The 57,671-nt window shown below is 56.5% G+C and carries 46 protein-coding genes, 1 tRNA gene and 1 other RNA gene (2 of these 48 running past the window's edge); 30 read left to right on the forward strand and 18 right to left on the reverse strand.

Features of this window, described 5'->3' with window-relative positions:
• On the reverse strand, positions 1-108 hold the 5' portion of the coding sequence (locus ACVKSX_RS16490) for a SymE family type I addiction module toxin (protein ID WP_010257495.1). Its footprint begins 216 nt before the window's first position; 108 of the gene's 324 nt are visible here — the first part of the coding sequence; its start codon is at positions 106-108; the stop codon falls past the left edge of the window.
• Positions 105-329: a SymE family type I addiction module toxin gene (locus ACVKSX_RS16495; protein ID WP_010257490.1), complete on the reverse strand. Its 225-nt coding sequence runs from the start codon at positions 327-329 to the stop codon at positions 105-107. Before ACVKSX_RS16495 ends, ACVKSX_RS16490 begins: the two co-directional genes overlap by 4 nt.
• A 369-nt stretch (positions 330-698) precedes the next feature.
• Here ACVKSX_RS16495 and ACVKSX_RS16500 point away from each other — a divergent pair, with 369 nt between their 5' ends.
• The 3 genes from ACVKSX_RS16500 to ACVKSX_RS16510 all read left to right on the forward strand — a co-directional run bounded on the left by ACVKSX_RS16500 (position 699) and on the right by ACVKSX_RS16510 (position 2,431).
• Entirely contained in the window at positions 699-983 is a 285-nt protein-coding gene (locus ACVKSX_RS16500) for a DNA-damage-inducible protein J (RefSeq protein ID WP_010671631.1), read from the forward strand.
• Entirely contained in the window at positions 980-1,279 is a 300-nt protein-coding gene (locus ACVKSX_RS16505) for a type II toxin-antitoxin system RelE/ParE family toxin (protein WP_010671632.1), read from the forward strand. The genes ACVKSX_RS16500 and ACVKSX_RS16505 overlap by 4 nt, the downstream gene beginning before the upstream one ends.
• Positions 1,280-1,849: 570 nt before the next feature.
• Positions 1,850-2,431, forward strand: coding sequence for a hypothetical protein (locus ACVKSX_RS16510; RefSeq protein WP_071785050.1), 582 nt, complete (start codon positions 1,850-1,852; stop codon positions 2,429-2,431).
• Positions 2,432-2,673: 242 nt separating this feature from the next.
• Here the strand turns inward: ACVKSX_RS16510 and ACVKSX_RS16515 are convergent, their stop codons facing one another.
• From ACVKSX_RS16515 to fdnG, 5 genes are read right to left on the reverse strand one after another with little or no spacing between them, the layout of a single operon-like run.
• A complete protein-coding gene (locus ACVKSX_RS16515; RefSeq protein WP_022624824.1) occupies positions 2,674-3,285 on the reverse strand; it encodes a glutathione S-transferase in 612 nt (203 codons plus the stop codon).
• A gap of 21 nt (positions 3,286-3,306) precedes the next feature.
• The gene (gene fdhE, locus ACVKSX_RS16520) at positions 3,307-4,230 is read right to left on the reverse strand and encodes a formate dehydrogenase accessory protein FdhE (RefSeq protein ID WP_010257482.1); all 924 of its coding nucleotides are present in this window, start codon (positions 4,228-4,230) and stop codon (positions 3,307-3,309) included.
• Complete coding sequence (gene fdoI, locus ACVKSX_RS16525; protein ID WP_010257478.1) at positions 4,230-4,871, reverse strand: formate dehydrogenase cytochrome b556 subunit; 642 nt, start codon at positions 4,869-4,871, stop codon at positions 4,230-4,232. Before fdoI ends, fdhE begins: the two co-directional genes overlap by 1 nt.
• The gene (gene fdxH / locus ACVKSX_RS16530) at positions 4,871-5,770 is read right to left on the reverse strand and encodes a formate dehydrogenase subunit beta (RefSeq protein WP_061901890.1); all 900 of its coding nucleotides are present in this window, start codon (positions 5,768-5,770) and stop codon (positions 4,871-4,873) included. The genes fdoI and fdxH overlap by 1 nt, the downstream gene beginning before the upstream one ends.
• 12 nt (positions 5,771-5,782) lie before the next feature.
• Positions 5,783-8,833, reverse strand: a complete 3,051-nt coding sequence (fdnG, locus tag ACVKSX_RS16535) for a formate dehydrogenase-N subunit alpha (RefSeq protein ID WP_354439212.1) — start codon at positions 8,831-8,833, stop codon at positions 5,783-5,785.
• Between the two features lie 404 nt (positions 8,834-9,237).
• On the opposite strand from fdnG, the gene fdhD reads away from it, so the two are divergent.
• Positions 9,238-10,062: a formate dehydrogenase accessory sulfurtransferase FdhD gene (fdhD, locus tag ACVKSX_RS16540; RefSeq protein ID WP_010257467.1), complete on the forward strand. Its 825-nt coding sequence runs from the start codon at positions 9,238-9,240 to the stop codon at positions 10,060-10,062.
• Here the strand turns inward: fdhD and ACVKSX_RS16545 are convergent.
• Positions 10,059-10,835, reverse strand: a complete 777-nt coding sequence (locus tag ACVKSX_RS16545) for a DeoR/GlpR family DNA-binding transcription regulator (RefSeq protein WP_010257462.1) — start codon at positions 10,833-10,835, stop codon at positions 10,059-10,061. The genes fdhD and ACVKSX_RS16545 overlap by 4 nt on opposite strands.
• 207 nt (positions 10,836-11,042) lie before the next feature.
• Here ACVKSX_RS16545 and ACVKSX_RS16550 point away from each other — a divergent pair, with 207 nt between their 5' ends.
• From ACVKSX_RS16550 to ACVKSX_RS16560, 3 genes are all read left to right on the forward strand, one after another.
• Complete coding sequence (locus ACVKSX_RS16550) at positions 11,043-12,383, forward strand: aspartate aminotransferase family protein (protein ID WP_010257460.1); 1,341 nt, start codon at positions 11,043-11,045, stop codon at positions 12,381-12,383.
• Positions 12,384-12,665: 282 nt separating this feature from the next.
• Entirely contained in the window at positions 12,666-13,283 is a 618-nt protein-coding gene (gene sodA / locus ACVKSX_RS16555) for a superoxide dismutase [Mn] (RefSeq protein WP_008926407.1), read from the forward strand.
• Between the two features lie 212 nt (positions 13,284-13,495).
• Positions 13,496-14,464 (forward strand): VirK/YbjX family protein, encoded by a 969-nt coding sequence (locus ACVKSX_RS16560; RefSeq protein ID WP_022624830.1) that lies wholly within the window; start codon positions 13,496-13,498, stop codon positions 14,462-14,464.
• 8 nt (positions 14,465-14,472) lie between these two features.
• On the opposite strand, the gene ACVKSX_RS16565 is transcribed toward ACVKSX_RS16560, so the two are convergent.
• The 6 genes from ACVKSX_RS16565 to ACVKSX_RS16590 all read right to left on the reverse strand — a co-directional run bounded on the left by ACVKSX_RS16565 (position 14,473) and on the right by ACVKSX_RS16590 (position 21,713).
• Positions 14,473-14,835 (reverse strand): YibL family ribosome-associated protein, encoded by a 363-nt coding sequence (locus ACVKSX_RS16565; RefSeq protein WP_003848030.1) that lies wholly within the window; start codon positions 14,833-14,835, stop codon positions 14,473-14,475.
• A gap of 103 nt (positions 14,836-14,938) precedes the next feature.
• Positions 14,939-15,484, reverse strand: a complete 546-nt coding sequence (gene mtlR, locus ACVKSX_RS16570) for a mannitol operon repressor MtlR (RefSeq protein ID WP_171820345.1) — start codon at positions 15,482-15,484, stop codon at positions 14,939-14,941.
• Positions 15,485-15,548: 64 nt separating this feature from the next.
• Entirely contained in the window at positions 15,549-16,697 is a 1,149-nt protein-coding gene (gene mtlD, locus ACVKSX_RS16575) for a mannitol-1-phosphate 5-dehydrogenase (RefSeq protein WP_010257450.1), read from the reverse strand.
• Between the two features lie 96 nt (positions 16,698-16,793).
• A complete protein-coding gene (locus tag ACVKSX_RS16580) occupies positions 16,794-18,728 on the reverse strand; it encodes a PTS mannitol transporter subunit IICBA (protein ID WP_010671638.1) in 1,935 nt (644 codons plus the stop codon).
• A gap of 432 nt (positions 18,729-19,160) precedes the next feature.
• Positions 19,161-19,877, reverse strand: a complete 717-nt coding sequence (locus tag ACVKSX_RS16585) for a DUF3053 domain-containing protein (protein WP_010671639.1) — start codon at positions 19,875-19,877, stop codon at positions 19,161-19,163.
• Between the two features lie 237 nt (positions 19,878-20,114).
• Complete coding sequence (locus ACVKSX_RS16590; protein ID WP_061901888.1) at positions 20,115-21,713, reverse strand: gamma-glutamyltransferase family protein; 1,599 nt, start codon at positions 21,711-21,713, stop codon at positions 20,115-20,117.
• Positions 21,714-22,447: 734 nt separating this feature from the next.
• On the opposite strand from ACVKSX_RS16590, the gene ACVKSX_RS16595 reads away from it, so the two are divergent.
• Positions 22,448-22,744 (forward strand): HTH-type transcriptional regulator, encoded by a 297-nt coding sequence (locus ACVKSX_RS16595; RefSeq protein ID WP_010257438.1) that lies wholly within the window; start codon positions 22,448-22,450, stop codon positions 22,742-22,744.
• Positions 22,745-22,785: 41 nt separating this feature from the next.
• Here ACVKSX_RS16595 and ACVKSX_RS16600 read toward each other — a convergent pair whose 3' ends face one another.
• The gene (locus ACVKSX_RS16600; protein ID WP_010257434.1) at positions 22,786-23,379 is read right to left on the reverse strand and encodes an HD domain-containing protein; all 594 of its coding nucleotides are present in this window, start codon (positions 23,377-23,379) and stop codon (positions 22,786-22,788) included.
• Positions 23,380-23,441: 62 nt separating this feature from the next.
• Here ACVKSX_RS16600 and ACVKSX_RS16605 point away from each other — a divergent pair, with 62 nt between their 5' ends.
• From ACVKSX_RS16605 to ACVKSX_RS16685, 17 genes are all read left to right on the forward strand, one after another.
• The gene (locus ACVKSX_RS16605; protein ID WP_010671641.1) at positions 23,442-23,906 is read left to right on the forward strand and encodes a MarR family winged helix-turn-helix transcriptional regulator; all 465 of its coding nucleotides are present in this window, start codon (positions 23,442-23,444) and stop codon (positions 23,904-23,906) included.
• A 95-nt stretch (positions 23,907-24,001) separates the two neighbouring features.
• Positions 24,002-24,430: an organic hydroperoxide resistance protein gene (locus ACVKSX_RS16610; RefSeq protein ID WP_010257431.1), complete on the forward strand. Its 429-nt coding sequence runs from the start codon at positions 24,002-24,004 to the stop codon at positions 24,428-24,430.
• Positions 24,431-24,751: 321 nt separating this feature from the next.
• Entirely contained in the window at positions 24,752-26,443 is a 1,692-nt protein-coding gene (eptB, locus tag ACVKSX_RS16615) for a kdo(2)-lipid A phosphoethanolamine 7''-transferase (RefSeq protein ID WP_010257429.1), read from the forward strand.
• Positions 26,444-26,568: 125 nt separating this feature from the next.
• Positions 26,569-26,645 (forward strand) — tRNA-Pro (locus ACVKSX_RS16620).
• A gap of 33 nt (positions 26,646-26,678) precedes the next feature.
• Positions 26,679-26,808, forward strand: a non-coding RNA gene (locus tag ACVKSX_RS16625) — RtT sRNA.
• 1,209 nt (positions 26,809-28,017) lie between these two features.
• Entirely contained in the window at positions 28,018-29,628 is a 1,611-nt protein-coding gene (gene dppA, locus ACVKSX_RS16630; RefSeq protein ID WP_010671642.1) for a dipeptide ABC transporter periplasmic-binding protein DppA, read from the forward strand.
• 171 nt (positions 29,629-29,799) lie between these two features.
• Complete coding sequence (dppB, locus tag ACVKSX_RS16635; protein WP_010257427.1) at positions 29,800-30,819, forward strand: dipeptide ABC transporter permease DppB; 1,020 nt, start codon at positions 29,800-29,802, stop codon at positions 30,817-30,819.
• Positions 30,820-30,828: 9 nt separating this feature from the next.
• Complete coding sequence (gene dppC, locus ACVKSX_RS16640; RefSeq protein WP_010671643.1) at positions 30,829-31,731, forward strand: dipeptide ABC transporter permease DppC; 903 nt, start codon at positions 30,829-30,831, stop codon at positions 31,729-31,731.
• A 12-nt stretch (positions 31,732-31,743) separates the two neighbouring features.
• Positions 31,744-32,730 carry a dipeptide ABC transporter ATP-binding protein gene (dppD, locus tag ACVKSX_RS16645; protein WP_010257423.1) on the forward strand — a complete coding sequence of 329 codons (987 nt, stop codon included), beginning with the start codon at positions 31,744-31,746 and terminating at the stop codon, positions 32,728-32,730.
• Complete coding sequence (gene dppF / locus ACVKSX_RS16650; RefSeq protein WP_010671644.1) at positions 32,720-33,742, forward strand: dipeptide ABC transporter ATP-binding subunit DppF; 1,023 nt, start codon at positions 32,720-32,722, stop codon at positions 33,740-33,742. Before dppD ends, dppF begins: the two co-directional genes overlap by 11 nt.
• A 917-nt stretch (positions 33,743-34,659) precedes the next feature.
• A complete protein-coding gene (gene bcsO, locus ACVKSX_RS16655) occupies positions 34,660-35,250 on the forward strand; it encodes a cellulose biosynthesis protein BcsO (protein WP_060681435.1) in 591 nt (196 codons plus the stop codon).
• Positions 35,241-36,044, forward strand: coding sequence for a cellulose biosynthesis protein BcsQ (bcsQ, locus tag ACVKSX_RS16660; RefSeq protein WP_022624838.1), 804 nt, complete (start codon positions 35,241-35,243; stop codon positions 36,042-36,044). The genes bcsO and bcsQ (ACVKSX_RS16660) overlap by 10 nt, the downstream gene beginning before the upstream one ends.
• Before the next feature lie 49 nt (positions 36,045-36,093).
• Positions 36,094-38,205, forward strand: coding sequence for a UDP-forming cellulose synthase catalytic subunit (gene bcsA / locus ACVKSX_RS16665; RefSeq protein WP_010671648.1), 2,112 nt, complete (start codon positions 36,094-36,096; stop codon positions 38,203-38,205).
• Positions 38,202-41,216: a cellulose biosynthesis cyclic di-GMP-binding regulatory protein BcsB gene (bcsB, locus tag ACVKSX_RS16670; protein WP_354439217.1), complete on the forward strand. Its 3,015-nt coding sequence runs from the start codon at positions 38,202-38,204 to the stop codon at positions 41,214-41,216. The genes bcsA (ACVKSX_RS16665) and bcsB (ACVKSX_RS16670) overlap by 4 nt, the downstream gene beginning before the upstream one ends.
• Positions 41,217-41,227: 11 nt before the next feature.
• Positions 41,228-45,043 carry a cellulose biosynthesis protein BcsC gene (locus ACVKSX_RS16675; protein WP_354439219.1) on the forward strand — a complete coding sequence of 1,272 codons (3,816 nt, stop codon included), beginning with the start codon at positions 41,228-41,230 and terminating at the stop codon, positions 45,041-45,043.
• Positions 45,043-45,486, forward strand: a complete 444-nt coding sequence (gene bcsD / locus ACVKSX_RS16680; protein WP_033767602.1) for a cellulose biosynthesis protein BcsD — start codon at positions 45,043-45,045, stop codon at positions 45,484-45,486. The genes ACVKSX_RS16675 and bcsD overlap by 1 nt, the downstream gene beginning before the upstream one ends.
• An 8-nt stretch (positions 45,487-45,494) precedes the next feature.
• The gene (locus ACVKSX_RS16685; RefSeq protein WP_031590334.1) at positions 45,495-46,502 is read left to right on the forward strand and encodes a glycosyl hydrolase family 8; all 1,008 of its coding nucleotides are present in this window, start codon (positions 45,495-45,497) and stop codon (positions 46,500-46,502) included.
• Positions 46,503-46,630: 128 nt separating this feature from the next.
• On the opposite strand, the gene bcsG is transcribed toward ACVKSX_RS16685, so the two are convergent.
• From bcsG to bcsE, 3 genes are read right to left on the reverse strand one after another with little or no spacing between them, the layout of a single operon-like run.
• Entirely contained in the window at positions 46,631-48,292 is a 1,662-nt protein-coding gene (gene bcsG / locus ACVKSX_RS16690) for a cellulose biosynthesis protein BcsG (RefSeq protein ID WP_031590333.1), read from the reverse strand.
• Positions 48,292-48,480, reverse strand: coding sequence for a cellulose biosynthesis protein BcsF (bcsF, locus tag ACVKSX_RS16695; RefSeq protein WP_010257418.1), 189 nt, complete (start codon positions 48,478-48,480; stop codon positions 48,292-48,294). The genes bcsG and bcsF overlap by 1 nt, the downstream gene beginning before the upstream one ends.
• Entirely contained in the window at positions 48,480-50,015 is a 1,536-nt protein-coding gene (gene bcsE, locus ACVKSX_RS16700) for a cellulose biosynthesis protein BcsE (RefSeq protein WP_284672749.1), read from the reverse strand. Before bcsE ends, bcsF begins: the two co-directional genes overlap by 1 nt.
• A gap of 206 nt (positions 50,016-50,221) precedes the next feature.
• Between bcsE and bcsR the strand changes: the two genes are divergently transcribed.
• The 5 genes in view from bcsR to bcsC are tightly spaced (at most 4 nt apart) and all read left to right on the forward strand, a layout consistent with a single transcriptional unit that may run on beyond the window.
• On the forward strand, positions 50,222-50,419 hold the full coding sequence (gene bcsR, locus ACVKSX_RS16705) for a cellulose biosynthesis protein BcsR (RefSeq protein ID WP_010257416.1): 198 nt from the start codon (positions 50,222-50,224) through the stop codon (positions 50,417-50,419).
• The gene (gene bcsQ, locus ACVKSX_RS16710) at positions 50,419-51,150 is read left to right on the forward strand and encodes a cellulose biosynthesis protein BcsQ (protein ID WP_010257415.1); all 732 of its coding nucleotides are present in this window, start codon (positions 50,419-50,421) and stop codon (positions 51,148-51,150) included. Before bcsR ends, bcsQ (ACVKSX_RS16710) begins: the two co-directional genes overlap by 1 nt.
• Positions 51,147-53,750 carry a UDP-forming cellulose synthase catalytic subunit gene (bcsA, locus tag ACVKSX_RS16715; protein ID WP_033780842.1) on the forward strand — a complete coding sequence of 868 codons (2,604 nt, stop codon included), beginning with the start codon at positions 51,147-51,149 and terminating at the stop codon, positions 53,748-53,750. Before bcsQ (ACVKSX_RS16710) ends, bcsA (ACVKSX_RS16715) begins: the two co-directional genes overlap by 4 nt.
• A 4-nt stretch (positions 53,751-53,754) precedes the next feature.
• On the forward strand, positions 53,755-56,043 hold the full coding sequence (bcsB, locus tag ACVKSX_RS16720; RefSeq protein WP_354439222.1) for a cellulose biosynthesis cyclic di-GMP-binding regulatory protein BcsB: 2,289 nt from the start codon (positions 53,755-53,757) through the stop codon (positions 56,041-56,043).
• Positions 56,036-57,671: the beginning of a cellulose synthase complex outer membrane protein BcsC gene (bcsC, locus tag ACVKSX_RS16725; RefSeq protein WP_320503563.1), read on the forward strand. The gene runs 1,832 nt beyond the window's last position; only the first 1,636 of its 3,468 coding nucleotides appear in the window; the start codon lies at positions 56,036-56,038; the stop codon falls past the right edge of the window. The genes bcsB (ACVKSX_RS16720) and bcsC overlap by 8 nt, the downstream gene beginning before the upstream one ends.

Raw genomic sequence — 57,671 nt, forward strand, 5'->3', positions numbered from 1 at the left:
GCGCAGCACCAGACGGATCGGCGTGTCGGTGGTGAAGCCGAGCGCGTCAAGCTGAGTGCCCGCGATGTTCAGCTCCGGCACCGACCCTTGGATAAGGCTGTTATTCATAAATCATCCTCCCTGACGGTCGCGATGCGGATAATCAGCTGGCCCTTTTCGGCGATGATGCTGACCGGCTGGCCTTTGATAAATCCCCACTGTTCCAGCCATCGTCCTTTGATGGTCAGTTGGGGTAATGGATTCGGTCTGCCACCGTTGGGGCGGTAACCAACGATGCTTTTGCGTGCTTGGGGTACAGCGGGTTCTGACGTAGAATCAGCTCTAGCCATAATTAACTCCAGTTCAGTTAGTTGTGGTCAGCGGGCTGTTGGTGTTCCACCACCTTCAGCTCGCGCTAAAAATCTCTCGTTACGTTCTTCCTTTTCTGTTTTCTCCTGTTCAAATATACACCGCCCGCTTTGTAAACTCGCTGAAAGCTAAGTAATAAACTGCGAGTCGTCTCTGAAAAACGGATTGTTTTTTCCATTTACTATTTCGTTTACATCCTCTTCCCAATACTCTCTTCAGCATCTGCAGCCGGCCATTTGTTTATATGGGTATGGCGATTTCCGGCATCGCATAAGAGTGAAATGATGATGACAGGGAAAAGGATGACAGGCATGATGACACCACAAATGACACCACGCGAGAGTCAGGTTATGAGTACTATCCACTTCAGGATTGATGAGGACGTTAAACGGCTGGCGATGCGGGCAGCAGAGCGCCAGAAGATGACGCTGACAGAGGTTATGCGTCAGCGAGCGGAAGAGTTGGCTGCTGAAGAGCGGCAATATCAGGATGGCCAACATGATGCATGGCTGGAAGAGCAAATCACGGCGGCATTCAGTCGTTATGAAGCCGGTGATAGCGAGTTCATCAGTAACGATGAAATGAATGCCCGCATGGAAGAACTGAAAGCGCAGGCCGCGCGGGGAACGTTGTGATATCAGCCGTTCAATGGGAAAAACAGGCGCAGGCAGACAGGGAGACGATATTTCGTTATCTGTATCGTGAGGCAGGCCTGCTGGTAGCCAGTGCAACAGACGATAAGTTTACCCATATGGCCAGTCTGCTTAGCGAAAACCCGCGGGCCGGAACAAAAGTCGGCACAGAAAAACAATATAAACTGGTGGTGCCACGCTTTCCGTTCATCATCATCTATGTTGCCGAAACAGATGGCGTTTGCATCCTGCGAGTACTTCATACATCCCGGAAAATATCAGGCCGCTATCAAAGATAGTTAGCCTGTTCATCCAGCATCAGATTGTCAGGCATAAGAACGTCGTCAGACAGAACGGCACGCTTCAGAGCTGAATTAGACAATTAGCCCCCAAACCGCACCTTTTAATTTTTCACCTGCCATCTACAGCACACCATCACGCCGCAGGCGGCGTCGTCCTTGCAAAGCTTTCACGCTGAAACAGTGTTTCCGCCAGACGGTGTCGGTGAAGGGGCTGACGGGTAAGAACCTGGCGCAGGTGGTAAGCGATACGGATGCAGTTTGCTTGGCAACGCAGATAAATAAGCTGACGGAAGACTATTCGGAAGTACAGGCGATAGGGGCGCGTTGCTGGGTACGGTAACCTCTTATGCTTCTTGCAACTCGGCGCTGACAGGCGTACCGGACGGTGTCAGTGACGAAGTATAATAAAAATACGCTCTAAAACCTATAGTCAACTAGCAAAGTGAAAGTGAGTTTTCGCTAATTCCATTAGCAAATTGAATTGTTTGAAAGTATATTTATGAGAAGATAGCTCACTAACAACCAGAAGTTAAAATAAGTTTTAGTGTTATATAAGGAAAGATTAAAATGCATGGAAGCCGTTTTTTTTCTGGCTATGAAAAAGGCAATGTTAAACGCTATTTATTACTCTCCGTTTTTTTCATCATATTCGCAGCATGGCTATGGTATCTGATGTGGTCAACTGGCGTCGCAAGTCGTGTTGTATTAATGAAGAGTGTTCCCGAGTGGACAACATACATTACTGTTGCATCAATAGTAGGTCTTGTTTTTTCGGGGCGAGTTGTTTATTTTAGACCAGTTGGTGAATCAGCTATCTATGTACTGAAAGCTTTTGGATGTGGCTTTTCTATTGGTCTTATATGCATTCTAAATTGTTACAGTGTCTATGTTTATATCGCTCCTGGTAACATTGTTCAGTATGAGTCTGAATACGAGGTTACGTTTCCAGGTCCGGCAGTTGGGAAATATAGCCATTGTGAAGCTGGTTTGTGGATTAAAGATGCTCACACAAAAAGATGGCTTCAACTTTGTACAAATCGTACGAATTTATACAATGACAGGAAGCAAGGTATGACTAAAGTATGGGTGACGGCTCATACTAATAAAATAGGGTCTTACATTATAAATTATAAGTTCACTTATGATTAATTTTAAAACAACTATACGCATTAATTATTATTTTTATAAATCCGGGTTAACTGAGTGATAGTTAAAATTTCCGAGCGGAAAGTCCAGAGGCAGGAATGAAGATAATCCAGTAAAATTAATATTCGTGGGCTTTTACTGATCTATAGCCTGGCTCCAGATTTCTGCTGCTCTTAATGAAGTCATTACCTTGACATGGAGCCAGACACCATTGTCCTTCTTAATGGTTCTGGCTCAGCACACCATCACGCCGCAGGCGGCGTCGTCCTTGCAAAGCTCTCGCGCTGAAACAGTGTTTCTGCCAGTTTCACCAGCGCGGGTCGTTCGACACACCAGTTCGGCACTACGCGACGGAAATTGAGATAGCCGATCATGCAACCAGTGGCGATATCCGCCAGATTGAGCTGGCCGTTGTTAAGCCATTTCCCCTCTGCCGCCTTCGCTTCCAGCATGTCGAGGCTGCGCTGAATCTTTTCACGATTGCGCAGCAGCACCTCTTCCGACTGTAAATTTCCCGGACGCATCTGCTCGCGCACGATCACCAGCGCGGCATCGCTGACGCCATCCGCCAGCTTCTCCAGCTGACGGATGTTAAGCGATTCAAGCGGATCGGCAGGCAGCAGAGCAGGCTCCACGCCACGCAGTTCCAGAAACTCCGCAATGATGCTGGAATCGAACCAGATTTGCTTATCGTCAGCGACCAGCGCCGGAACTTTGCCCAGCGGATTGTAGTGCGGCACATGGCTGTCATCGCTGTAAGGCGATGCGTTAACGAATTCAAAAGTAATGCCTTTTTCCAGCATGATAATCGAAATCTTACGCACAAACGGGCTGGTATAGCTGCCAATCAGTTTCATCGGGTTCTCCAGAGTCAGTGACTATTCGCCAGGAAACATAAAGGGATTGAGACTGCTGCGTGCGAAGCCTTCCTGCTCCATTCTGGCATCCAGTATCAGCGATGCCAGGTCATCTGCCACCGGTTCAATGGCCGGATCTTTCTCCTGATAGAGCATCTTCAGGTAAGTGCCGCAGTCGCCACAGCTCTCTGCTTTCACCGCCGCCCGTTCGCTGTCGATCGACCAGTAGTGCAGATCACGGGACTGTTCGCACTGGGTACATTTGCTGCGCACCACATGCCATTCACTTTCGCATAGATTACAGTGCAGATAGCGCGCGCCTTCATGACTGCCCATATGCACCACGCTGGCGACCGGCATACTGGCGCAGACCGGACAAAACTGACGCTGATCGCCCATCTCAGCGCGTGCTTTGCCTGGGATCAGGGCCGCCATCTGCGCCCAGTAGAGCGAAAGCGCCGCCCAGATAAAGGGCGCTTTGTCGCTGCTGACCAGCGCATACTCACCGGTAAACAGCGCGCTGGCCAGCGTTTCCAGCTCGGTGGCGGACGCCTTCTCCAGATTCTCCAGCACCGCCAGTGCCTGACCGCTCATCTCTGGCTTCAGCTCGGCAATCAGTGAATGCAGCAGTCGCTGCCAGTGGGGATCGCGCGGCAGGGTATGAATATTCAGCGGCGGCTTGCCCTCGCTGGCGCTCTGCGTCAGGCGGGCATGCAGGTCGATGTGCAGCGGATGGTCATACAGCACAATCTCCTGCGCTTCAGCGATCACCGCCGCAAAGCGCAGGTAGTCGCCGAGTGGGTTTTTCGCCGCCAGGTCACGCAGTCGCGCAGCACGACGGCTGTATAAATTTTTCAGCCGTGGAAAAAGTAACGGCGGAATCATCTCCGCCGTTGTCTTTTCGCCTTTCTCCAGCTGATCTTGCGGGATTATGCGAATACTCATCAGGGGCGTTTTTCCTGTTTTATTGGCGGATTACGCTGCTCGCGATACCAGCGAGGATGGTGCTGCCTGGCCCATTCGGCGCTGACCCAGCCTTCCACCATCGCGGTCAGTGTGCCTTTGACCCACAACGCAGCATAAATGTGCACCATAATGACGATGATTAGCGCCACCGCTGACACCGAATGTACCACCAACGCCAGACGAATCAGCGGAATGGCGAAGGCATCGGCAAAGTAAGGTCGCCAGATCACGATGCCACTGGCAAGCAGCAACACTAAGCTGATAATAGCAGCCCAGAACACACACTTCTGACCAAAGTTATATTTACCGGTATCACCCACCTCTTCATTCAGCGCAATCCGGTGAATGTTTCTGGCCCAGTAAAGGTCATCGCGATTAATCAGGTTGTGTTTCCAGTAACGCAAAAACATCAGCATAAAAGCAACGAACATCACCACGCCGACAAAAGGATGCAGAATACGCGCCAGCTGTGGTGTGCCAAATATCTGCATCAGCCAGTTGAACGACGGAAAGAAAAACCCTAATCCGCTTAACGCGGCCATGACAAAGCAAATCGCGACAATCCAGTGATTGATGCGTTCGGGTGCGCGGTAACGCACCAGATGATCGGGCTTTTTCATTATTTGCGCTCCTCAGGGTGATCGTCGTTGTCGTCGTGCTCATCAGTGACGCGATTCGGGCCAACGCCAACATAGTGAAAAATAGAGGCGGCGAACGTAGCGGCAAAACCCACCGCCGCCAGCGGTTTCCAGATCCCCTTCCAGAAGGTCACCGTCGGGCTGATGCCCGGGTTAGCAGGCAGACCGTGGTAGAGCTGAGGCTTGTCGGCATGATGCAGCACATACATTACATGGGTGCCGCCCACGCCTTCCGGGTTGTAGAGGCCAGCCTGCGCAAACCCGCGCGACTTCAGCTCCGCCACGCGCTCCTCCGCCAGCGTGAGCATGTCGCTTTTGCTGCCGAAATGAATGGCGCCGGTCGGACAGGTCTTCACACAGGCAGGCTCCTGGCCGACGCTGACGCGATCCACGCACAGGGTGCATTTGTAGGCGCGGTTATCCTCTTTGTTGAGCCGCGGCACGTTGAACGGGCAACCCGCAATGCAGTAGCCGCAGCCGATACACTGCTCAGACTGGAAATCGACGATGCCGTTGGCGTACTGAATAATGGCACCTGCCGACGGACAGGCTTTCAGGCAGCCGGGATCGGCGCAGTGCATGCAACCATCTTTGCGAATCAGCCAGGCCAGCTTGCCGTTCTCTTCAACTTCCGAGAAGCGCATCACCGTCCAGGATTTTGCGGTCAAATCGGTAGGGTTGTCATAGACCCCGATGTTATGACCGACTTCATCGCGGATGTCGTTCCATTCGGAGCAGGCGACCTGACAGCCTTTGCAGCCAATACAGGTGGTGACGTCAATGAGCTTCGCGACTTCACGCTGGTGATCGCGCGCCTGTGGCGGTGGGGTAAAGCCGTTGGTCGCTGAGCGACGGATAATATCTTGTGATTGATAAGCCATTGTCATCTACCGTTACGCTTTTTCCACTTTCACTAAAAATCCCTTGTACTCCGGGGTCTGCGAGTTGGCATCGCCAACCGACGGCGTCAGCGTATTGGCGAGGAAGCCTTTACGCGTGGTGCCTTCAAAGCCCCAGTGACAGGGAATACCCACGGTATCAACCGGCTTGCCGTCAATCATCAGACGCTGCAGACGACGTGTTACCACCGCTTTGGCTTTGATATAGCCACGGCGCGACGAGACCTTGACGCTGTCTCCGGCCTTGATGCCTTTCTCCTCTGCCAGTTCGGTGCCGATTTCAACAAACTGCTCCGGCTGCGCAATCGCGTTCAGCAGGGCATGTTTGGTCCAGTGGCGGAACAGTTCGGTGATGGAATAGGTGGTGGCGACGCAGGGATAGTCAGCGGCCTCGCCCAGTTGCGCGGCGTCGCTGCTGAACAGTCGAACGACCGGACTATGACGCTGCTGCGGATTCATAGGATTGTCGGCGAGCGGGCTTTCCATCGGTTCGTAATGTTCCGGGAAGGGGCCGTCGGCCATCTTATCGAGCGCAAACAGGTGGCCAAGACCATCGGGCTGCATGATAAACGGACCGGCCTGCTGCTGCGGCGACAGCGTTACCGGATAATCCGGCACGTCAATGCCGTGCCAGCGAGTGCCATCCCACTCAATCAGGCGGCGATTCGGATCCCAGGCTTTACCCTGCGCATCCGCGGAGGCGCGGTTGTAGAGAATGCGGCGGTTAGCCGGCCACGCCCAGGCCCAGCCGGAGACCGCGCCCAGCCCCGATGGGTCGGCGTTGTCGCGTCGTGCCATCTGGTTGCCTTCCGGCGTCCAGCTGCCGCTGTAGATCCAGCAGGCGCTGGCGGTGGTGCCGTCGTTACGCAGCTCTGAGAAGCCGTTGAGCTGCTGGCCTTTTTTCAGCAACAGCTTGCCGCTGGCGTCGTAAATGTCGGCCAGCGCCTGACCGTTGTTCTCCTGCGCCACCTCTCCCGGCTCAGGATTAGACGGATCGCGGTAGTCCCAGCGCATTGCCATCAGCGGTTCAGGGTTTGCTCCGCCTTCCAGGCGATAGAGCGCGCGCAGACGCATGAACAGATTGCCGAGGATTTTACCGTCGTGCAGCGCTTCAGCGGGCGGCTCCGCGGCCGCCCAGTGCCACTGCAGCCAGCGCGACGAGTTCGCCACCGATCCCGACTCTTCAGCGAAGCAGGAAGAGGGCAGACGGAACACTTCGGTCTGGATTTTCGAGGGATCGACATCGTTGAACTCGTCGTGATGCTGCCAGAAGCTGGCGGTTTCGGTGCGAAGCGGATCGATCACCACCATATATTTGAGGCGGGACAGTGCCCGGACCGCTTTATTTTTGTCCGGGAAGGCGGCCAGCAGGTTGAAGCCCTGAATCAGGCAACCATTGAGCGCGCCCTGTTCCATCATCTCCGCCTGCGCCATGCAGTCGTAGCTCTTATCCCACTTCGGCAGCCAGTCGTAGCCCCACTGGTTTTCCGCTGTGGCCTTATCGCCGTAGAAACTCTTCATCAGGCTGACGAAAAATTTGTCGGTGTTCTGCCAGTAGTTGACCTGATCCGGCAGTGCCGCAACCGGTGTGACCTGCTGCAGGTAGGTTGCCAGGGTGGTCATCTTCTCGGAGGGCAGTGGCAGATAGCCCGGCAGACTCTGCGCCAGCAGGCCGAGATCGGTGTAGCCCTGCACGTTGGAGTGGCCGCGCAGCGCGTTAATACCGCCGCCTGGCATCCCGATATTACCCAGCAGCAGCTGAATCATCGCCGCCGTGCGGATAATCTGCGAACCGTTGGTGTGGTGGGTCCAGCCCAGCGCATAGAGAATAGTCGCGGTGCGATTCGGCACACAGGTTGAGGCCAGCTGTCTGCACACCGCAATAAAGGATTCCTTCGAGGTCCCGCACAGGCGCGTCACCATTTCCGGGGTGTAACGGCTGGCATGGGTTTTCAGCAGATTCAGCACGCAGCGTGGGTGAGTGAAGCTCTCATCGCGTCTTGCATGGCCGTTTTCATCCAGCTCATAGTGCCAGCTCTGACGATCGTACTGACGGGTTTCAGCATTGTAACCGCTGAACAACCCGTCGCTGAAGCTGAAGCCTTCGCTGACAATCAGTGCGGCATTGGTGAAGGCGCGAACATACTCCTGCTGAATCTGATTGTGTTGCAGCAGATAGTTGATCACTCCCATCAGGAAAACCACATCGCTGCCGGCACGCAGTGGCGCGTAGAGATCGGCGACCGCCGCAGAGCGGTTAAAGCGTGGATCGACCACGATGACCTGCGCATTGTTATGGGTTTTGGCTTCAATCACCCATTTAAAGCCAACCGGATGCGCCTCGGCGGGGTTGCCGCCCATGATCATCACCACATTGGCATTTTTGATGTCGTTCCAGTTATTGGTCATCGCACCGCGACCAAAGCTGGGGGCCAGCGCGGCCACGGTCGGGCCGTGACACAGGCGCGCCTGGTTTTCCAGCGCCAGAATACCCAGCGAGCGGGCAAATTTCTGATCGAGCAGGCCGGTTTCATTACTGGCGGCGGAAGAGCAGAGCATGGAGGTGGTCGGCCAGCGGTTTACCGTCACGCCAGCGGCGTTGGTGGCCTGGAAATTGGCATCGCGATCCTGCTTCATCAGGCGGGCAATGCGGTCAAATGCCTCATCCCAGCTGATGCGCTGCCATTTATCCGAGCCTGGCGCGCGGTATTCCGGGTATTTCAGGCGCTGTTCACTGTGAATAAAGTCGAGCACGCCCGCGCCTTTGGGGCAGAGCGATCCACGACTGACCGGATGGTCAGGATCGCCTTCAATATGGTAAATCGAGGCGCGGGCATTTTTAGCGCCATCACCCAGGCTGTAAATCAGCATGCCGCAGCCGACTGAACAGTAGGTGCAGTTATTACGTGTCTCTCTGGCGCGAATGAGTTTGAACTCTCTGACGCTGGCTAAGGCTGTGGTGGGGGCAAAACCGAGTAACGCCGCGCTGGTGCCCGCCAACCCGCCAGCACAGATTTTGAAAAAACTCCGTCTGTTAATTTGCATTTTATCGTTCTTCTTTATTGGCTCCATTGCGAAGCCTTGCAAAATAGCAGCCCTATCTGCCTGTAAGTTGACCAGGGTCAACAGGTTAGTCATTAGTAATTCTTTTTCTAAATTTTGTTAAAAATCCTCGGCAACCAATTCCCGGCGCAAGCAGATTTCCCGTAGCGGCAGATAATTACTGTTGTTTTATGCTTACCGATGTTAAAGCCTGAAAGATACCCATTCTCATTCTGCCCGCCAGCAGGCGTGGCTGCGCCTTTCCCGGTGAGAAAACCGCATGAATTGCCCCGCTGTTTATTTGCGCCGCACCGGGCCAGAAGGCAAAATTAGTCTGCGTCTGATCACCGCTGTGCAGCCGTACTGACTGTCGCATTTCATTATTTATTAACAACAGGTCGTACTTTTTGAAAGCTATCCAGCCTGACTCAGGCGAAGATTTAACAATTCAGGCCGGCGTCAGCAGAACGCAGGTATGGCAGCGTGCCGATTTGACCGCAGCAGAGTCTGACTGGCTGGCGGACGAGGTGCCGGTGGCGCTGGTTTACAACGGCATCTCTCACGTGGTGATGATGACCACGCCCAAAGATCTGGAGGCGTTTGCGCTGGGTTTTTCGCTGTCAGAGGGCATTATCGACGCGCCAGGCGACATTTTCGGCATGGACATCGTGCCGGGCTGTCACGGCATTGAGGTTCAGATTGAGCTTTCCAGCCGTCGTTTTATGGCGCTGAAAGAGCAGCGTCGTGCGCTGGCAGGCCGTACCGGCTGCGGCGTGTGTGGCGTTGAACAGCTGGACCAGATTGGCAAGCCGCTCTCTCCGCTGCCGTTTACCCAGACCTTTGCGCTGGATCAGCTGGATCGGGCGCTGGGCCAGCTGAAAGCATATCAGCCGGTCGGACAGAAAACCGGCTGCACCCATGCTGCCGCGTGGATCCAGCCTGATGGTCAGCTGGCCGGTGGCTGTGAAGATGTGGGTCGCCATGTGGCACTGGATAAGCTGCTGGGCTATCGCAGCCAGGCTGAGTGGGGGCCAGGCGCGGTGCTGGTCTCCAGCCGCGCCAGCTATGAAATGGTGCAGAAGTCCGCCATGTGCGGGGTTGAGATCCTGTTCGCAGTCTCGGCAGCGACCCGCCTGGCGGTTGAGGTGGCTGAGCGCTGCAATCTGACGCTGGTCGGGTTCAGTAAACCTGGACGCGCTACGGTTTACAGCCATCCTCAGCGGCTGCGTTAAACCACCATCACCTCTGGCAGCGTCTGCTGCAACGCCTCAAGGGCGGCACTGTTGTCGCCGCCACTATCCGTAATCAGCAGGTTGATCGCCGGTGACGGCGCGTAAACCGTGCGGCTGACTACCCCCAGTTTGGTGTGATCGGCCAGCAGATAGCAGGAAGTGGATTGCTGCACCATCGCCCTGGCGATGGCCGCTTCGTGCGGATGAAAACTGCTGGCACCACAACCCGCCTCAATGCCAACCGGCGACAGCAGCGCCACATCGGCGCGATAGCGGATAATCTCACCCACGGTAATTTCGCCGCGCGTCTGTTGTGCGCCCGCCGACATCGTCCCGCCCAGCAAAATAATCTGATTATTCAGCGGCTGATCTTCTTCTCCGGCGCTCAGCGCCAGCGCGGCCTGCAGGCTGTTGGTCACAATCGTCAGGCCGGAAAGGGCGTGCAACTCCTCTGCCAGCAGCGTGGTGGTGCTGCCCGCATCCAGAAACAGCGTCTGTCCGGGCTGCAGCAACTGCGCAGCGGCGCGGGCGATGGCGCGCTTCTCCCGGGTCTGGGTACTGCGGCGTTCCGTCAGCGGCGGTTCAGCCCGCGTTTCAATCGCCACCAGCCCGCCGTGAACGCGGCGCGCCAGACCCAGCGCTTCCAGCTCAATGATATCGCGGCGCGCGGTTTCGCGTGAGACCCCCAGCTCCCTGATAATGCGCTCGGTACTCACCTGGTTAAGCCGGGTCAGTAAGGCACGGATGCGATGAAGGCGCGTTTCCTGCAGCATAGAGGTTTCCTTTTAAAGCGCGAAGATCACGGATGATACGCCAGTGAAGCGAAAGATTCCGTCTGAATCAGGGAGCAAGCTTAGCGTGGCGATCTGCCTGCGTCATGTGTATTTTATTGCATTTGTGTATTTGGTTGCATTTTAGATTCAGGCAGGCATGATAAAGGCGTCAGCTCTTCCTCCTTCATCCTTGTAACGGGAGTCATTATGGCCACGCGTTCCACCATTATGGATACCAACAGTTTCCGCGCCGAACATGCCGATGCACTCGACAGCGATACGCGCAAACTCACCGATAAACGCAGCAAAGTGCTTGGCGAATCTTATCGCCTGTTCTATCGCAAACCGGTGCATCTGGTGCGGGGTGAAGGGCAATATCTGTGGGATGCGGCGGGCGATAAATATCTCGACGTCTACAACAACGTGGCGAGCATCGGGCACTGTCATCCGGCCGTGACTGAGGCGGTGACTCAGCAGATGAAAATGCTGAACACCCACACCCGTTATCTGCATGAAAATATTCTGGACTACAGTGAAGCGCTGCTGGCGACTACGCCTGAGGCGATCGATCGCGCGATGTATATGTGCACCGGATCGGAAGCTAACGACCTGGCGATTCGCGTGGCGCGCGCCTTTAGCGGCGGCAGCGGAATTATTGTCAGTAAAGAGGCCTATCACGGCACCAGTGAGCTGACATCCGGCGCTTCTCCGGCGCTGGGCAGTGGACAGCCGCTGGCGCCCACCACGCGGCTGGTGATGCCACCGGATGCGTATCGTGTGGACGCGCCTGACCTGGGCGACTGGTTCGCTGACCAGATTCAGCAGCAGATTGATGATATGGCGGCGCACGGCATTAAATTTGCCGGATTCCTGGCGGACTCAATCTTCTCCTCGGACGGCGTGTTGCCCGATCCGCGCGGCTTCCTGAAAAAAGCGGTCGAGGTGGTGCATGCCAACGGCGGCATCTTTATTGCCGATGAAGTGCAGCCTGGTTTTGGCCGTACCGGCGACGCGTTCTGGGGCTTTGGCCGCCACGATGTGGTGCCTGACATCATTACCACCGGCAAGCCAATGGGCAACGGCATTCCGGTTTCCGGCCTGCTGGCAAAAAGTGAAGTGCTGGCCGCCTTCAGCGACTCAATTCCCTACTTCAATACCTTTGGTGGTAACCCGGTCGCGATGGCGGCGGCGCAGGCGGTACTGAAAGTGATCACCGAAGAGGGGTTACAGGAACACAGCCGCGTGGTCGGCGCGAAGCTGCTGGCGGAGCTGCGAACCCTGATGGATCGCTATGAGTGCGTGGGGGATGTGCGCGGTGCCGGACTGTTTATCGGTTTTGAGCTGGTCACCGATCGTCACAGCAAAACGCCGGACAAAACGCTGGCGCTGGATTTAATCGAGAAGCTGCGTGAACATCGCGTGCTGACCTCGGTCGCCGGCCCGTATGGGAATGTGCTGAAACTGCGTCCGCCACTGGCGTTCCAGGAAGGGGATATCGACTGGCTGGTCGGCGCGCTCGACAGCGGGCTGCGCGAACTGGGCAGGTAACGCGCAGGGCAGGGCAGATGCGGCGTTCGGGCGGGATGAGTGCCTGCTGGTGGTGCTGGCAGAGTGCTTCGCTCTCCCTGTCTGATAAAGCTGAAAAGGCGGAGTCAGCAGCAGCATGCTGTAAAAACAACGGGTTGCTTTTGCCAGATTTCTCAAATCCTTATGGTTAATAGGGCATTGATTACCCTTTTACGCTACATGAATTTAACTATAATGATTCGACTGCTTACGCGGCACGTCCCGAATTCGTCGTGCTGCTCAAACTAAATGGAGAGGAAGAACATGAGTTATTCACTGCCATCCCTGCCTTACGCATACGACGCACTGGAACCGCATTTCGACAAGCAGACGATGGAAATCCATCACACCAAACATCACCAGACCTACGTGAACAACGCTAACGCGGCGCTGGAAGGCACTGAATTTGCCAATCTGCCGGTAGAAGAGCTGATCACCAAACTGGATCAGCTGCCAGCAGACAAAAAAGGCCCACTGCGTAATAACGCAGGCGGCCACGCTAACCACAGCCTGTTCTGGAAAGGCCTGAAAACCGGCACCACGCTGCAGGGCGACCTGAAAGCGGCTATCGAGAAAGATTTCGGTAGCGTGGAAAAATTCCAGGAAGAGTTCGAGAAAGCGGCTGCGACCCGTTTCGGCTCAGGCTGGGCGTGGCTGGTTAAAAAAGGCGACAAACTGGCTGTGGTGTCTACCGCAAACCAGGACAACCCGCTGATGGGTGAAGCGGTTGCTGGCGTTTCTGGCTTCCCAATCATCGGTCTGGACGTGTGGGAACACGCCTACTACCTGAAGTATCAGAACAAACGTCCTGACTACATCAAAGCATTCTGGAACGTGGTCAACTGGGACGAAGCAGCAGCCCGCTTCGCAGCTGCCCAGTAAGTTAACCCAGTGTTAACGTGATAACGATAAACCGGTGGAATTTATTTCGCCGGTTTTTTTATCTTTAAATTCTGTCGTCCCAGATTAAACCAAAAATAAACGGATCTCGCTTTTTTAACCGCCGCGCTTTTAACCTTCTGCCACATTAACACGCCGTTGATACTCGTTGTCTTATGCTCAGTGACATTCCTGCTCACTGTGTGTCGATGACTATGTCAATTATAACTACTCACGAAACCACGACCGATTCTTCTGCATCGCTTTTTTTTCAGTTAATTAGCGGAAAATACGTTCCGAATAAACTCTGGATAAGTAAACGTTTCCGGCTGAAATTTGTGTTAAGAACCTTAATATCGCCGCTGACTACGCTGCGTTATCTGGATGAGCTGTCGCATTTACCGCAACTCCCTCTGTTGATGAGTACCCAGGGATTGCTGCCAGCCAAGCTGCACCGGCCCTATCTGCGCTCAGGGTTGAGCATTGCTGCGCGCGCGCAGGCGATACTTGATCATTACAGCCTGATGAATAATCTGGAAAACCCTGCGCTGCGTCAGCTGCTGCAAAGCGCCACGGATAATCCGCTGGCCACGCTGACCGGTAAAAATGGCGAATCCTTTTTACTTTCCTGCAGTTCCGGTTATTTCGATCGGGAAGGGGAAGTGACGCTGGTATTACGTTATAACGACGAAATTATTGCTTCACTTTCATTTTCAATTCTCAATGAAAATAACCAGCGCACATTATTAATTGGCGGATTACAGGGTCCGCGGAAACATATCAATAATGAGGTTATCCGCGAGGCGACCAAAGCGGCGCAGGGTCTCTTTCCGAAACGCCTGTTAATGGAAGCGGTATTTATTGTGGCGAAGCAGTGCGGCGTGGAGAATATTCTGGCGGTAGGCGATGAGACTCATGTCTTTCGCAGCCTGCGCTATCGCCACAGCAAAGGGGATAAGTTCTTTGCCAGCTACAGTGAATTCTGGCTGTCGCTGAGTGGGGAGGCGCGCAGGGATGGGATGTTTATCCTGCCGCTGAGCCTGCCGCGCAAAACGCTGGAGGAGATTGCCAGTAAGAAGCGGGCTGAATATCGTCGCCGCTATGAACTGCTGGATGCGCTGGCGGAGCAGGTCTATGCCGCCGCCGGCGAACGCAAAGCCGATGTCGATCAGGCTGCTGCCTGATCGACCCGTCAGAATGCGGTTTTGGCGAAGCCGGTCATTGCTGTCAGCCCCATCTCACGTCCCAGCGCGGTCATTGGATGCACCACGACCAGGCCGCGCACGCTTTTCTTCAGCGCGCCCAGATTTGCCTGCTCTTTCTTAGTAATTTCGCGGCTGAAGCCCATTTTTTGCAGCTTCTGCGCCTCGGCACTGAGTTTTTCAACCCGCTGACCGCGCAGACGCTCAATCTCAATGACCAGCGCTTCTTTCTCTTTCAGCAACGCGCCCAGTTTCTCGACATCACCCGATTCCAGTAACTGCGGCTCTTTGCGGTTTAATGCGTCCAGCTTATCGCTGAGAAGTTTGATTTCGTTCTTTTCTTGCTCTTTCATGACAACAACTCGTTGAGGAAAACAGGCCAAGGATACACCAAATCTGGCGCATATTCCCGCTCAGGTTAAGACGAAAAAGGTGCCGTGATGGCGCCTGACAGGATTAGCTGCCGGACTTTTTAAACGCCTGCTTCATACTGATGCGGGCGATCAGCTCGGTTAGCGACAGGACCATGGTGGATCGCACCATCTGCAGATAGCGCTGCTGCTGCATGCTGCGCAGCTCTGCATCTTCGGTGTGAAACACCGGTGCGGGCGGCCAGGCGGTGACGCAGTGCAGTTCACCAAACGGGCCAAGGATCTCATCGTCGGTAAAACGATAATCACCGCTGTCGTGATTCAGCTCTTCGCGCAGCGCCAGCAGCAGTTCACCATCTTCATATTCGTGCCGGCTGATAACGCCAAGACCGTAAATCAGCTTCAGGCGAACCGAGAGTTCACCCAAAGGACCATCGCCCAGCAGCAGCGGTTCTACGGCATATTTCACCGCGTAGTCATCTTTACGGAAGACCTGCAGCACCAGCAGATTGACGGCTTCAGCCAATAGCTCAACGGCGGCGATCAGAAAGCTTCTCACCGAACGACCGGCGTTCAGGCGCTCAAGCACCCGGTTTTCAAAAGCCTGCTTCTCTTCCATTATTGCCTGCATGGGTTCAATACCGCCGTTGGGCGCAGGCGAACTGCGCCCGGCTTGCGTCACTAACACGCGCGCATTATGCCATAGCGTGCCAGGCGCTCACCACAGAAGCCACCACTTCGCTGTCAGCATCCAGACCTGAAACCTCAGCCAGTGTCGCCTGTGGGCCTTTTTCTGCCAGCAGCGTGGCCAGCTCCTGCGCCTGTGGGTCCTGGTCGCTGCGATAGTGCATCGCGGCGGCAATGCCCTGCACCAGGCTGGCGTGCGGTAAACCATACTCCAGCGTGCCCAGCGTCGGCTTGATCAGGCGATCGCCCGCGCTGAGTTTACGCAGCGGCTGACGACCCACACGCTCAACATCATCTTTCAGATAGGGGTTTTCAAAACGGCCCAGTATTTTCTGGATGTAGGCCGCATGTTTATCCGCCTCAAAACCGTAGCGCTTAATCAGCACCGCGCCGCTCTCTTCCATCGCCCCTTTCACCACGGCCCGGATTTTTTCATCGAGGATGGCGTCACGAATGGTCTGGTGGCCGGCCAGCTGGCCAAGATAGGCGGTAATCGCGTGACCGGTGTTCAGGGTAAAGAGTTTACGCTCAACAAATGCCATCAGGTTATCGGTCAGTTCCATACCCGGAATCGCAGGCAGGTCGCCTTTAAACTGAGTTTTATCGACGATCCATTCGCTGAAGGTTTCAACGGTCACTTCCAGCGGATCGGTGCTGCCCGCTTCAGACGGTGGCACGATGCGATCGACAGCGGAATCCACAAAGCCGACATGCTGCTCCAGCCAGGCGTGATACTGCTCCGGCAGCGCCTTCAGCACATGCTGTTTCAGCTGGCTGGTGCCGCGCACCATATTCTCACAGGCGATAATATTTAGCGGGCGGGTATTGCCGTTGTCGCTGCGTTTTGCCAGCCCTTTAGCCACACTGCCGGCAATACGCTCCAGAATCTGCGGGCCCACGGCGGTGGTAACGAGATCGACTTCAGAAACCAGGGTGATGATCTCATCGCTGGTGCTGTTTACCGCGCTGACGCCTTTAACGGTTTCTGTTTTGGCCTGCTCGCCAACTACATGAACGGGATACTCATGACGCGCGTTCAGTGCATCCAGCACCGTCTGATTCACATCAGCAAAAACCAGTTCGATACCTGCATCAGCCAGTAACTTGCCGATAAAGCCGCGACCAATGTTTCCTGCTCCGAAATGTAACGCTTTCATAATTTTTGACCCATATCAAATGACGATGGGGCGGGCAAACCCGCCCCAGGAAATCGGGACGGGCATGACCGCCCCAGGGAAAATAATTGCTATAAATTACGCGATTGCAGGCTTACCTGACAGCAGATCCAGTACTTCCTGCACGCTGGTGGTGTTCGCCAGCTTCTCAATCACGCTGTCATCATCCAGCGCATTGGTCAGGCTGGTGATCACCTGGATGTGCTCGTTGTTACGGGCAGCAATACCAATCACCAGGCGCGCCACATCCTCCGGCTCTTCACCGAACAGGACGCCTGCCGGATACTGACAGAACACCACGCCGGTTTTCAGCACGCGATCTTTCGCTTCGACCGTACCGTGCGGCACGGCAATCGACTCACCGAGATAGGTCGGCGTCAGTTTTTCACGCGCCAGCATCGCCTCAACGTATTCAGGCTCAACGTAACCGCCTTTCACCAGCTGTTCGCCCGCAAAGCGAATCGCCTGCTCTTTGTTACTGGCGGTCAGGCCGAGGAAGACGTTATCCGCACCCAGTTTAAACAGGTGTGCGTTGCCTTCATCGTAGCTGTCAGAGAGCGCGGTATTCACCGTTTGACGATGCACGTCGCTGCGGTTAGCCGCCACCAGACGCTCGGTCAGAGTGCTGTAGAGCGCGCTGTCGAGGAAGTTGTTCAGCGAGATATGCTGCGCATGCGGAGCCTGGCGGATGGCGCGTTCAGTCAGATCACGATGGGTAATCACCAGATCGACATCACCCGGCAGGGCGTTGATCGCGGTATTGGTCACCGACACATTGCTCAGCCCGGCGTCCTGCACTTTCTTACGCAGTACGCCTGCACCCATCGCGCTGGAACCCATACCGGCATCACAGGCGACGATGATTTTACGCACGTGATGCAGTTCAACGCTCATGGCATCGCTGGCGACTGGCGCACCCGCGCCGCTCTGGCCTTTAGACTGCGCTTTCATCTCATGCATGCGCTGGGTCGCGGCTTCGATATCGTCATCTTCTTTGACTTTGCTGGTTTTCAGCAGGATAGCAGACACCACGAAGGAGACGGCGAAGGCGGCAGCGATAGCAGCGATGTTCGCGAAGTAGGCCCCTTTTGGCGTCATTGCCAGCACCGCCAGGATTGAACCCGGTGAGGCAGGAGAGACCAGGCCACCGTTCAGCACCGTCAGCGTGAAGACGCCGGTCATACCGCCAAGGATAACCGCCAGCAGCAGGCGAGGAGCCATCAGCACATACGGGAAGTAGATCTCATGGATGCCGCCAAGGAAGTGGATGATTGCCGCACCGCCCGCAGACTGTTTAGCACTGCCACGACCAAAGAACATATAGGCCATCAGCACGCCCATACCCGGACCCGGGTTGGCTTCGATCAGGAAGAAAATGGATTTGCCGGCTTCACTAGCCTGCTGGATACCAAGCGGCGAGAAGATACCGTGGTTAATGGCGTTGTTCAGGAACAGGATTTTCGCGGGTTCGACGAAGATCGAGGTCAGTGGCAGCAGGTTGTTCTGCACCATCAGATTCACGCCCGCGGCGAGAATGTGTGACAGACCTTCTACCAGCGGACCGATCGCCAGGAACGCCAGCAGTGCCAGTATCATCCCGATAATACCGGCCGAGAAGTTGTTGACCAGCATCTCGAAGCCGCTTTTGATTTTGCCGTCAATCGCCCGGTCAAACGACTTGATTGCCCAGCCGCCCAGCGGACCAGCAATCATCGCACCGAGGAACATCGGCATATCCGCACCGACAATCACACCCATGGTGGTAATGGCACCGACCACGCCGCCGCGATCGCCGCCCACCAGACGCCCACCGGTGAAACCGATCAGCAGTGGCAGCAGGTAGGTAATCATCGGGCCAACCAGTTTGGCCAGCGTTTCGTTAGGGATCCAGCCAGTTGGAATAAACAGTGCGGTGATGATACCCCAGGCGATAAACGCCCCGATGTTTGGCATCACCATATTACTCAGAAAGCGACCAAAGCTTTGTACTTTGACCTTCACTGATGAGGACATAAACCCACCCCTTATTGAGACGCGCTGCAATAGGAGAGCGCGCTTGTTTTTGTTTAGCCACCCCGACCCAAAGCCGGTGGTATTACTGTATGCACGCGGACTCTATCACGCGAATTTGACGCTGCGTAGCGTGCGGGGTAAGTGTGATCTACATCACTGATTAAGGGTGGTGGCAGGGGTGATTAGCGTGATTTTGATCACACTTTAAGGCGTAGCTCAGGCTCAGTTGGCTGATTTTTAGACGGGGGGGCCGGTTATCTGTGAGGTGAATCACACTTGTTTGACGTTGATTTGTTATATATCTGTGACTTAGATCACAAACTATTTTTGGTCGAAAATGCGCCAGATCACACTTCATTCAGCGGGTGATTGGGTGGGAGGAGAAAAGAGAGTGGGACGGGCAGACGATTAGCGCCTGCCCGTAAAGCGGATTTACTGCAGACCACCCTGGACGGCAGCCTGTGCCTGAGGAAGCGCCTGCGAATTGGCGGATAAAGTGCTCATCAGCGCGTTATATTGCGAAGCCTGATCCTGAGTCGGGAACTGCACGCCGCCATCATTGAAGCTGACACGGGTTCCCTGCGTTTGCAGGAAATCGCCGGTCTGCACTGCACCCTGACTCAGCGCCTGGAGTTTTGGCAGCAGAGGAATCAGCTGATTAGCGGGCACCGTCACCACTTTGTTATAGGCGGTGTCGTAGACTTTTTTCAGGTCATCCGGCTGCTTCAGGGTCGCTTTGCTGCTGTCCGCCTGCATTTTGGCGCTTTCAATCTGCTGGGTGACGATCACCAGTGCGCTGGTCGCCTGACGCAGGGAATCACGACGGCTGAGATAATCCTGCGGAACGCGAATGGCAGAAAGCTCATCCACCACCGGACGCATACCCTGTTCAACCGCTTTGTTCGCCTGCTGCGAGAAGCCATACATAATGGCGTAATCGCTGGCGAAGTTGCCAAAGCTCTGCTTCTGGTTTTCGCTGAGGCTGGGCAGATGCTCGCCGCTGCGCATCACAGTGTTCTGGAGAAAATCGATAAATGCTTTGCGCTGCTCGCCTTCTTTATCACCGCATGCGGTGAGTTGCAGCACGATCAGCGCGCCAGCGAGCATAATGCCGCCACGTGCCATAAGGCGTGTAAGTCCTGAAGCCATAGGGTCAACTCCTGTCGGTGATACTGTCAGATGTCCAGGTAGGAATGGCCTAAAGAATAGAACAAACCCGAGCCACGGCACAACGTGAAACCACCTGTGAAACAGATGCTTTCTGAAACGCCGGTTACAGAATGGGACCGCCTGCGCCTCAGGGCGTGCTGCATTCCCTGCCATCGCAGGCTTCAGCGCGCAGAGATGAAGGAGGGGCTGAGCAGTCTGACGCTCACTGCCGCGACCTTAAAACACCACCGCCTGACCATCTTTGCGACTCTCACTGGCCGCAATGTAGAAGCCCTGCGGATCGCGCACTATCGCCTGCGCGCCACCAAAATTGTAATTACTCAGGGGATCTTCCAGTACCACGTTGTGGCCCATACGGCGCAGTGTGCTCAGGGTATTGCGATCGAGGGTTGATTCAAACACCACCTCGCGTCCCTGCACCACGCGCCAGCGCGGCGCATCAATCGCGGCCTGCGGATTCTGCTGGTGCAGCATAATGCGCAGCGCCAGCTGGAGGTGTCCCTGCGCCTGCATCGGGCCGCCCATCACGCCAAACGCCATCAGCGGCTGGCCCTGCTGATCCCGCGCAAAGGCCGGAATGATGGTATGAAACGGCCGCTTACCGGCCGCCACGACGTTGGGATGGTCTGGATCGAGTGAAAAGCCCGCGCCCCGGTTCTGCAGGCTGATGCCGGTATCGGGTACCACCACGCCGGAGCCAAATCCCATGTAGTTAGACTGAATGAATGAGACCATCATGCCGCTGGCATCACCGGCGGCGACATACACTGTGCCGCTTTGCTGAGGTGATCCAAAGCGGAAATCTCCCGCCTTGTCAGGATCAATTAACGCTGCCCGCTGGCGAATATAGTCGTTGCTGAGCAGGTGTTCCGCCGGAAATTCGAGATGATCTTCATCGGTGACATAACGGTCCAGATCAACCAGCGCCAGTTTCATCGCCTCGATGGAGAGATGCAGCCACTGCGGCGAATCCGGTGCATAGCGGTTGATTTCCCACTCTTCCAGAATGCCAAGTGCAATTAAGGTCGCAATGCCCTGACCATTCGGCGGCAGCTCCTGCACCGATCCTCCGGCAAACGGACGCGACAGCAGGGTAACCCAGTCGGCACGATGGTTTTTCAAATCCTCCAGCGTCAGGGCCGCGCCATGCTCACGGGCGAAGGCTGTCATCTTTTGCGCCAGTGCGCCGCGGTAAAAGCTTTCGCCCTGAGTCTCAGCGATTTCCTGCAAGGTGCGGGCCTGAGCCGGATTGCGGAACAGCTCGCCAGCACGAGGCGGACGACCCTGCGGCGCAAAGCAGTCGCTAAAGCCAGGTTGATCCCGCAGCTTGTCATAGCCGCGCTGCCACAGCTGACCAATCAGCGGTGAAACCGGAAAGCCATGGCGCGCATAGTCAATTGCCGGTTGTGCCAGGGTGGTCAGCGGTAAGGTGCCAAAGCGCTGTGCCAGTGTGACCCATGCCGAGACGGCCCCTGGCACAGTGACGGATTCCCAGCCGGTTTCAGGCATCGCACTAAAATCGGCAAAGCGTTCGGGATGCCACGCGGCTGGCGATCGGCCTGAGGCGTTTAACCCATGCAGCTCGCTGCCATCCCAGACAATGGCAAACGCATCGCTGCCGATGCCGTTTCCGGTTGGCTCCAGCACGGTTAAGGCGATGGCGGTGGCGATAGCCGCATCCACGGCGTTTCCACCCTGTTGCAGCATCCGTAAACCCGCCTGCGCCGCCAGCGGTTGAGAGGTTGCGACGGCATTACGACCCATCATCGGTACACGATGAGAAGGGTATCCGACGTTAAAATCTGTTTCTCGCATCGCTTTTCCTTACAGAGGTCAGGTATGGGTTTTGCCCGTCGTCAGTGCGTTATCACGGGGCTGCACTTTTACCGCGCATCAGGTCGATAGTTGCCGGGTAACTGCACCGGCATGAGGCGCCAGCCGTTTCGTTAAGATGACTGTTGATTAATCTGGCGACAGAGCGCCGTTAAGAATAAAAGATTTACCCGCTCTGCACTGTGAGCCGCCGCGCGCCAGGCCTCAGGCCCCAACCAGGACTATTCTTAATTTAATAAGATCAGTGAATATATGTGTTCAGGAAGTAAACCATTGGCGTATATTTTGCACTCACTACCTGAAGAGGTGTATTGCCTCACAGAAATGAGAATATGCCAGCAAAAAGCTTGATGGCATCCACATAAATAGCAAACACCATTTGATTTTTTTGCCCACACCGAAGGCACAAAACTCAACTGCCTCAGCGGGTTAGAGGCGCTGGAACTTTTCCGGCAAACCATAGTTAAAAAAATAATTATAAATTGCGCGGCAAATAGTCAGGTATCTATCCATACTTAGTCTCCCGGCATTTGTTGCATTGACCTGACATCTTTAAAGCAGTGCACCGCAGGCTGTGTCCCGTAATGGTTTCTCTCATAACAAAAATAAACCCTTGCGGGATCCAGCCTGAAACAGGCCCGGTTTCAGAGTCCTGACTTCAGGCTCGTACCTCTCTACTTTCACGTGCTTCATAGCGAGTTTTTAAGGAGTTCTCTATGGAATTAAAAGACCCGATGTTTGAATTGCTCAGCAGCCTTGAGCAGATTGTTTTGACACGTGATGATCGCGCCGCCGAGTTACTTATTCAGCGTCAGCAACCCGCCCAGCCAGAGCCGCAGCGTCTGCGTGAAATGACCGGCATGCAGGTTGATGAGTTTGCAAAAGTAATGGGCGTGAGCGTTTCTTCCGTGAAAAGCTGGGAAGCCCGGCGTACCCGTCCTTCCGCGACGGCGCAGAAATTGATGAAGTTATTACATGCCAATCCCTATCTGGGACGGCAGTTGCTTGAATAAACTGATATCACGAAAAGAACCCGCCGCTGGCGGGTTTTTTATTAGCGTAATTCGCTGTATTTAGCCGCCTGTCTGGCAAACCAGCTCTCCGGCACGCTATAGGGCGGCTCCCGCAACTGTGCGAGTCCGCTTTCAATAATCATTGAAGCCTGCTGCCATAACTGCGCATCTCCCTGCTTCAGCAACTCAATCTGTATCTGCTTTTCAACCAGGTAGACCCGCGCAAAGTCGGGATCAAAACGCACAATCGCGCGGGTGTTATCGATGATGTCAGCCAGTTTGATGGTTTGTGCCTCAGGACTGGCGCTGGCTGTATGGCGGAAGTGCGCCAGTTTACGGGCCGTCCGATTTTTTGCCCCAGCGGGTGCACTGTTGGTCAGCATCTCTACCAGGCTTGCCACGCGCGTACCAAAGTGCGTTTCGATATCGCTCTGTGTGGTTGCGGTATCTTCTACGGTATCGTGCAGCCAGGCTGCCGCTAACAACGCGTCGTCATGGCTGACGCTGCGCACCAGTTCCACCACCGCTGCCGGATGAACAATATAAGGCTCATCGGTATATTTGCGGCGCTGTCCGGCACTGGCATGTGCCTCGGTGGCGAAGCGACGCGCCTGTTCTTCCAGTGAATCCTGCATGCCTTTCCCCCTGACAAAAAGTTTGCTTGCAATTATCTAGCGCGCTATCTATATTATTAACCATGAATTGTGATCAAGATGACAAAAAAGTGAAAACGATGCCACTGTTGGTCGATCAGCACCTCTGCTTTGCGCTTTATTCTGCCAACCTGGCGATGAATAAAGTCTATCGTCAGTTGCTGAGCCAGCTCGACATCACCTATCCTCAATATCTGGTCATGCTGGTGTTGTGGCAGAAAGATGATGTCACGGTGTCAGAGATTGGCGAGCAGCTTTTTTTAGACTCGGCAACATTAACGCCACTTCTGAAGCGACTGGAAAGTGCAGGCCTGATTAACCGGCAGCGAACCCGTCAGGATGAACGCCAGGTTGCGGTGACGCTGACCGAAGCCGGGCAGGCGTTACGGGCCAGGGCTGAAGCCATTCCTGAAGCGGTCAAGTGTGCCACAGCCTGTGATGATGACGCTTTGCTGGCGCTGAAATTACAGCTGGATGGGTTGCGAGATAACCTGAATAAGTCACGATAAATATTGCTGACGGGTGCGCGGCACCCGTTAAACCTCACCGCCTGATTACGGCTGTATAAGTAGTGGGCGATTAAATAGCGTAACGGAGAAATGTCATGTCTTTAGAACAAGTGGTTTACCGCGCCAAAGCCAAAGCAACCGGTGGTCGTGATGGTCGTGCAACCTCTTCTGACGGTGTACTGGACGTGAAACTGGGCGTGCCAAAAGAGATGGGCGGTGCAGGCGGCGAAGTGACTAACCCGGAGCAGCTGTTTGCTGCGGGCTATTCTGCCTGCTTCCTGGGCGCGATGAAGTTTGTGGCGGGCCGTGACAAGATCACCATGCCAAAAGACGCCTGGATCGAAGGTGAAGTGGGTATCGGCCCTATCCCTGATGGTTTTGGTATTGAAGCGACCCTGAACATTCATCTGCCAGAGATGGATGAAGCAGAAGCGCAGAAGCTGGTTGATGCGGCACACATCGTTTGTCCTTACTCAAACGCCACCCGCAACAACATCGATGTCACGCTGAACATTATTCGCTAAGCGTGCTGCGGGCCTGAAATTATCAGGCCCGCACTTTTTTCCCTCTCTCATTTTCGCTCTCCTGCTGCTGTCTGCGACAGCCCACCTGGCCGTTCCTGTCCGCTGTGTACAAAAAATGTGCTAATCAGGTCGACAACGATTATTTTCTGGTCTATCAAACGCGACCATGTTTTACTGAGCCACCTCGCGTTATAGCCTGTAAATCCGTTCAGAATTTTCCTTCATCTTGTCCGGTCCGCTTATTCAGCGAACTCTGCCGCGTTTCGGCAGTCACATAAAAGATTTGGTCAAGCGCTTCACACCGGAGAAACACCTTTTTTCATGAATTACATTAAAACCCTGACTCAGCAGAAGTTATCGCTCTTGCTGGCGCTCTATCTCGGTATCTTATTGAATTTGCCGATTTTCTATCGTCGTTTTGACGGTTTTCTCAGGCACTCTACGGTTACGAACTGGCTGACTGCCGTCACCGAGGTAGTGGCCATTGTGGTGCTGACTTTCTTCCTGATGCGTCTGCTGTCGCTGGGAGGAAAGTGGTTTTATCGCGTGCTGGCCACGCTGATTGTGCTGATTTCGGTTGCCGCCGCCTATTACATGGCGTTTTTTAACGTGGTGATTGGCTACGGCATTGTGGCTTCGGTGATGACGACTGACACCGATCTCTCTAAAGAGGTGATTGGTTACCATTTCATCCTGTGGATGGTGCTGGTCAGCGCGCTGCCACTGCTGATGATCTGGCGCAATAAGCTGAGCATGACGCTGAATGAACAGCTGCGTACGCCGGGACAGCGCCTGAAACCTACCCTAATCATGCTGCTCTGCGTGGCACTGGTCTGGCTGCCGATTCGTTTTTTCGACAAGCTGCAGAAGCATAACGAAGAGATCACAAACATCGATCTGCCGAGTTACGGCGGTGTGGTGGCGCACTCTTATCTTCCTTCGAACTGGCTGGCGGCTGTGGGCCTGTTTGCCTGGACCCGTGTGGATGAGTCGCTGAACAGCCAGGAACTGCTGGATCCGGCGAAAAAGTTTACCTACGTCGCGCCTGCCGGGCTGGACGACACCTATGTGGTGTTTGTGATTGGCGAAACCACGCGCTGGGATCACATGGGGATGCTGGGTTATGAGCGTGACACGACGCCAAAGCTGTCGAAAGAGAAGAACCTGGTGGCGTTCCGGGGCGAGTCCTGTGATACCGCGACTAAGTTGTCACTGCGCTGCATGTTCGTGCGCGAAGGCGGCACTATGGATAATCCGGGGCGTACGCTGAAAGAGCAGAATGTGTTTGCGGTGATGAAAGAGCTGGGCTTCACCTCTGAGCTATTTGCGATGCAGAGCGAAGTCTGGTTCTACGACAACATCAATGCCAACAATTTTGCCTTCCGTGAGCAGATCGGTTCAGAGAAGCGTAATCAGGGCAAAGCGGTGGATGACATGCTGCTGGTGCCGGAGATGAAAGCGTCACTGGATCGTTTCCCGAAAGGTAAGCATCTGATTGTGTTGCACACCAAAGGTTCGCACTACCTCTATTCACAGCGTTATCCGCGCAGCTTCGCGAAATATCAGCCGGAGTGTATGGGCGTGGATGAGACCTGCAGCAAAGCGCAGTTGATCAACGCTTATGACAACTCGGTGCTGTATGTCGACAGCATGCTGGATAGCGTGCTGGATCAGCTGCGTGATAAGAAGGCGATTGTCTTCTATGCCGCCGACCATGGTGAGTCGATTAGCGAGAATATGCACCTGCATGGCACGCCGCGTGAGATGGCTCCGCCTGAGCAGTTCCGTGTGCCGATGATGGTCTGGGCGTCAGATAAGTATCTGGAAGACAGTCAGAACCGCAGCAACTTTGAGCGTCTGCAGGCGCAGCAGCGCGTGGGCCGGACCCATCGCCACGTTGAGTTGTTCGATACCATCCTGGGCTGTCTGGGTTACACCTCGCCAGATGGCGGCATTAACCCGGCCAACAACTGGTGTCAGGCACCGGGTAATGGTCAGGCTAAGCCGCTGTAATAGTGGTCGAAAAGTGTAAAGCAGGCGGCTGATTCCCGGTAACCGCGTGCTTTCCAGGCGATTGGCGGCAAAAGCATAAAAAGCGGTTGACGCTGATCGGGGGTAGCAGTAACATGCGCCCCCATCGGCGAGTAGCGCAGCTTGGTAGCGCAACTGGTTTGGGACCAGTGGGTCGGAGGTTCGAATCCTCTCTCGCCGACCATATTTAAGAAACCTGTCTGAAAAGACAGGTTTTTTTTCGTCTGAAGAAAAGAGGATGAGAACCTCCGAAGGAGGTTTGAGCCGAGCGTAGCGAGACAACGTTGCTTCAGCAACGGCCCGAAGGGCGCTGCTCGCAGAGCAGAGTCATCCTCTCTCGCCGACCATATTTAAGAAACCTGTCTGAAAAGACAGGTTTTTTTTCGTCTGTATAAAAGTGGATGAAAGGTACGGATTTACCGTTGAGCGGGCTTCAGGGAGCATACGCCAGGCAGACGCTGGGAGCCTCAGACGGCTAACAGATCCAAACCCGAGTGACGCTGACAGCAATGAACAATCTCAAGGCGAAGGGAACACGGGCAGAGGAGGAAAGCGTCCCACGCCATGGACGGCGTGGGCCGAGCGTCCATGGATGGTTTAAGCGCCTTTCCGATCTGACCGTGTTCCCGAAGCAGTCTCGATCTGACCGCTAAGCATTCACATTATTACCGCTGAGTGGGCTTCAGGGAGCATACGCCTTCCGCAAAGACGCAAAAACGCCATCCCTGGCAGGCTCAACGCAGGCGATTACGCACCTCATCCCTGAGGTGCGCCCGTAGCCGGGCCAACGCTTTGCGTTGTTCAAAAACGCTCCCGGCGTTTTTATCCGGGCGGCGCGATGCTTTGCTCCAGGCGTATGCTCCCTTCGCTTCACGTCTGGCAGACGCATCAGGTACTTATTTGGGAGCCTCAGACGGCTGACAGATCCAAACCTCAGCTGTCACCTTCCAGAAAGTTCCAGTTAACCCCATCCACCGCGCATTCTGTTTACCAGCCGTTGTTATCATCACTTACCCGCTGGCAGGCCTTGCCATATAAGAGATGCGATCATAATTCGCGACACATTCTTCTTATGACCGAAAGCGGCAACATGCTGATTTCTTATGCTTCTTTACCAGCATATTCCGCTGGATGAACGTCATAACGCACGGTGAATCGTTCAGTTATTCAACATTTGCCGGTAAAAGTTTTAAGTTTTTTAGCGGTGAGAATCACTAGCGATAGAACAGCCATCCAGCACAATGCACGGAAATCAGACCAGCAGCGCTGTGCATTGTATGGCTTTTAGGCCGAAAGGGTTTTTATTACCGTTGCATGCTATCCCTCACACTCTGTGTAAATAAGTAACCGTTGTATTGACGTTCTTTGCAACTGTTGACAAATTGATGCGTCAATAAACGCACAGTTACGGAATTTTCTGAATGCACCATCTGCATAAGAAAAAACAAAAAAAACGTAGCGTGCTTTAACCACCTGTTCGGTGGTACGCCTGAACCGCATAAAAAAATCAGAGGTCGGGCAATACACACAACATCACATCACAATGGAGCAAAAGCATGATCAACTCCCTGGCTAAATCCGGGATGCTGAAGGTCGGTCTGAGCCTGATTGCTATGACTGTCGCCGCCGGTGTTCAGGCAAAAACCCTGGTCTACTGTTCTGAAGGTTCTCCGGAAGGCTTTAACCCGCAGTTGTTCACCTCGGGCACCACCTACGATGCCAGCTCACGTCAGATCTACAACCGACTGGTTGAGTTCACTATCGGCACCACCGAACTGCACGCTGCGCTGGCAGAGAAGTGGGATGTCAGTGAAGACGGTAAAACTTACACCTTCCACCTGCGCAAAGGCGTGAAGTGGCAGACCACCAAAGATTTCAAACCGACGCGCGACTTTAATGCGGATGATGTGGTGTTCACCTTTGAGCGCCAGCTGGATAAAAACAACGCCTATCACGGCGTCTCCGGCGGCAGCTACGAATATTTCGAAGGCATGGACATGCCGAAGCTGATCAGCAAAATTGAAAAAGTGGACGAGAACACCGTGCGCTTTGTGCTGACGCGTCCTGAATCGCCGTTCCTTGCTGACCTTGGCATGGACTTCGCCTCGATTCTGTCGAAAGAGTACGCTGACAACATGCTGAAAGCGGGCACCCCGCAAAATGTCGACCTGAATCCGGTCGGTACCGGTCCGTTCCAGCTGCTGCAGTACCAGAAAGATTCGCGCATCCTTTACAAAGCTAACCCGGATTACTGGGGCACCAAGCCGAAAATTGATCGCTTAGTCTTCTCCATTACCCCGGATGCTTCAGTGCGTTACGCCAAGCTGCAGAAGGGCGAATGTCAGGTCATGCCCTATCCAAACCCGGCTGACATCGCGCGTATGAAGCAGGACAAAAACATCAACCTGTATGAGCAGGCTGGCCTGAACGTCGGCTATCTGTCGTACAACGTTGAGAAAAAACCGCTGGATAACCTGAAAGTGCGTCAGGCACTGACCATGGCGGTCAACAAAAAGGCGATTATCGAAGCCGTTTATCAGGGTGCAGGTCAGCCTGCTAAAAACCTGATCCCACCAACGATGTGGGGCTATAACGACGACGTAAAAGACTACGCCTACGATCCTGAGAAAGCCAAAGCGTTGCTGAAAGAAGCGGGCATGGCAGACGGCTTCTCAATCGACCTGTGGGCAATGCCGGTTCAGCGTCCTTACAACCCGAATGCGCGCCGCATGGCTGAGATGATCCAGAGCGACTGGGCGAAGATTGGCGTCAAAGCCAAAATCGTCACCTACGAGTGGGGCGAATATCTGAAGCGCGCCAAAGCAGGCGAGCACCAGACCGTCATGATGGGCTGGACCGGCGACAATGGGGATCCGGATAACTTCCTGGCCACCCTGTTCAGCTGTTCAGCGGCAAAAGATGGCTCTAACTACTCGCGCTGGTGTGATAAATCCTTTGAGGATCAGATTCAGCCAGCTCGCGCCACCGCCGATCAGGCGAAGCGCATCGAGTACTACAAGCAGGCACAGGTTGTGATGCATGACCAGGTACCGGCGCTGATGATCGCGCACTCAACGGTATACGAACCGGTCAGCAAGAAAGTCTCCGGGTACAAAGTCGATCCGCTGGGCGGACACTACTTTGCTCAGGTAGACATTAAAGAATAATTGTCGCCTTTTCCGGGGCGGCTGCGCGTCGCCCCGGCTTTATCTCCCTGTTTTACTGGAAACGGTAGAGGCGCAGCCTGTCTGCGTCGCGGTCGGGCCTACCCGATCGTCAGATGTAAGCAATAACTACCCTCGCGGCGACGGTCGCGCGGACAAGAGAGAACCCGGATTATGCTGCAGTTCATACTCCGACGTCTGGGCCTTGTCATCCCAACGTTTATCGGTATTACATTACTCACCTTCGCATTTGTTCACATGATCCCCGGCGATCCGGTACTGATCATGGCGGGCGAACGCGGTATTTCTCCTGAACGCCATGCACAGTTAATGGCGCTGTTAGGTCTGGATCAGCCTCTGTGGAAACAGTACCTGAACTACATTAACGGCGTATTACATGGTGACCTGGGCATTTCACTTAAGAGCCGCATCCCGGTCTGGGATGAGTTTGTTCCGCGCTTCAAAGCGACGCTGGAACTCGGCATCTGCGCCATGATATTTGCCGTGGCCATTGGTATCCCGGTTGGGGTCATGGCTGCCGTGAAGCGGGGGTCGATTTTCGATCACACCGCCGTGGGAATCTCACTGACCGGCTACTCCATGCCGATCTTCTGGTGGGGCATCATGCTGATCATGCTGGTCTCGGTACAGCTCAACCTGACGCCGGTTTCCGGGCGGGTCGGCGACACCGTCTTCCTGGATGACACCATGCCGCTGACCGGCTTTATGCTGATCGATACCTTCTTCTGGGGGGAGCCGGGCGACTTCCACGATGCGGTGATGCACATGATCCTGCCTGCCATCGTGCTCGGCACCATTCCGCTGGCGGTGATTGTGCGAATGACGCGATCGGCGATGCTCGAAGTGCTGGGTGAAGATTACATCCGTACTGCGCGTGCCAAAGGCCTGACGCGGATGCGCGTGATCGTGGTGCATGCGCTGCGAAACGCCATGCTGCCGGTGGTTACGGTGATCGGCCTGCAGGTCGGCACCTTGCTGGCCGGGGCGATTCTGACCGAAACCATCTTCTCGTGGCCGGGCCTGGGTCGCTGGCTGATTGAAGCGTTGCAGCGCCGTGACTATCCGGTGGTGCAGGGCGGGGTGCTGCTGACAGCAGTACTGATTATTGTGGTCAACCTGCTGGTTGATCTGCTGTATGGCGTGGTTAACCCGCGCATACGTCATAAGAAATAAGGGGGCATCATGTCTGTTGTTGATCCCGGCAGCGTTACCGTTGCACCCAAGCCGATGACCCCGTTTCAGGAATTCTGGCACTACTTTAAACGTAACAAGGGCGCCGTTGTGGGCCTGGTCTACATCATCATTGTGTTGCTGTGCGCCATTTTTGCCGATGTGCTGGCCCCGCATGCCCCTGCTGAGCAGTTCCGCGATGCGCTGCTGCATCCGCCGGTCTGGCAGGAAGGCGGCAGCTGGAGCTACATTCTGGGCACCGACGATGTAGGCCGCGATGTGCTGTCGCGTCTGATGTACGGCGCGCGCCTGTCGCTGCTGGTTGGCTGTCTGGTGGTGGTGCTGTCACTGATTTTCGGCGTGATATTTGGCCTGCTGGCCGGTTATCTCGGCGGCGTGGTCGATGCCATCATCATGCGTGTCGTTGATATCATGCTGGCGCTGCCCAGCCTGCTGCTGGCGCTGGTGCTGGTCGCCATCTTTGGCCCCTCGATCGTTAACGCCTCCATCGCGCTGACCTTTGTGGCGCTGCCTCACTATATCCGTCTGACCCGCGCGGCGGTGCTGGTGGAAGTGAACCGCGACTATGTGACCGCCTCAGGCGTGGCCGGTGCCGGTATGCTGCGCCAGATGTTTGTGAATATTCTGCCTAACTGCCTTGCACCGCTGATCGTGCAGGCTTCATTAGGTTTCTCCAACGCCATTCTCGATATGGCGGCGTTGGGCTTTCTCGGTATGGGTGCGCAACCGCCAACGCCGGAGTGGGGCACGATGCTCTCCGACGTCCTGCAGTATGCGCAAAGTGCCTGGTGGGTAGTGACCTTCCCTGGATTGGTCATTCTGCTTACCGTGCTGGCATTTAACCTGATGGGCGATGGTTTGCGTGATGCACTCGACCCGAAACTCAAGCAGTAAAGAGGCACCGAGATGGCGTTATTAAATGTAGACAAACTATCGGTGCATTTCGGCGACGATAAAGCACCGTTCCGCGCGGTTGACCGCATCAGTTATCAGGTTGAGCAGGGCCAGGTCGTGGGTATCGTGGGCGAGTCCGGCTCTGGTAAATCGGTGAGTTCCCTGGCGATCATGGGGCTGATCGATTTCCCCGGCAAGGTGATGGCTGAGAAGCTGGAGTTCAACCAGCGCGACCTGCAGAACATCTCCGAACGTGAGCGCCGCCAGCTGGTGGGCGCCGAAGTGGCGATGATTTTTCAGGACCCGATGACCAGCCTGAATCCCTGCTACACCGTAGGTTTCCAGATCATGGAAGCGATCAAGGTGCATCAGGGCGGCAATAAACGCACCCGGCGTCAGCGGGCGATCGACCTGCTGAATCAGGTTGGTATTCCCGATCCCGCGTCACGGCTCGATGTCTATCCGCACCAGCTGTCGGGCGGCATGAGCCAGCGTGTGATGATTGCCATGGCGATCGCCTGTCGGCCTAAGCTGTTAATCGCCGATGAGCCGACCACGGCGCTCGACGTGACCATTCAGGCGCAGATCATCGAACTGCTGCTGGAGTTGCAGCGGCAGGAGAACATGGCGCTGATCCTGATTACTCACGATCTGGCGTTAGTGGCAGAAGCGGCGCACCACATTATCGTGATGTATGCCGGTCAGGTGGTGGAAAGCGGTAAAGCGACCGATATCTTTAAGGCGCCGCGCCATCCTTATACGCAGGCGCTGCTGCGTGCGCTGCCGGAGTTCGCGGCCGATAAAGCACGCCTGGCTTCGCTGCCTGGCGTGGTACCGGGCAAGTATGACCGCCCGATTGGCTGTCTGCTTAATCCACGCTGTCCCTATGCGACTGACCTTTGTCGTCAGGAAGAACCTGAACTGCGCACCATTCCAGGACGCCAGTCCAAGTGTCACTATCCGCTGGACGATGCCGGGAGACCAACTTATGAGTCATGAAACCACTAAAGATCAGTTCCTGCTGCAGGCGATTGATCTGAAGAAGCACTACCCGGTGAAGAAGGGGCTGTTTGGTCAGGAGCGTCTGGTCAAAGCGCTGGATGGCGTCTCTTTTAATCTGGAACGCGGCAAAACGCTGGCGGTGGTAGGCGAGTCAGGCTGTGGTAAATCCACGCTGGGCCGCCTGCTGACGATGATTGAAACCCCGACCGAAGGGCAGCTTTACTGGCACGGTCAGGATCTGCTGAAACATGATCCCCAGGCGCAGAAGCTGCGTCGCCAGAAAATCCAGATCGTGTTCCAGAACCCGTACGGCTCACTCAATCCACGTAAAAAAGTAAGCCAGATTCTGGAAGAGCCGCTGGTGATTAATACCCAGCTGACCCGCGCGGAACGCCGCGAGAAGACGCTGGAGATGATGGCAAAAGTCGGCCTGAAAACCGAGCACTACGACCGCTACCCGCACATGTTCTCAGGCGGGCAGCGTCAGCGTATCGCCATCGCACGTGGGCTGATGCTCGATCCGGACGTCCTGATTGCCGATGAGCCGGTTTCGGCGCTCGACGTGTCGGTGCGTGCCCAGGTGCTTAACCTGATGATGGATCTGCAGCAGGATATGGGGCTTTCGTATGTCTTTATCTCGCACGATTTGTCGGTGGTGGAACACATTGCCGATGAGGTGATGGTGATGTATCTCGGCCGGTGCGTTGAGAAGGGCAGCAAAGAGGCGATTTTTGCCAACCCGCGCCATCCTTATACTCAGGCTTTGCTGTCAGCGACGCCGCGGCTTAATCCAGACGACCGTCGTGAGCGCATTAAGCTGACCGGCGAGCTGCCGAGCCCGCTCAATCCACCGCCGGGCTGCGCCTTTAATGCGCGCTGCCACCGACGTTTTGGCACCTGCGTGCAGTTGCAGCCGAAGCTGAAAAACTATGGCGGACAGGAGATTGCCTGCTTCGCGGTTGATCAGGATGAGAATCAACCGGTCGGCGTGGCAGAAAAGGTCAGCTGAGGATTGGCAGCGCATTCTGGTGTTTACAGACCGCACAAAATTGAAAGCGATGGGAGCACAGGCCTGTAGCAAAACTTTGCGCCCCCCGGACAAAAACGCCGGGAGCGTTTTTGAACAACGCAAAGCGTTGGCCCGGCTACGGGCGCACCTCAGGAATGAGGTGCGTACTAAAAAAACCGGGAGCGTTTTTGAACAACGCAACGCGTTGGCCCGGCTACGGGCGCCCCTCAGGGATGAGGTGCGTACTAAAAACGCCGGGAGCGTTTTTGAACAACGCAACGCGTTGGCCCGGCTACGGGCGCCCCTCAGGGATGAGGTGCGTAATCGCCCGCGCTGAGCCTGCCAGGGATGGCGTCTTTTGCGTCTTTGCGTAAGGCGTATGCCCGCCTGAGCCTGTTCGCGATCTTAACTCCCCAGCCGAAGGCTCTTTTCTGAAGCCTTTTTTTATCTCAACTCAGCTGCAAGCCGCACTGCTGGCAGGTCAGCGAGCACTTTCTGGTTATTCCTCCTCTTTTTCCGTTATCAGTCTTAACCTGTTTTCCTTCTGGCGATATTTGCAGTGAAAAAAGATAAAGAGCATCAATCACTTATGGCAGAAATGCGATTGTTTTGCGCCTGCGGCAGCCTGAACGCTCTTTGAAACGCTGTTTACAGGAGTCAGCCTGGCAGTGCCAGAGGTTGTAAGAGCGGTATTTTCAGAAAAATTATTAAAACAGGGCTAATGAATTTAACTTAAGTATTACTTATTAATTATCAGCGGTAATGACTCAGCAAAGGCTTTTTTCCGCCACTATTGAATCTTTATGATTAAACAATTTGATTGAAATTGCTTTTTTTGTAATCAGGTTTTTCTGACTGATATTAAAGGGATGTGTTATATTCCAGGAAAATTCCCACCTTGTTGCAGGCCATGGCCAATGAAGAATAATTACGATGATTTGCAGCGTTTTAAAGAGAAAACGCAAACGCTCGACATCGACTTTAAAGATATGTCTGGCCAGACGCAGGAAGCGGCGGAACACAGTAAATGGGCATTGATTCGCCAGCTGGCGAAAGAAGAACATCAGACCCCGTTTGGCGGCGGCGAGCGTATTGACCTGCCGCAACCTCAGCCGCTGCGTGGTGATGAGTTTACGGCTCCACCGCCTGGGGCACCGGCACGACATGCCGCACTCACTGCGCAACCGGCAATGGCAGCTCGCACCTCGATTCTCGATAGCCTGTCAGGCAGTAACCTGCCAGCAACCAGCACGACTGAACGCGGCCCTTCATCACTCTTTCCGCCACCGCCGCCACTGCAAAAAGTGGCCGTGGCTGAGCCTGCGACCCCGCTGCGTGCTGAGCCGGTCCGGCCTGCCACCGTGGCGGAGCTTCAGCCCGTCGTCGCACCTACCGCCACCCATTCTGAGCCAGGACGATTTGGTGCGCTGTTCCGCTCGCGCGAGATTAATCTGCCGAAAGAAACCTTACTCAAACCGTTACTGGAGAAGATTGCGCTATGCCATTAGTTTGTGTGTGCTCGCCGAAGGGGGGCGTGGGGAAAACCACGCTGGCGGCGAATCTGGCCTGGAGTCTGGCGCGTTCCGGTAGCAAAGTTCTGGCGATTGATTTTGATGTGCAGAATGCACTGCGTCTTCACTTTGGCGTGCCGCTTCATGATGGCCGCGGATTTGTGGCGCGCTCAGAAGAGCAGGCGGACTGGAGCCAGTCGATCCTCACCACCGGCGGCAATATCTTTGTGCTGCCCTATGGCGATGTCACGGAGCCGCAGCGCGAACGGTTCGAAGAGAACCTGATGAAAGATCCCCACTTTATTAAGCGCGGTCTGGATACGGTGCTCAATTATCCCGGTCTGGTGATCGTGGCTGATTTCCCGCCAGGCCCAGGCCCCGCCCTTAAAGCAATGACGACGCTGGCCGATATGCATTTAGTGGTGATGTTAGCCGATACCGCATCAGTATCGTTATTACCGCAGATTGAAGAGAACCGGATGATCGGTAAACCGCTCAATAATAAGCAGGGTCACTATTTTATCCTTAACCAGTGTGACAACCGCCGGAATATCAATCGCGATGTCACCGCGTTTATGCAGCAGCGCCTGGGCGATAATTTACTGGGCGTGGTTCACCGCGATGAAAGTGTGGGTGAAGCCAATGCTTCGCAGCAGTCTGTTTACGATTTCAGTCCCGCCTCCGCAGCGGCATTTGATATTGAACTGATCGCGAAAAGGGTCAGCAGCATTCTGAATATCACCGTGGGTAATGGCGAAGTTCAGGCTCCCATCCGCACAAACCACTTTTAGTCGGCTTCCGCCAGGCGACTGACTTACATAGCTCTTCTCAGGGTGAATCATGAGTAAAATCGGGTTTTACCTGCTGCTGCTGGTGCTTGCACCCGTTGCGGCGGTGATCATCATTACGCCAATGGACAGCCAGAAACAGTATATTTTTGGTCTGATCAGCATCGGCATGATGTTTTTATTGGGTTTCAGCAAGAGCCGCAAAATAACGGTGGTGATGGTGGTTCTCTCTGCGCTGATGTCCAGCCGCTATATCTGGTGGCGGACCACCGAGACGCTGCACTTTAATTCCGAAGTTGAAGCTATCTTAGGCATTGGCTTATATCTGGCGGAGCTGTACGTCTGGCTGATCTTAATTCTTGGCTTCCTGCAAACCACCTGGCCATTAAAACGCACGATTGAACCCTTACCGGACGACACCAGCCTGTGGCCGACGGTCGATATTTATGTGCCTTCCTACAATGAAAGTCTTGATGTGGTGCGCGACACCGTACTCGCGGCGCAGTGTATCGACTACCCGCGTGACAAAATCAGGGTCTATCTGCTGGATGATGGCAAGCGCAGCGAGTTTGCCCGCTTTGCGGCGGATGTCGGCGTGGGTTATATCACCCGTGACGACAATAAACATGCCAAAGCCGGGAACCTCAACCATGCGATGAAAATCACCAAAGGTGAGCTGATTTGCATCTTCGACTGCGACCACGTGGCGACGCGCACCTTCCTGCAGGCGACGGTCGGACCGTTCCTGAAAGATCCGAAGCTGGCGCTGCTACAGACGCCGCACTACTTCTATTCTCCCGATCCCTTTGAGCGTAACCTGCGCGCCGCACGCAGCATTCCAAACGAAGGCTCGCTGTTTTATGGCCCGGTGCAGCAGGGTAATGATAACTGGAATGCCACTTTCTTCTGTGGCTCCTGTGCGGTGATCCGTCGTTCAGCGCTGGAAGAGATTGGCGGTTTTGCCGTTGAAACCGTGACCGAAGATGCACACACCGCCCTGAAAATGCAGCGACTGGGCTGGGGCTCAGCCTTTTTGTCGATCCCGCTGGCTGCCGGTCTGGCAACAGAACGTCTGGGCCTGCATATCATTCAGCGTACCCGCTGGGCGCGTGGCATGACACAGATTTTCCGCGTCGATAATCCGCTGTTTGGCCGTGGCCTGAAGTGGCAGCAGCGTCTTTGCTATCTCAACGCCATGCTGCATTTCCAGTTTGGCCTGCCACGCGTTGCCTTCCTGACCGCACCGCTGGCTTACCTGCTGTTTAACCTGAATATTATTCACTCATCGGCCTCGCTGATCTTTGCCTATGTGCTGCCCCACCTGGTGATGTCGCTCTACGTTAACTCACGGATGAATGGCCGTTTCCGTTACACCTTCTGGGGTGAAATTTATGAGACGGTGATGTGCTTCCATCTGGTAATCCCGACCATTCTGACCCTGTTGTCGCCAAAACATGGCAAGTTTAACGTGACCGATAAAGGCGGCGTGCTGGATCAGGGCTTCTTCGATTTCCACATCGTGCGTCCGCATGTGATTGTGGCGCTGCTGCTGGGCATTGGCATTGTAGCCGGCGTGGTGCGCGCCGTGATGCATGACTATTTTGGCGTCGATCCTTACGTTATCGCGCTCAACGTCGGCTGGGCGATCTTCAGCCTGATCATTCTGATGGCGGCAATTGCCGTGGCGCGCGAAACCAAGCAGGTGCGTAAAACCATCCGTGTTGAAGTGCAAATCCCGGCGATTATTCATTACGCCAGCGGCATTTCATCGCGCACCCAGACCAGCAACCTTTCGATGGGCGGCGCGCAGCTTGATGCACCCGATGGACGTCATGAAACTGATGAGATTGAAGAGATTGATCTGCTGCTGAAATCCGGCGCGATCACTATCCCGGTCAGTCAGATTTCCGGCGATGATGAGAGCATCCGTCTGCGCTTTGAGGCGATGCCGCTGGCGCGTCGTCGCGAACTGGTCCGTGTGGTGCTGGCTCGTGCTGATGCCTGGATTCAGCCGGAGTATAAGCAGGACAACCCGCTGATTTCGCTAGGCACTATTATCCGTACCGTCTTTGAGCTGTTCTGGCTGACCTGGAAAGGCCGCCACGATAAACGTAAAAATGTCGACCCGGTTGCTGCGGCGGCGAAAGAGGATGGGGCGGCATGAAGATCCTGACGCAAACTTTGCTGGTCAGTTCACTGACCGCAGCGTTATGGCTGACGCCCGCTGGCGCGGAAACGCCGGTTGTTACTGATAACAGCAGTGCTGCGCCGGTAAACAGTTCAGCTCCGACGCCGTCTGATGCTGCTTCCACCGCGCAGCCTGCCAGTGCGCCGGTAAACAGTCCGGCTCCGACGCCGCCTGATGCTGCTTCCAGCACGCAGCCTGCCAGTGCGCCGGTAAACAGTCCGGCTCCGATGCCGTCTGATGCCGTTTCCGCCACGCAGCCTGCCGATGCCACCGTCAGTGCACCCGCGACAAATCAGGCTCCGGCCAGCGATGCGGCATCTGTGGCACCCATAAATAATGGTTCCACCCAGACGGCAGGTTCAGACCAGGTAGCCGCCCCGGTCAGCGGTGGAGAGTCTGCAATGCCGTCAGTGTCACCTGCGGCAAATGCGCCATCTGCGACACCGTCCGCAGAATCTGCACCGGCATCGGCGCTTCAGAGTGCATCACCGAATGCCATGGCACCCCCGGTGAACGCCTCTTACGCCCCAGGTAGCGAGGCGACATCACAAACTCAGCCATCTTCAGTGACCGGTGACGCGGCCTCAACGCCTCAGACCGCGTCATCGACCGGTGAGGCGGCGGCTTCTGCCCAGACCACCGCGCCGATGGCCGCCACCGGCGCGGTAACCCAGGACAGCAGCGCGCTGTCCGCGGTGCCCCTGCCGCAGGGCCTGAGCAGTGCCGATCCCGCGCTGGAAGCAGCCGCCAGTGCGCTGCCCTACGCGCCAGGTCAGGTAGCTGCACCGGTTGCAGAAGCGCAGCCGCCGATCGCGGCTGCCATCAATCAGCCGATCAGTAGTGTTATTTCAGTGGCCCAGATGGGCCAGTCGCGCGGCATCACGCTGACCGGCGGTCAGCTTCAGTCGGGCATCACCTTTACCCTGCCCGGCGATGAAGTCATCACCAATGCGCGACTTAATCTGACGCTGCGCGTCTCAGCTGCGCTGGCGGCACGCAATACGTCGCTGCAACTGATGCTGAATGGTCAGCCGCTCGGCACGCTGCCGCTGGGTGCGACGGACAGCGATGTCAGCGACTATGAGCTGGATATTCCGGCGGCGATGGTGGTGTCGGCGAACAATCTGAGTTTTAAAATCAATGATGCGGACAAGTTGCTGTGTGAAAGAGAGAGCGCACAGCAGTATCAGGTCACCATTCTGCCGAACACATCGCTGCACCTTGAGGGTCAGAAGCTCAATATCGGCACCAGCCTGCGTAATTTCCCGCGCCCCTTCCTGGATCCTCAGCGGATGACGGCGTCCACCGTGACGGTGGGCTTTGCCAGTCATGTTTCAGCCGATGCTGTCAGCGCGGCGGCACTGGTGACATCCTGGCTCGGCATTCAGAGTGATTATCGCGGCATCCGTTTCCCGGTGGTGCGCGGCGAACTGCCGGAACACAACGGCATCCTGTTTGGTCATCCTGGTGACCGGATCGGCACCCTGACTTTCCCGGCCAGTAACGGTCCGATGTTGCAGGTGGTGGATAATCCCAATAATCCGGTTTACAAATTGCTGCTGGTCAGTGGCAACAATGAGGAGCAGTTGCGTCAGGCGGCGAACCGTCTGACAACGCAGCCACTGACGACAGATGAGAGTCAACTGCAGGTCCCTGAGCAGACTATTGCAAACCGCAAACCTTACGATGCACCACGCTGGATTAACACTGACCGCCCGGTACGGCTGAGCGAACTGCTGCGTAAAGATCAGAGTCTGACCAGCAGCGGCATCTGGCATGATGCGCTGCGTGTTAACTTCCGCGCCGCGCCTGATTTGTTCCTGTGGGATGGCGACACAGTGCCGGTCAATCTGCACTATCGCTTCCCGTCTGAAAGCTGGATCGATGAGGATAATTCCTTCCTTAACGTCATGCTCAACGGCACTTTTCTGCGCAATCTGACGGTGAACAAAGTCGGCCTGCTGGAGAACGCCTGGCACCGTCTGGGCGGTGATGCGCGTCAGGAGCAGTATCAGCTTAATCTCGAACCCTACCTGATCTATGGCGATAACCAGCTGGCGCTCTACTTCAATATCAAACCGCGGGCTGATGCGCCCTGCGGTGTGTTACTGAACAACAACATCAAGAGCCGGATTGAAGAGGATTCATGGATCGACCTGAGCCATACCCGTCACTTCAGCATGCTGCCGAACCTCTCTTACTTTGTGGGTGCCTCTTTCCCGTTCTCACGTCTGGCCGATTTCAGCCAGACCACGCTGCTGCTGCCGGAAACGCCCAGCGATGCTGAACTGTCAACGCTGCTGGATCTGGCGGCGCGGGCTGGTAAAGCCACCGGTCTGGCGCTGACACAGAATCAGGTACTGTTTGGCCTGCCGACTGGCGGCACCCATCTGGCGCGCATACAGCAGAGCGATCTGCTGGCGGTGAGCACCACCGGCAACAGCGCCTTTAACCAGGCGATGCTGGCGGCTTCCCCTTATGACGCTACCAGCAGCACCTTTGGGGTGAAAGAGCCCGACACGCTGGAAAAATTACGCGGCTGGCTGACCGGTGACTGGAGTCGTCAGCAGCTGGATGCCGATCGTTACTTCTCCTCTAACGAAGCGTGGCGAGGCTTCCTCAGCTACCGATCGCCATGGAACCGCGATCGGCTGGTGGTGATGACGGTGGCAACCAGCGACGATCAGCTGTTGCGACTGCATAACGATTTGAGTTCAGCGCAGATTAACGCCGGCATTCGTGGCGATACCGCGATTATTACCGATGAAAACGGCATTCGCAGTTTCCGCGTCGGCGCGCAGTTTCCCAGCGGTGAGTTGCCCTGGTACATGATGGTGGTGTGGTATGCCAACCAGCACTCGGTGCTGCTGGCGGTGGCGGCGATGCTGCTCTCCGCGCTGGTGGGCAGTGCGGCCTGGGTGATGCTGAAGCGTCACGCCTGGCGACGTCTGAACCCAAAGCAGGACCGTGATTCCGGCAGGAAGTAAGGATAATAATAATGAAAAAAAATCTGTTAAGTGCCGGTATCCGTAAGGCGTTGCTGCTGGGCAGTGCGCTGGCCCTGTCACAGCCGCTGCTGGCGGCGGAAAGCGCCAATCCGGCGTTGCAGGCGCTGTTCGATCAGGCCTCTTACTGGCATCAGAAAGCGCATGACGACCTGGCGACAGCCTCACTGCAAAAGGTGCTGATGGTTGAACCCAACAACACTCAGGCGCTCTACCTGCTGGCGCTCTATTCACAGCAGGGTGGCGACACTGCGGCGGCGGCGCAGTATCGCGCCCGTCTGAGTCAGGTCTCCCCCAACGATCCGCATCTTGGCGAGCTGGATAACGCGCGCCAGATGCAGACCATTCCGCAGGCGCAGCTTGCGCTGGCGCGTCAGCAGGCGCGCAGCGGCAATATTCCGGCGGCGTTACAGACCTGGCGCAACACCTTCAGCGGCAATGCGCCACCACCCAGCGTCGCGGCAGAATATTATCTCACTATGGCGGGCGACCGTACGCTGCTGCCGCAGGCGGTTGAGGCACTGCGCCAGTTTGCGGCTCAGCATCCGCAGGACACCGGCGCACGGCTGGCGCTGGGTAAAGCGCTGACCTATCAGGAAACAACCCGTCGCGAAGGCATTGAGGTGCTGAGTTCGCTGGCGAGCGGTAATCAGGATGCCGACCGCTCACTGCGTCAGGCGCTGCTGTGGCTCGGTCCGCAGCCGTCAGATGCGGCGCTCTATCAGACCTGGCAGCAACGTCATCCGCAGGACTCCGCCGTCATCGACTACTACCGTAAAAACGTCGGCGGCGCAGAAAAAGGGGCCGGATTCAGCGCGCTGAACAGCGGTGACGTCAGCGGTGCGCAGTCCAGCTTTGAAAAAGTACTGGGTGCGAATCCGCAGGATGCCGATGCGTTAGCGGGCATGGGCTATGTGGCCCAGCGAGCCGGACGTTATCAGGAAGCGGCGGATTATCTGCAGCGGTCTGCTCAGCTCGGCGGCGATCAGGGTTCATCGCGTCAGCAGCAGGCTGACGATGCGCGTTTTTATGCACAGCTGGCCAGCGCCCAGCAGGCACTGAAAAGCGGAGACACGGCGCAGGCGCTGACATTAAGCGAACCGCTGGTGCAGGCTGACGGCGAAAAAGGGCTGGCCGCCAGACTGTTCCGCGCCGACGTGCTGCGCCGCACCAATCAGCCACAGCAGGCGGAGCAACTCTATCGCACTATTCTGCAAAGCGATGCGGATAACCGCAGCGCCAAAGAGGGACTGTTCTACGTTCTGCGTCAGCAGAATCGGGGCACCGAAGCTAACACGCTGCTGGGTGCATTGCCGGACAGCGTACGCCAGAGCGTCACGCCACGGGCCAATGAAGCCGATGCGCTGCGTCAGCAGGCGAAGCGTCAACTGGCGGCCGGTAACAATGCCGCTGCCATCGCGACGCTGCAGCAGGGTATTCAGCGTTATCCCACGGATGGCTGGCTGCGGCTCGATTTAGCCCGGCTCTATCGTCAGCAGGGCGACACGCTGCTGGCGGCCAACGTGATGCAGCCGGTGATGCGCAACGGGGCCAGCACCAGCGAACTGTATGCCGGTGCGCTTAACGCCAGCGAAAGCGGCGGCTGGCAGCAGGCCAGCACGTTGCTGTCGCGTATTCCCGCTAACGCGAAGACGGCGGCGATGCGTGAACTGGCGCAGCGGGTTAATTTCAATCTGCAGATGAGCACGGCCGACCAGTATCTGGCGCAGGGCGCGACGGCTGCCGCCGCCAATACCCTGAAGGCGCTCACGGTTAATCCACCCACCAACCCGGTTGATGCCGGAAACCTGGCGCAGAAGCTGGCGCAGGCGGGCGATCTCACCAGCGCCGTTTCGGTGGTGCGGACTAACCTGCAGCGTGGCGTGCAGGGCAATGCGGGCGATTATGCCGCGCAGATGACGGTACTGAATCAGGCGGGCCTCGGCAGTGAGGCGCAGCGCTTCCTCAGCAACCCGGAACTGCAGGCGCGCAGTACACCAACGCAACTGGCCGGTATTCGCAATGGCTATCTGATTAACGAAGTGGATCGTCTGCGGCAGCAGCGTCAGTACGCGGTGGCGTATGACAAGCTGATTGGTGCACTGCAGCAGGATCCGCAGAACCGCGATCTGATGTTCGCGATGGCCCGTCTCTACCAGGACGGCAAGATGAACCGGGATGCGGGCGTGGTCTATGACTACCTGATGACCCAGGATACGCCGACGCAGGATGCGCGCGTCGGGGCCATCAACGTCGCGCTGGCGCAGAACAATGTGCAGCGCGCTAATGAGCTGAGTCGCGGCCTTAACAGTACGACTCAGACACCGGATCGTCTGCTGCTGCTGGCGCGGGTCGCGGAAGCCAATGGCGAGCATTCTCAGGCGATGGCTTATCTGCGTTCAGCGCGCGGTCAGATGATTGGCCTGCAGGGCGCGCAGCCTGGCAGCGTGCCGACCGTGGGCGGACTGGCGCTGGCGGATAATCCGTTTATCAACCGTGATACTTCGCCGGTGGGACGTTCACCATCCAGCTACGGCACCGTGCTGCCGTGGCAGGCGGCACCGGCGGGCGTTGCCGCTGGCGTGACAACGCAGGGCGAACCGGCCGCGGGCAGCGAAACCGTTGCTCAACAGTCACAGATTCTGCACGACGTCGACACCATGATAGATTCGCTGCAGGAAAAAACCGGCAGCTGGAGTCAGGGCATGGTGCAGGTGCGCGGGCGTGATGGCGAGTCGGGCCTGAGCAAGCTGACGGAAGCCAAAGCGCCGCTGACCTTCTCTACCGTGCCGTTTGAAACGGCGCGCCTCGACTTTACCGCCACGCCGGTCTCACTTACGGCGGGCAGTGGCGCAGCCGATGCCTGGCGCCGTTTCGGCACTAATGCGCTGAGTCAGGGCAGAGTGGTCGCTGCAGGCGGTGCGACGGTGAATGACCTGCCGAACGCCACCACCGATTCGCAAACCGCCTCAGGCGTGGAGCTGAATCTGGCGCTAAAGGGCGACAGCTATAAAGTAGATATCGGCAGTACGCCGCTGGGCCAGGATCTCAGTACTCTGGTCGGGGGCGTACAGTGGTCACCGAAACTCACCGACTTCCTGACGCTGATCCTGACCGGTGAACGCCGCGCGATTACCGACAGCCTGCTCTCTTACGTCGGCGCAGAAGATAAAACCAGTGGCAAACGCTGGGGTCGCGTCACCAAAAACGGCGCTAACGCCCTGTTAAGCTACGACAATGGCGATGCAGGCTTCTATGCTGGTGCAGGCGCGTACAGCTATCTCGGCGAGAATGTTGCCAGCAACAATAACCTGCAGGCAACTGCCGGTGCCTACGTCCGTCCGTTCCACACTGAGGATCGCGAGCTGAAAGTGGGCATGAGCCTGTCCTGGATGGACTTCTCGAAAAACCTCAGCTATTTCAGCTACGGTCAGGGCGGCTACTTCAGCCCGCAGAACTACGCGTCGGTCTCCTTCCCGATAGAGTTCTCACGCAAGTTTGACGATTTAAAAGTCAATATTGGCGGTGCAGCCGGTTATCAGACCTACAGTCAGGATAAGAGCGCGTACTTCCCGTCGGATTCCAGCCTGCAGTCAGAGCTGGAATCCCTTGCCGCCAGCGGCAGCGTGAAAGACGCTTACTACTCCGGCGGCAGTAAAAACGGCATCGGCTACAACCTGCACGCCGGGGCGGACTACAAACTCAATAAAGATGTGACGATTGGCGGCCAGCTGGGTTATGACACCTTTGGTGACTACAACGAAAGCAGCGCACAGCTCTATGTCCGTTACCTGTTCGGAGAGAAGTAATGAGTGAGCATTCGGGGGTATCGCATCCGTATCAGCCGGGCTGGTTTGACCTGGTCAGCGTGCTGATTGACGGGATGATCGCCAACGCCGGTCAGCAGGAGGCGGAAGCCTTTCTCTATAAGATGGGGGAATCGCTGGCGACCCGCTATCCTTTGCCAGAGTCGCGTACCGTGCAGGATCTGGAGCGCGAGTGCAATCTGCAACTGGCGCGGTTTAACTGGGGCTTTGTGCAGCTTCAGCCGGAAGAGAAGGCGCTGCTGATTGCCTGTCACGCCTTACCGGCAGGCGACAACATCCACTCTCCAGCTGACTGGCAGGCGGCGTTTGGTGCGGTGATGGCCGGACTTTTTTCGGGCTGGTTGCAGGGCCAGGGCGGCAGCAGCATTGTGCCGGTTACGCTTGAACTCAACGATGGCAGCACGCTGCACTATCGATATCAATAGGATCGGAAATGAAACGTAATCCACTCTGGCGGGTCTGGCTCTGCTCTGTTTTACTGCTGGCCTGCAGCGCGCAGGCGAGTGCCAGCGGCTGGGAGACTTTTAAAAGTCGCTTTGTGACCTCAGAAGGGCGGATCACTGACACCGCCAATAACAACGTCAGTCATACCGAAGGCCAGGGTTATGGCATGTTGCTGGCGGTGGCCAACGACGATCGCGCCACCTTCGATCGGCTGTGGCAGTGGACGCGCAGCCAGCTGCGTAATCCGCAGACCGAGCTTTTTTACTGGCGCTACGTGCCGGGCAGTGACAACCCGGTCGCCGACAAGAATAACGCCGCGGATGGCGATGTGTTGCTGGCCTGGGCACTACAGCGTGCTGCACAGAAATGGCAGGTGGAGAGCTACCAGCAGGAATCTGACCGTATTCAGCGCGCCATTATCAGGCTGGATGTCACGAGCTTTGGCGGCCACACCGTGATGTTGCCGGGTGCGCAGGGCTTTAACAAAGTCAGTTATGTGGTGCTCAATCCCTCTTACTTCCTGTTTCAGGCATGGCGCGAGTTTGGTGAACACAGCCATCTTCAGGTCTGGGATAAGCTGATTAACGATGGCTTTGATCTGCTGGGTAAGCTGAGCTTTGGCAAAACCGGGCTGCCAATGGACTGGGTCGCACTGAATGCCGACGGTTCGGTTGCCCCGGCCGTCGGCTACTCGAACCGCTTCAGTTACGATGCGATTCGCGTGCCGCTGAACATCTGGTGGTATGACCCGCACAGTCTGGCACTGGTGCCGTTTCAGCGCGTCTGGCAGGGTTACAGCCGCATGCTGACACCCGCCTGGTTCGACGTGCTGGCGAATGCCCCAGCACCTTACCATCTTGAGGGCGGGCTGCTGGCGGTACGTGACCTGACGCTGAATGAAACCGGCTATCTGAGCGATAAGCTGGCTGCGGATCAGAACTACTTTTCTGCCAGTCTGCAGTTGCTGACCTGGCAGGCGTTTCAGGAGAAGCGCTGATAACTGGCAGAATGGCGGCACTGGCCGCTATTCTGCCATCGACAGCCACGCGCTCAACAGGGAGCAGGCGCCGCGCCTGACCCGCCTTTAACTGCCGGGTCACGGCTCTGCAACCCGGCGGTTACGCGTTACTGCGGATAGGCGACCCAGTCGCCGCCGTTCAGCCTGATCCAGGGTTTGCCCTGATACATTATCACCACTGCACCGTCATTTTCCGACACCACCGGCGTCTGTGGCAGCTTGTCAGTCAGCACCGACATATTCACATTCGGGGCATTAAATACCTGCCCATCTACGACGCGCGACACAATCTCTGACAAGGCCAGCAGGCTGGTCGGCGCATCAATGTTCAATGGCTGAGCCTGATGCGGCGCCTTCATTCCGACGAACTTAATGCCCACCGGTACGTGAGTAATATCCGGGCTGGGAATATCGCGCAGGCCGGACATCTGCATTTTGTCTCCCTGCAGCGCGGCACCGTGCTCGGGCACTACCAGTACCATGACGCGGCGGCCCGACTTCTCCAGCTGCGTCATAAAGGCATCAAGCTGATCGAATAGTAGTTGCGCGCGCGGTTTCCACGGTGCCGTTTTGGTGCTGCCGAGTTCACGGGTGCCGTCGTGCAGCGGGATCAGATTGTAGAAGGTGGCGCTGCGTGCATCGCTGCTTTTGCTGCGGTCGTCCAGCCAGCGCTGCATCAGTTGCGCATCGTTGAATACCGGCGAGCCGTCGAATGATGTCAGTTCTGGTGCGATACCCGCCTGTGACATCAGCGGTGCCTGAATATCGCCGCCCTCGCGCACCTCCTTCAGGTAGTTACCGAATACCCCAGTGTGATCCATCATCAACTGCTCTTTAAAGCCCAGCTTCGCCAGATTGTCGAACAGATAGCAACGCGGATCGGCAGGTTTATAGAGATCGCTATGCGAGGTCTGGCCACAACTGGCACGCAGCAGTCGGATACCCGCCGGTCCGCTGTAGCTGGTTGCGGCGTTGTAATTGCTCAGCATGATGTCGAAATGCTGCCACAGCGGATGGTTACGCAGCTGAGAAGCATCCATATCAGACCAGGCGAGCGAACAGATATTGATCACCAGGATGTCGAAAGGCTGCGAATCGGCAGGCAGATTGTCGGGAAAATGCGTCACGCGCTGGCGTTCACTTTCATGAAAGCGGTTCAGCCAGGCGGTGAGATTCGCGCTGGTCGGCGGCGCAGACTGCTCCAGTCCATCCGGCGTGGCGGCTGGCTGGCCGCCGCTGGGTGTCTGATTCAATACGACCTGTGGCGTAGCCGTCCGGGTCGGCAGCAGCGACATCGCCGGGCCAGCAATCGTCAGCACGTTAAGCCAGATCAGCATCAGGGAAACCAGCACCGTGATGCGAACCCATTGTGAAACAAACAGATAGAGAACCAGCAGCACAAAGGCGGCTCCCACCATTTGCCAGTTAATAAAGCGATCGGCCAGGTCGAGCAGATAGGCCGCAGAGAAGCCCGCCAGCTGATCGCCCTGGCTGAGTATGCTGCTGAGTCCTGGCAGCCAGGTGTCGTGCCAGAACAGCGCGATGCCAACCGGAATCGAGATCAACTGGCGGATGCGATGCAGGCGCGCCGAGGGTAACGGAAAAAGCAGCCAGGCGAGAAACACCAGATTGCTCAGGGCGTGAAAATTGAGATAGCCATACCACAGCAGGCCGAACTTCAGTAAAAAGTAGAAATTCCAGCCGCCCAGTCCGCGCCAGGAGGACCAGAAGCGGGAAGAGGAGGCCGCCGCGGGTTGATCAGTATTCATTAATTTTTTCTATCCGTTTCAGAGGATTGACGCTGCCAGTGACCTTCCGATTTAAGCGCGCGCGCTGGCAACAGACGATTCATGATGCCGTTCCAGCGACGGGGTAGCCATTTTTGATATAATGGCTTTAAAAACAGCAGGATAACCAGAATAAGTAGCGCAATTTGTACCCAGTCCATCAGATTCATCAGGCTTTGTTCTCCGGCAGTAAAGTGATGGGCTGCGGTGCAGCGCGTTCATGTGTTTCAGGCCGGCTCTCAACGGCGGCGCGGGCCATCTCTGATACCGGAGCCAGATCCTGAATTGCCATCGGCGTCAGTTTCTTAATATTGCTGACTTCCGCGAGGATCTGATTATCTTCAAACCAGACCATCCGGTTAGCAAACAGCTCGTCGTGAGGCAGAGAAAAAATATATTTCAATGCCTTATCAAGGTCGTTATAGCGGCAGGAAGAGAGGAAAAGGATGACACGATCTTCCAGTACCGTGACCAGGTCGCCAAAGCGGCGCGGTTTACAGAGCGTCAGGATTTGCTGAGGCTTAAGCTGTGGCACAGGCCGCAACGCGACCAGCAGGCCCTTATCATTTTCCGGCAGCAGGGTATTGCTGATCAACTGGCCGACTGACTGACAGAAGGCATCGAGACGCAGGTAGCCTTTCTCATGCAGAGGCTGCAACGAAGCGGTTAACGCCTCAAGACTGGCGGGAACGCGACGGTTAAACACCTGTCCCTGAAGGCCCTCCAGCGTGGTCAGAAAGCGCGACATTGTGGCGTTGGTCGGGACGATGGCGTTTACACCGCAGGCCAGCAGCAGACGTTCGTCGCTATAACGCAGGCTGGCACCCATCTCGCGCACCACAATTTTCAGGCCGTTGCCGCGTGTACGACGCAGGCTGTGCACCATCTTCGCCAGTTCGTTGATATATTCGCTGCGGGTCAGGCTGAAAATCACCGTTGCGGCATTGGCCTGCTGCGCCCGCAACCAGACCTGCTCATTATCCTCGAACAGTTGCCACTGGCGTGAAAGCGGCGGCGCGCCCTCGAGCACGATGTTGTCCGCAAGATAATGCTGCTCATCGTTGAGGCTCAGCGGTTCCTGCTTTTCATTTAAGGTAAAAAATCGCTCATTTTCACAGCCCAGACGTATTGCCCGATCGGCAAGCAGGCGTTCCGCGGCATACCACCAGTTAATTCGATACTGCCAGCTATCCTGCTGAAAGCTCAAATGCGCAACGCCATCCAGCTGACGAAAATAACGCTGAAGATGATTACTCAGATTTATTATTGTGGTGCCGGAGGTCACGATTAAAAGGGTGAGCTTTCTTTTATGCAGCGTCTGACGCATGCCCTTTATCCAGCGGGATAATTCTGCGTCATCAAGCTTATCCCATTGCGCGGCGTTGCTATTAAATATCACTAACCCATTTTTACTGCCGAGCGTGCGCAGAAAATCACTTTCCAGCTGCAACAAACTGCCTTTGCTTTTGGAAAGAGAAAACAGCGGAATACGATCGGGTCCGCCAGGTGGGTCGGGCGTCAGCAAATCACGCGGCGGCTGGTCAGCGCTGATCAGCGTTACGGCCTGCTGATGTGAAATTACCTGTCGAATAAAAGTGCGGGCGTCATCCTGCCGCGCACAGGTCACCCAATAACAGCCAGGCGTTTGCAATGCCGTTAATTCAGGCTGAACATGCAACAGCCCCAGCGAAAAAGAATTTTTCATATTGAATTCGTTATTTTTCCAGTCCAGGCTAGCTTATTATAGACAGGCCGGGATGTAACCTGAGAAATTTAAACATTGCTAATCACAGGCCGGCTCACATTGTTCTGCAATTGCCGCGTTTCTGGAAATATTTTTCAACTTTCCTTTACGCGTACGCGCAGTCGGTCATCCTGAGTGTGACGTTGTTTTATTTTTGGCGAACAGTAATGAAAAACCACAATCTCTATAACCCTGTTGCCGCTGATGGCGATCGTCAGGATGATATTAGTGCGTTGCGTGATGCGTTTTCTTTGCACTCTTTCCGCTATGTCGACATTGCGCGGGAAGAGCGCCTGAAAGCGATCGTGTCGCGCTGGCCGCTATTAGCGGAAACCCTTGCCAGCCAGTCTGAGACCGATCGCTGATGCCGCAGATCGCGCTTCAGGGCGTACGGGGCGGCGTCGGCACGACTTCTCTTTGTGCCGGATTAGGCTGGGCGCTGGCGGCACTCGGCGAACGAGTATTGTTGATCGATGGCTCCCCGGTCAGCCAGCTCGGCGTGCATTTTAATCTGCCCGCTCAGCAGGATAATGGCTGGATGAAAGCACTGTGTGAGGGCGGTGACTGGCAGCACAGCGGGCTTCGCTATCCCGATGGTCCTGATTTGCTGCCTCACGGGGTGCTTTCCCATCAGCATGCTTTGACTATTGCCAGACAGAATGAGGCGATCGCCGCGCCGCTGCTCCAGGCATTACCGGACCTGCGGGCGCGCTATCAGTGGATTATTTTCGATCTGCCTGCCGATACCCTGCCCTGGCATGAAACGCTCTATCCGACGCTGGACAGCCTGTTGTGCGTCACTCAGCCAGACGCGAATTGCCATTTACGGCTTAGCCAGCGCCAGTTTCCGGCGCGCACCCGGTTTATTATCAATCAGTTTAATGCCAACAGTCGTCTGCAGCAGGATCTGCATCAGCTCTGGATGGCCTCGCTGAATCCGCTGATACCGCTGCTGATCCACCGGGATGAGGCGCTGGCAGAAGCGCTGATGATGAAGCAGCCGGTCGGTGAATACCGGCCACATGCGTTGGTCAGTGAAGAGATCATCACGCTGGCAAGCTGGCTGCTGCTCAATCTGAATGGAGTGAGCTCTTGAATCCGTTGTGCTGGCTGTTAACGGCGCCCGCCTGGCAATCGCTGCACAGGGGCTACACCACAGCGCGAGGCAATGGCGCGTCCCGCTTCGCCAGTGCACTCCATCTGTTCTGGTCGGTGCTGGGCCTGATGCTGCTTCGCTTCGAAACGCCGGGCTGGCAGCGGATTATTCAGCAGCGCCGCCGGCTCTATCCGCACATTTCGCCGGAGCGGCCGCGACCGCTGGATATCCTGCGTTATCTGATCCAGACGCTGTGGCTTTTGGTGATCCTGCCGCAGAGCGATCGCGCTCGTGGCGGTTTCCGTGGCCTCGGTGCGCTGTCTGGCTGGCGCCACCATGGCTACCGCTGGCTGGACAAGGCCGTTGCCCACTCACAGACCCAGGGAATCGATGTGCGCATCGAACACTGGCTGAAGCGGCTGTCGCCGCTGGTGCGACGCAGCCTCTTCGCCGTCACTGCCCTGTTTGCCACGTTGCTGGCGCTGCTCTGTATCAGCCAGCCCTTTGGCCTGATGACGCAGTTTATCTTTGTGGTACTGCTCTGGAGTCTGGCGATGCTGGTACGACGCATCCCGGGGCGTTTCCCGACCATGATGCTGATTGTGCTGTCGCTGACCGTATCGTGCCGCTACCTCTGGTGGCGCTATACCTCGACGCTGAACTGGGACGATCCGCTGAGTCTGGTGTTTGGTCTGCTGCTTATTGCGGCAGAGACCTACGCCTGGGTGGTGCTGGTGCTGGGCTATTTTCAGACGCTCTGGCCGCTTAATCGTCAGCCAGTGTCGATGCCTGTCGATCGGGATCAGTGGCCAGGCATCGATCTGCTGGTGCCAACCTACAACGAACCGCTCAGCGTGGTCAGACCCACCATCTACGCTGCCATGGGCATCGACTGGCCGAAAGACCGCCTGAATATCTATCTGCTCGACGACGGCGACCGGCCGGAATTCCGCGACTTTGCCGCCAGCGTGGGTATCAACTATGTCGTCCGTCCCACTCATGAGCACGCCAAGGCCGGCAACATCAATCACGCGCTGAAAAAGTACTGCCGCAGCGAATTTGTGGTGATTTTCGACTGTGACCATGTGCCGACGCGCGCCTTTTTGCAGATGACCATGGGCTGGTTTATTAAAGATCCCCGGCTGGCGATGATGCAGACGCCACATCACTTCTTCTCGCCTGATCCGTTTGAGCGCAATCTCGGGCGGTTTCGTCGTACGCCCAATGAGGGTTCGCTCTTTTATGGACTGGTGCAGGACGGTAATGATACCTGGGATGCCACCTTTTTCTGCGGCTCCTGCGCCGTGCTGCGCCGCAGCGCACTGGATGAAATTGGCGGTATTGCGGTGGAAACCGTTACCGAAGATGCCCATACCTCGCTGCGGCTGCACCGGCGCGGCTACACTTCGGCCTACATCCGCATTCCTCAGGCGGCCGGACTGGCGACCGAAAGTCTGTCAGCGCATATCGGACAGCGTATCCGCTGGGCACGCGGTATGGTGCAGATCTTCCGCCTTGATAACCCGCTATTTGGTAAGGGGCTGAAGTGGGTACAGCGGCTCTGTTATGCCAACGCCATGCTGCACTTTCTCTCTGGCATTCCGCGGCTGGTCTTCCTGCTGGCGCCGCTGGCGTTTCTGCTCTGTCATGCCTACATCATCTACGCACCTGCGCTGGCGATCGCCATTTATGTTTTGCCCCATATGCTGCATACCAGCCTCACCAACTCGCGTATTCAGGGACGCTGGCGACACTCTTTCTGGAGCGAGGTCTACGAGACGGTGCTGGCCTGGTATATCGCCCGGCCTACCACCGTGGCGCTGTTCAATCCTCATAAAGGGAAGTTTAACGTCACCGCAAAAGGCGGGCTGGTAGAGGAGGAGCATCTGGACTGGGTGATAACCAAGCCCTATATGCTGCTGGTGCTGCTCAACCTCGCAGGGGTTTTGATGGCGTTCTGGCGCATGCAGCACGGTCCGGCCAATGAGGTACTGACGGTATGGGTGAGCCTGATTTGGGTGCTCTACAACATGATTATCCTTGGCGGTGCGGTAGCGGTTTCGGTTGAAGCACGGCAGATCCGTGAGGCGCACAGGGTGGAGATCGCCATGCCGGCCGCCATTGCACGCGAAGATGGTCATATGCTGCCCTGTACGCTGCGTGACTACTCTGACGGCGGCGTCGGGCTGGAGATGCGCGAGCCGGATGCGCTGCGGGAGAATGAAAAAGTGTGGCTGCTGCTGCGTCGTGGACAGCAGGAGTTCAGCTTCCCGTGCCAGGTGCAGCGTGTCTTTGGCCACCGGGCTGGCGTGCGTCTCCATCAACTGACCACTCAGCAGCATATTGAATTTATCCAGTGTACCTTCGCCCGCGCCGATACCTGGGCGCTGTGGCAGGACGGTTTTCCGGAAGATAAACCGGTCCAGAGCCTCGCCGATATCATGATCCTCGGTTTCAAAGGTTACCTGCGCCTGGCGGAATATGGCCCGCCGCAGTTACGTCGGCTGTTTAACCTGCTTACCGTTGGGGTGAGCTGGCTGGCTTCGCTGTTGCCGCAAGGCATCGGACGTGTGCCAGCTTCAAAAAACGCATTGAGTTGATGATATGACGATACCGAGAGTAAACAGGTGGTTTGCCGCTCTGCTGCTGGGCAGTGCAACGTTAAGCTGTGCCGCCGCGCAGGAGGACGCGCCCGCAAACATCAATGGTGTAACGCCTGTGCAATCTTTACCGCAGGATAACGGCGCACCGCTGCGGAACAGCCAGCTGAGCTTTGCCCAGCTGGCACCGCCGCCTGGCAGCATGACGCTGCGTGGCACCCGCACTACCGGACAGATTGAGTTCGGTGTGCGCAGCGATGAGGTGGTGACGCGCGCGTTGCTGAACCTCAGCTTTCGGCCTTCGCCCGCACTGCTGCCGACGCTGTCGCAGCTGAAGATTTATCTCAATGATGAGCTGGTCGGTCTGATTACCCTGACGCCGGAACAGCTGGGCAAAGAGATCCAGACGCAGCTGTCGATCGATCCGCGTTACATCGCCGACTTTAACCGCGTGCGTTTCGAGCTGGTGGGCCACTACGCCAACGTCTGTGAAAATCCTGCCAATAGCGCAATCTGGCTGGATATCGGCAAACAGAGCGGCATCGATCTGACGCTGCAAAAACTGCCGCTGAAAAATGACCTCTCCCACTTCCCGGAACCCTTTTTTGATTCGCGGGATACGCGACCGCTGACCCTGCCGATGGTGTTCGGCGCCCAGCCGGATGTCACGCAGCAGCGGGCTGCCGCCATTCTTGCTTCCTGGTTTGGCAGCAAAACGGGCTGGCGCGGGCAGCGTTTCCCGGTGCTGTATAACCAGCTGCCGCAACAGCAGCATGCGGTGGTGTTTGCCACCAACGATGCGCGCCCGGATTTCCTGAAAGATCTGCCGCCGGTGACAAAACCCACAGTAGAGATTGTCAGCCAGCCCGATAATCCGTATGAAAAAATGCTGCTGATTCTGGGACGCAACGATGAGGACCTGCTGACGGCGGTTCAGGGTATCGCCCAGGGTGAGCTGCTGCTGCGCGGCGATACCTCAACCATCGACAGCGTGAAGCTGCTCTCCCCGCGCCAGGCTTATGACGCCCCTAACTGGGTGCGGACCGATCGCCGCACCACTTTCGCCGAACTGACGCAATATGAAAATCAGTTGCAGTCTGATGGGGTGCAGCCTAATCCCGTCAGCCTGACCCTCAATCTGCCGCCCGATCTCTTCCTGGTTCGCGCGCGCGGTATCGACATGGATCTGAGCTATCGCTATACCGCGCCTTTCCAGCCGGATGGCTCACGGCTGGCGGTCAACCTGAATAATCAGTTCATTCAGGATTATCCGCTGCCGCCGAAAAATACGACGGGTCAGCAGCTGCTGCATATTCCACTGATTCAGGGAATGCTGGACAAGAGCCATGAGCTGCTGATTCCGGCGCTGCGCCTCGGGGTGGTGAATCAGCTGCGCTTCGATTTTGATTACGCCAACATCACCATCAGCGGCAACGCGGATGGACGCTGCGAAACCGCAACGCCGATAACGCATCATGTGGTGGTGGACGACAATTCCAGCATCGATTTTTCCGGCTATCGCCACTACATCGAAATGCCGTCGCTGCGCGCCTGGGCGAATGCGGGCTTTCCGTTCAGCCGCTACGCCGATCTGGCGCAAACCCTGGTACTGATGCCGCCAAAACCCGATGCAGAGCAGGTCAGCACGCTGCTGAATACGTTGGGCAATATGGGTGCGCAAACCGGCTATCCGGCGCTGCGCGTTCAGTTGACCGATGACTGGGCCACGGCGAAGAAGCAGGATGTGGATCTGCTGATGATCGGCGTCATCCCCAAAGATCTTCAGGATGACCAGCGGATCCCGGCGCTGGTCGGCGCCACCGCCAGCTGGCTGAAAGAGCCTGTGCGACGGATCACTCCGGAGGTGAACCCGCAAAGTCAGCGCGAGCAGGCGGCAGAAAGCACGACGACTATCAGCTCCCGCGGCCCGCTGGCAACGGTGATTGGCTTCCAGTCACCTTTTTACGATCAGCGCAGCGTTGTCGCGTTGCTCGCCGATGGTACGCCGCGCAGCTGGCAGTTGCTCAACGAGGCGATGGGTGACAGCGGCAAGCGTGGCACGATGTCTGGCTCCACCGTGGTGATCCGCGAGTCAGGGGTTAACAGCCTGCGCGTGGGAGAGAGCTACTACGTTGGTCATCTGCCGTGGTGGGAGCGTCTCTGGTCGCTACTCTCCGTCCATCCCTTCTGGCTGGCATTCTGCGCACTCTTTGTGGTGGTGCTGTTCGCGCTGATGACCTGGCGTCTGATGCGAATTATTACCCGTCGTCGTTTACTGGATGAAGATGAATAACGCACAGGTGCTGCGGGCAGGCATGCTGCTCGGCGCACTGAGTGCGCTGCCGGGGCTGGCTGCACCGGTCGACGGATCGGAGGTGTCGCCGGTCGAATGGTTGCTGTCACAGGTACGCACCGGCGAGTCGACCAACAAATATGATCTGGTGCAGCAATCGCTCTACCGGCTTGAGAAGATCGATCCCGATAATCCGCAGGTGCTGGCGGCTCGCCTGCGGCTGGCGCTGCGTCAGGGCGATATCCCTAAAGCGCAGATGCTGCTGGAGCAGCTGAAAAAGGTTGCGCCCGACTCCGCCGCGACGCGTGAATCCGCCGTCGGCCTGACGCTGATGTCGTCGGATGGGCGTCAGCAGTTGCAGCAGGCGCGCCTGCTCGCCACCTCGGGGCGCCTGTCGGAGGCGAAAAGTGCTTACGATGCGTTGTTCGGAGGGGTTTTTCCGGATGCGAACACGGCGCTGGAATACTGGCGGCTGCTGGCACGCATTCCCGGTCAGGAGAGCGTCGCTTACCAGCAGCTGCAGGCGCTGGAGCAGCGCTACCCGGGCAATATCGGGGTTGAGTTGCAAATTGCACGCATGGCATTTGATCAACAGCAGCCGGAGCAGGCGATAGCGCAGTTGAAAAAGCTGGCAAACAGCAACGGCGGACGCGCCGCCGCCGCCGATCTCTGGCTGCAGCAGATCAACGATCAGCCGGTCAGCGACAGCAGCGTGGCGCAGTTAAACGCCTACCTGGCTGTTTTTACCGACGGCGACGCACACCAGCAGGGCGCGGATGTGCTGGCGAAGCAGCAGGCGCAGCTCGCCGATCCCGCCTATCGCGAGCGGATGCGTGGCCTGGCGCTGGTCGAGGCGGGCGATGTGAATAATGCGATGGCAGCGCTTAGCCGGGCACTGAAGGATAACCCCAACGACGCCGAACTGATGGGTGCAATGGGGCAGACTCAGGCACGCGCCGGCCATCGTGACACGGCGGTGCTCTGGCTGGAACGCGCCGTTGAGGCGGGCAAGCAGAGCACGCTGATCGGCAAATGGCAGTCACTGCTGCAGACTAACCGTTACTGGCTGGCGGTCGAACAGGGCGATAAGGCGCTGGCGCAGCATGACGTTGAGGGGGCCGAACGCGCTTATCGCGCCGCACAGAAAATTGATAGCACCGACAGCTATGCCCTGATTGGCCTGGGCGATGTGGCGATGGCGCGTAAAGATGCGGCAGGTGCCGAACTGTTCTGGCAGCATGCGCTGCGGCTTGACGCGACCAACACGACCACCGTGCGTCGCCTGGCCGGGCTTTATCAGGCCGAGTCGCCTGCCCGCGTCATGCAGTTTATCAGTACGCTACCCGCCGGGCAGCAGCGCGAGATGGCGGGAACGTTGCGCGCGCTGCGCAGTGACAGTCTGCGCGCCGAGGCCGATGCGCTCGCCCGGCAGAATAAATGGCCGCAGGCGGCAGAGAAGTATCGGGCGGCGCTGGCGCTGCAGCCGGATGACGTCTGGCTGAGTTATCGGCTGGCGAGCGCGCTACGCGACGGTGGGGCCATCCAACAGGCGGATGCGCAGATCGCGACGCTGCAACAGCAGCATCCCGGCGATGCGACCGCGCTCTACGCCGCCGCGCTCTACCTTT

The sequence above is a fragment of the Pantoea sp. PvP021 genome, assembly GCF_054056055.1.

Excerpts from the sequence above, each read along its gene's own strand:
- ACVKSX_RS16590 (WP_061901888.1), bottom strand. The coding sequence starts at position 21,713 with ATGCGAGAAACAGATTTTAACGTCGGATACCCTTCTCATCGTGTACCG.
- sodA (WP_008926407.1), top strand. The coding sequence starts at position 12,666 with ATGAGTTATTCACTGCCATCCCTGCCTTACGCATACGACGCACTGGAA.
- ACVKSX_RS16495 (WP_010257490.1), bottom strand. The coding sequence starts at position 329 with ATGGCTAGAGCTGATTCTACGTCAGAACCCGCTGTACCCCAAGCACGC.
- bcsQ (WP_022624838.1), top strand. The coding sequence starts at position 35,241 with ATGCCATTAGTTTGTGTGTGCTCGCCGAAGGGGGGCGTGGGGAAAACC.
- ACVKSX_RS16595 (WP_010257438.1), top strand. The coding sequence starts at position 22,448 with ATGGAATTAAAAGACCCGATGTTTGAATTGCTCAGCAGCCTTGAGCAG.
- dppA (WP_010671642.1), top strand. The coding sequence starts at position 28,018 with ATGATCAACTCCCTGGCTAAATCCGGGATGCTGAAGGTCGGTCTGAGC.
- bcsB (WP_354439217.1), top strand. The coding sequence starts at position 38,202 with ATGAAGATCCTGACGCAAACTTTGCTGGTCAGTTCACTGACCGCAGCG.
- ACVKSX_RS16515 (WP_022624824.1), bottom strand. The coding sequence starts at position 3,285 with ATGAAACTGATTGGCAGCTATACCAGCCCGTTTGTGCGTAAGATTTCG.
- ACVKSX_RS16580 (WP_010671638.1), bottom strand. The coding sequence starts at position 18,728 with ATGTCCTCATCAGTGAAGGTCAAAGTACAAAGCTTTGGTCGCTTTCTG.
- dppB (WP_010257427.1), top strand. The coding sequence starts at position 29,800 with ATGCTGCAGTTCATACTCCGACGTCTGGGCCTTGTCATCCCAACGTTT.
- bcsO (WP_060681435.1), top strand. The coding sequence starts at position 34,660 with ATGAAGAATAATTACGATGATTTGCAGCGTTTTAAAGAGAAAACGCAA.
- ACVKSX_RS16600 (WP_010257434.1), bottom strand. The coding sequence starts at position 23,379 with ATGCAGGATTCACTGGAAGAACAGGCGCGTCGCTTCGCCACCGAGGCA.
- dppC (WP_010671643.1), top strand. The coding sequence starts at position 30,829 with ATGTCTGTTGTTGATCCCGGCAGCGTTACCGTTGCACCCAAGCCGATG.
- ACVKSX_RS16550 (WP_010257460.1), top strand. The coding sequence starts at position 11,043 with ATGGCCACGCGTTCCACCATTATGGATACCAACAGTTTCCGCGCCGAA.
- ACVKSX_RS16685 (WP_031590334.1), top strand. The coding sequence starts at position 45,495 with ATGAAACGTAATCCACTCTGGCGGGTCTGGCTCTGCTCTGTTTTACTG.
- ACVKSX_RS16545 (WP_010257462.1), bottom strand. The coding sequence starts at position 10,835 with ATGCTGCAGGAAACGCGCCTTCATCGCATCCGTGCCTTACTGACCCGG.
- bcsE (WP_284672749.1), bottom strand. The coding sequence starts at position 50,015 with ATGAAAAATTCTTTTTCGCTGGGGCTGTTGCATGTTCAGCCTGAATTA.
- dppD (WP_010257423.1), top strand. The coding sequence starts at position 31,744 with ATGGCGTTATTAAATGTAGACAAACTATCGGTGCATTTCGGCGACGAT.
- bcsR (WP_010257416.1), top strand. The coding sequence starts at position 50,222 with ATGAAAAACCACAATCTCTATAACCCTGTTGCCGCTGATGGCGATCGT.
- ACVKSX_RS16565 (WP_003848030.1), bottom strand. The coding sequence starts at position 14,835 with ATGAAAGAGCAAGAAAAGAACGAAATCAAACTTCTCAGCGATAAGCTG.
- bcsQ (WP_010257415.1), top strand. The coding sequence starts at position 50,419 with ATGCCGCAGATCGCGCTTCAGGGCGTACGGGGCGGCGTCGGCACGACT.
- ACVKSX_RS16610 (WP_010257431.1), top strand. The coding sequence starts at position 24,002 with ATGTCTTTAGAACAAGTGGTTTACCGCGCCAAAGCCAAAGCAACCGGT.
- dppF (WP_010671644.1), top strand. The coding sequence starts at position 32,720 with ATGAGTCATGAAACCACTAAAGATCAGTTCCTGCTGCAGGCGATTGAT.
- ACVKSX_RS16605 (WP_010671641.1), top strand. The coding sequence starts at position 23,442 with ATGAATTGTGATCAAGATGACAAAAAAGTGAAAACGATGCCACTGTTG.
- fdoI (WP_010257478.1), bottom strand. The coding sequence starts at position 4,871 with ATGAAAAAGCCCGATCATCTGGTGCGTTACCGCGCACCCGAACGCATC.
- bcsB (WP_354439222.1), top strand. The coding sequence starts at position 53,755 with ATGACGATACCGAGAGTAAACAGGTGGTTTGCCGCTCTGCTGCTGGGC.
- fdhE (WP_010257482.1), bottom strand. The coding sequence starts at position 4,230 with ATGAGTATTCGCATAATCCCGCAAGATCAGCTGGAGAAAGGCGAAAAG.
- bcsF (WP_010257418.1), bottom strand. The coding sequence starts at position 48,480 with ATGAATCTGATGGACTGGGTACAAATTGCGCTACTTATTCTGGTTATC.
- ACVKSX_RS16585 (WP_010671639.1), bottom strand. The coding sequence starts at position 19,877 with ATGGCTTCAGGACTTACACGCCTTATGGCACGTGGCGGCATTATGCTC.
- eptB (WP_010257429.1), top strand. The coding sequence starts at position 24,752 with ATGAATTACATTAAAACCCTGACTCAGCAGAAGTTATCGCTCTTGCTG.
- ACVKSX_RS16510 (WP_071785050.1), top strand. The coding sequence starts at position 1,850 with ATGCATGGAAGCCGTTTTTTTTCTGGCTATGAAAAAGGCAATGTTAAA.
- bcsA (WP_010671648.1), top strand. The coding sequence starts at position 36,094 with ATGAGTAAAATCGGGTTTTACCTGCTGCTGCTGGTGCTTGCACCCGTT.
- bcsD (WP_033767602.1), top strand. The coding sequence starts at position 45,043 with ATGAGTGAGCATTCGGGGGTATCGCATCCGTATCAGCCGGGCTGGTTT.
- fdnG (WP_354439212.1), bottom strand. The coding sequence starts at position 8,833 with ATGCAAATTAACAGACGGAGTTTTTTCAAAATCTGTGCTGGCGGGTTG.
- ACVKSX_RS16500 (WP_010671631.1), top strand. The coding sequence starts at position 699 with ATGAGTACTATCCACTTCAGGATTGATGAGGACGTTAAACGGCTGGCG.
- fdxH (WP_061901890.1), bottom strand. The coding sequence starts at position 5,770 with ATGGCTTATCAATCACAAGATATTATCCGTCGCTCAGCGACCAACGGC.
- ACVKSX_RS16675 (WP_354439219.1), top strand. The coding sequence starts at position 41,228 with ATGAAAAAAAATCTGTTAAGTGCCGGTATCCGTAAGGCGTTGCTGCTG.
- mtlR (WP_171820345.1), bottom strand. The coding sequence starts at position 15,484 with ATGCAGGCAATAATGGAAGAGAAGCAGGCTTTTGAAAACCGGGTGCTT.
- bcsG (WP_031590333.1), bottom strand. The coding sequence starts at position 48,292 with ATGAATACTGATCAACCCGCGGCGGCCTCCTCTTCCCGCTTCTGGTCC.
- mtlD (WP_010257450.1), bottom strand. The coding sequence starts at position 16,697 with ATGAAAGCGTTACATTTCGGAGCAGGAAACATTGGTCGCGGCTTTATC.
- ACVKSX_RS16560 (WP_022624830.1), top strand. The coding sequence starts at position 13,496 with ATGTCAATTATAACTACTCACGAAACCACGACCGATTCTTCTGCATCG.